A 57,200-nucleotide genomic window follows, 5' to 3' on the forward strand; every position below is an offset into this window, starting at 1 on the left:
TTTAACTATATTGGCTATCGCCTGATGCTCTCCCCCTGGTCGCTGAATCAGGCGGTGGTGGGCCTGCTCTCAGTCGCCTATCTCACAGGGACATGGAGCTCACCGAAAGCCGGTATGATGACCGCCCGTTACGGTCGTGGCCCGGTGATGATCTTCTTCACCGGCGTGATGCTGCTCGGCCTGCTGCTAACGCTCTTCTCACCGCTGTGGGTTATCTTCCCCGGCATGTTGCTGTTTTCCGCAGGCTTCTTTGCCGCGCACTCCGTCGCCAGCAGTTGGATCGGCCCTCGCGCACGACGCGCCAGAGGTCAGGCCTCATCACTTTATCTTTTCAGTTATTACCTGGGTTCCAGCATCGCCGGAACGCTCGGCGGCGTTTTCTGGCACCGTTACGGCTGGAACGGCGTCGGCGCGTTTATCGCCCTGCTGCTGATCGCCGCGTTGCTGGTCGGAACGTTGCTGCATAAGCGGTTACATTGATGGTTAAATGGCCAGGGATAGGCCATTTAACCCTATTAATAAAAAATAAGTATCCACTATGACGAAAAGCACAATATTTTCATTATTCATCGTCATTTATAACAATTTATCGCATAAGAATTTAACGATATTTATAAGTTACGGTCATCGTTTAATCACACTGCGCCTTCTGCCCACCTTACTCATTGCATAAAAAAAACTCACAGCACATATACCTTAGATTTAGATTAATCAGATACAGAGAATGCAGCCGTTAAAACGGAGTGCATATGAAAAAATATTGTGTTTTACCAGAGTTGTTAATTGCCTTCCTCCTTTCAGGATGTGCGCATACAGTACCAAGTCAATATAATGGTGCCGTAGTTAAGTACACAAAAGAAGGCGCAAGCAAAGCCACTGTTATTGCTGACTGGGGTATACCGGACTCAGCTATTTCCGTCGATAAGGACACAACCGCATATCAGTGGAACTCTGATAACGGCTCAACGTCATCGGGTAATTTCGATACGCATACACTGGCTACCGGCTCTGCCACCTCAGGGACAGATTGTCTCGGATGTGGCGTGCAAACTTTTGGTGTGGGCGCTAGTCATACTGCGGGCGCTACATCTGCAAACATAGAGACTCATGCGTGCGCGCTTACTGTTCTGGTCAATAACAGCGACGACAAAGTCAAGGCCGCTAATCTCGTCGGCACTGTGGATGATAAATGTTATTCGCACTTTGAAAAAGCCCTGACGCTGAATCCCAATGCAGTTGATCTGCATAATCAGGAAATTACACACAATCAGCATGTAGCCACAGGTAAAGCATTAGTTGGTATGCTTACCCTTGTTGGCGCAGGGGCAGCTATTTATCACGCTAATCACTAAAAACGTAAGGTACAATGATGAAACTTTTTATTTCAGGTTTGCTTTTATGTATTACTTTCTCCGTTATGGCCTGCCCTAAGGGGGAACATCCTTATGGCGGGACAGGTTCTCACCATAAAGGAGGCTGGTGTGGTAATTAAAATCTAACCCACATCTTTTTATATTTTATTTGATTCCGAGATTGTCTAAATTTCTTAACCACCATTATTGTTCTTTCTAACATTTAGTTAAAACGAATCCTTATTTTGGCTATTGTGAAATAACCCTGGTGTTAATTACAGCGTCTTCGTATAAGGGGGCTTTGGGAAATCTCTGTACAGTTAGATGAGATTTCCCATAACACGCCATTTTCATCAATACATAACCTTGTGTTTTAATGGTGCGAACCACGGTATGATTTTCTTCCACGAATGTAATCCGTAGAGAATGAAGAATGGAAAACAAAAACTACCAACACCTCACCCGCACCTTCCAGCGTCTCTCCCGTTTTTCACACCTCTCCGCCATCGCTGGCTGGGATATGTTTACCATGATGCCACCGGGCGGCAGCAACGCGCGTAGCGAAGCGCTGGCTGAGCTGGGCGTATTACAGCACCAGATTCTGACCGATAAGCAGGTCGGCGAATGGCTGCGCAACGCGGAACAGGAAGATCTTAACGACCTCGAACAGGCAAACCTGCGCGAAATGGCGCGTCATTATCAGCAGGCCGCCCTGCTGCCGGAGAGCCTGGTCGAGGCCAAGTCGCTGGCGGGTAGCCGCTGTGAACACGCCTGGCGCACGCAGCGCCCGAACAATGACTGGCAGGGCTTCGCTGAGAATTTAAAAGACGTGGTTAAACTCAGCCGGGAAGAAGCGCGTATCCGTGCGCAGGCCAAAGGCTGCTCACCTTATGATGCCCTGCTGGACATTTTTGAGCCTGACATGACCAGCGCTCGCCTGGACGTGCTATTTGGCGATCTCAAATCCTGGCTGCCAGGACTGTTAACCAGTGCGGTAGAAAAACAGGCCAGTAAAACGCTCATCGCCCCTCAAGGCCCGTTCCCGATTGAAAATCAGCGTCAGTTAGGACTGGAAGCGATGAAGCGCCTCGGCTTTGATTTTAACGCCGGTCGTCTGGACGTCAGCGCGCATCCTTTCTGCGGCGGCGTACCGGAAGATGTTCGCATTACCACACGCTATAATGAGCATGACCTGTTAAGCGCCCTGTTCGGCGTGATCCACGAAACCGGGCATGCACGTTATGAGCAAAATCTGCCGCGTAACTGGCTGGGTCAGCCGGTGTCTCATGCGCGTTCCACCGCTATTCACGAGTCGCAAAGTCTCTTTTTTGAGATGCAACTGGCACGTAGCGACGCCTTCCTTCAGCATCTGCTTCCGGCGGTGGTTGAACAGTTTGGTACGCAGCCTGCTTTTGAGGCTTCAAACTTTGTTGCCTGGAACCAGCGCGTGAAACCGGGCTTTATCCGTATTGATGCCGACGAAGTGAGTTACCCGGCGCATGTGATCCTGCGTTATGAAATTGAACGCGCGTTGATTGATGGCGAGATTGAAGTGGACGACATTCCCGCCCTGTGGGATGAAAAAATGCGTCACTGGCTGGGCCTCTCGACGGAAGGTAACTATCACGATGGCTGTATGCAGGATATTCACTGGACCGACGGCGGCTTTGGTTATTTCCCGTCCTACACGCTGGGCGCGATGTACGCCGCACAGTTAATGCACGCCGCGCGTAATGCAATGCCGGATCTTGAATCACGCATTGCCAGCGGTGATTTCAGCACATTGTTCGAGTGGCTGCGCCAGAATATCTGGCAGCACGGTAGCCGCTTTGCTACCTCGCAGCTTATTCAGCAGGCGACCGGCGAAGACCTGAACAGCCGCTATTTCCGCGAACATTTAACCGCCCGCTATCTGTAATCCTCCTCTCGCCGGAGGGCTCTCCTCCGGCGTTGTACATTCCGTTACACGCCGATACCAATCACTCACGGAAAGCCTGATAACTCAGGGATATAGTTCTTTCAACGGCCCCGCAGTGGGGTTGAATGAAAAAACCAATTCGAGGGTATGAGAATGAAAAAAGTATTAGCTCTGGTTGTTGCCGCTGCTATGGGTCTGTCATCTGCTGCATTCGCCGCTGAAACTACCGCGGCTCCCGCACCGGCTGCCAGCGCAACCGCTAAAGCGGCACCGGCCAAAACTATGCATCACAAAAAACATCAGAAAGCCGCTGCTGAACAAAAAGCGCAGGCTGCGAAAAAACACCACAAAAAAGCCGCTAAAACCGAAGCGACCAAACCGGTAGAACAGAAAGCCCAGGCCGCCAAAAAACACAAAAAACATGAGGCCGCAAAACCGGCTGCTGCTGAGCAGAAAGCACAGGCAGCAAAAAAACATCATAAAAAAGCCGTAAAACACGAAGCCGCTAAACCAGCCGCTCAGCCTGCTGCATAATCGTCACCGTTCGTATCGTTCCGATGACAAATCGGCGCTGTTTCAGCGCCGATTTTTTCCTGGAGAGCAATGATGTTGCGGCGCTATCGTTTCGAGCTCATCCTGGCTTTACTCATCGTCTGCGCACTGATCGCAACGCGGTTTTTCCTTTACTGAGCGTAGTTCGCTGATTTTACTCCCCCTTTTCATTTGTCCCGTCTATAGTATTCACATTGGGTTTAACTTTTTATAATCATAATTACCCCACCAGAGAGTGATATGCGTAGAGCTGTTTTCGTTTTACTGGGATCGTTGAGCGCGCTGTCGATGGCTGTACATGCGGATGACGGCGATAGCGGCATGAGCGCGAAAGATGTCAAAACGCTGTTTTTCGGTCAGGACGATCGCACCCTTGTGACCGATGCAACAGATTCCCCCTGGGACGCTATCGGTCAACTGGAAACCGTTAGTGGTAACCTGTGCACCGCTACCCTCATTTCCCCCCATCTGGCGTTAACCGCCGGACATTGTTTGCTGACGCCACCGAACGGTAAGCCGGATAAAGCGGTCGCGCTCCGTTTTGTGTCGCAGAAAGGCGTCTGGCGCTATGAAATTCACGGTATTGAAGGTCGTGTCGATCCCTCCCTTGGCAAGCGTCTGAAGCCCGATGGCGATGGCTGGATTGTTCCGTCTGCCGCCGCGCCGTGGGATTTTGGCTTGATTATTTTACGTTATCCGCCGGGGGGAATTACGCCGTTGCCGCTGTTTGAGGGGGACAAAGCCGCCCTCACCGCCGCATTAAAGGCAGCGGATCGTAAAGTGACACAATCGGGTTATCCGGAAGATCATCTTGATTCGCTTTACAGCCATCAGGACTGCGTGGTCACCGGTTGGGCGCAAACGTCGGTGCTGTCGCACCAGTGCGATACGCTACCGGGCGATAGCGGTTCGCCATTAATGTTAAAGACCGAGAATGGCTGGCAATTGATTGCGGTACAGAGTTCCGCTCCGGGGCCGAAAGACCGCTGGCGCGCGGATAACCGGGCCATTTCGGTGACCGGTTTTCGCGATAAGCTGGAAGCGTTGGCGAAGGATTAAATGACGCTGCCCGCAAATGCGGGCAGCGTGGTGTATCAGGCCATTTTAATCAGCACCATGCCGACTATCAGCAGGCCGAGTCCCATCCAGCCTTTGTTATTCAGGCGTTGACCAAACAGGATCCAGCCCGCCGCCAGCGTAGCCATAATCCCGAAGGCGCCCCATAACGCATAGGCCACGGAGAGATCGATACCTTTTACCGCCTGCGACAAGGCGCTAAACGCGGCCAGCACTGCCGAGATAGACAGCACGCCATAGAATTTGCGGCGAAAACCATCCGAGAACTTCAAAAAGATATTAGCGATAATTTCCAGCACGATTGCCAGCCCCAGCCAGGCGGCGTGAACCCACTCAAACTGTTGCATGGTGAGCCTCCACCGGCTGAGATTTCACTTTGCGAGTACCGGATTTAATCAACACAATCCCCGCGACCAGCGTCGCCAGACCGGCGATCTTCATCGCCGACAGCGCTTCATCAAACAACATGACGCTGAACAGTGTGATAAGCAAAATACCGATACCTTCCCACAAGGCATAGGCGACACCCAGCGCGATTTTTTTAACCGCGAAGGCAAGGAAAATATAAGAGATGGCAATCATTACCAGCATCAAAATAAAGCCAGCAGAACCGTGACCGACAGCAGCCCATTTCATAGACAGCGTGCCGATAATTTCAGCGACGATCGCAAGGGATAAAAGAATCCAGTAAAACATGTTATTTCTCCTGCTTGAGAATATATTCCGTTGCGGCTCACAGCGAGGTGCAAACCGTAAAATCCAGGTTGTAATGAGTCCTGACGGCGGGCGTCAGTTCAGGCAGAAGACGTAGACTAAAGCGCGTTGCGCCAGTGTTGCTCAGCGGAGAGCAAGGAAGAGGTAGGTAAAACTGTGGTGTGAGTAGAAATGAAAGTTTTGAACTGATTGTCCATAAAAATACAATTATCCGCGGTATTGCTTCTCTTCGTTGCGGAAAAAAATTGTCCTCGGTAGTTAAACACAGCTAATTTTTAGCACAACCTTCTGATTAACTCAAAATATTTTCAGATCTTTACCATAAATATTAGATCTAAGTGAGTTCCTTCTCAGACCGTTCGCAATTATGATATTCAGGCTTGTTGTACACTTTTTTCAGGAACCCTTATGGCCAAGCCCATCATTACGCTTAATGGATTAAAAATTGTCATCATGCTGGGCATGCTGGTCATCATTTTGACGGGTATTCGTTTTGCGGCGGATATCATCGTTCCCTTCGTGCTGGCGCTGTTTATTGCCGTGGTGCTTAACCCGGTCGTACAGCTGATGACCCGCTGGCGCATTCCCCGCGTACTGGCTATCTCTTTACTGATCTGCCTGATTATTATGGTTGCCGTCCTGCTGCTGGCGTCACTCGGCACCTCGCTTAACGAGCTGGCGCGCACGTTGCCGCAGTACCGCTCCTCTTTACAGGTGCCGCTGCAGAATATCCAGCCCTGGCTGGAGCGCTTCGGCGTGACGGTCTCAGCAGATGAGTTGATTAAATATATCGATCCCAACGCTGCCATGACCTTTGTCACCAGCCTGTTGACACAGCTCTCTAATGCGATGTCATCGATTTTTCTTCTGCTGTTAACCGTGGTGTTTATGCTGCTGGAAGTGCCGCAGCTTCCTGCCAAACTCCAGCAACTGATGGTTAAACCGACAGAAGGAATGGCGGCGATTCAGCGGGCTATCGACAGCGTGTCGCATTATCTGGTGCTGAAAACGGCAATAAGCCTGGTAACCGGCCTGGTCGCATGGGGCATGCTGGAAGCGCTGGGCGTACGTTTCGCGTTTGTCTGGGGGCTGCTCGCCTTCGCACTGAACTACATTCCTAATATCGGTTCCGTGCTTGCGGCAATCCCGCCGATTTTACAGGTGCTGGTTTTTGGCGGATTTTATCAGGCGCTGATTGTGCTGGCAGGATACCTGCTGATTAATCTGCTGTTCGGTAACATTCTCGAACCGCGCATCATGGGACGCGGGCTGGGGCTGTCAACGCTGGTGGTCTTTTTGTCGTTGATCTTCTGGGGATGGTTGCTTGGCCCGGTGGGAATGCTGCTTTCGGTACCCCTCACCATTGTGGTCAAGATTGCCCTTGAGCAAACCATCGGCGGCAGGAGTATTGCCGTGCTGTTGAGCGATCTCAGCGATAAGTGACAGCGTCACGCAAAGCTGCCGACATCTCGTCGGCAGCCTCTTCTCTTACGATTTACCTGCTTTTGCCAGACTAAACCACATCCCAACCGCCAGAAGTAACAGCATCATCCCGGCACTGCTTAACGCCACGCTGTGCGAGAAGGTAAACGCGGTACGTGCGGCATTAATCGTGGCCTCGGCAAGCGATGGCGTCAGGGTTTGCGCCGCTTTAACAGCTTCGCCAATCGACGACGAGGCGCGCGCCGCGATATCGCCCGTCAGCCCTTCCGGCAGAACAATGGACGCGGAAAAACTGCGGCTCAGCAGTAAGCCAAAGACGGCAATGCCTAACCCCGCGCCCAGCTCATACGCCATGGTTTCAATCGCCCCGGCAGCCGCGGCTTTTTCCTTCGGCGCTGCGGCCATAATCGCCGCCGTTGACGCCAGCAAGGCGCTGGCGGCGCTAAAGCCAAGCAAGACCATCAGTCCCCACGCCTGCCACTGCTGGGTGCTGAAATCCAGCATCGACAGTCCAAGGAAGCTCAGTGCACTCAGCGCCATGCCGCTTGTTGCCACAGTGCGCAGGCCCAGACGCGCGACCAGCACACCGGCAATCGGGCCGCTGAAACCACTGGCCACCATTAGCGGCAGCATAAATTTCCCGGCCTCGAACGGCGTGAAACCATGTACAAACTGCAGTTCCTGCGCCATCAACAGCTCAAAACCGACCAGCGCAATCATTGCCGTCATCGCCATCACCACGCCGCTGAGAATAATGCGGTGGCTGAACAGACGCATATCGATCATCGGTTTAGCGGCGCGAAGCTGGATACGAACAAACATCGTTAATAACAGCGCACCGGTCGCGAACGCCCCGCCGATAACCCACGGTGCAACCAGCCCTTTCATCGCGGTTTTTGCGCTATACACCAACAGCAGAATCGCCACAATCAACATGATGGCATGACTCAGGTTCAACGGCTGATCGCGTCGGCCTGGCTGCTGCGGCACGAAGCGCGCGGAAAGCGCCATTACCAGCAACACGATAGGAACGTTAATCAGGAACACCGAGCCCCAGTAGAAATGCTCCAGCAACATGCCGCCAATCAATGGGCCAAAGGCTGCCCCGCCTGAACCGACCGCGGCCCAGACGCCAAGCGCAATGTTACGATGGCGCGCATCAATAAACAGTGTGCGGATCCCGGCAAGCGTCGCCGGAACAATCATTGCCGCGCCAATCGCCAGCACAGCGCGCGCCGCAATCAGCCAACCGGCGTCTGGCGCAATCGCGGCTGCCAGCGACGCCAGGCCAAATAACCCGCTGCCGAGCAACAGCAGGCGTTTAAAACCGATACGGTCGCCCAGCGCTCCCATCGGCAGTACCATTCCTGCCATCACCAGCGAGTAGATATCAATGATCCACAGTAACTCGTTGCCGCTTGCCCCAAGTGTCATACTCAACGTCGGCGCCGCCACATGCAGCACCGTCGCATCGATGGCGACCGGAATATAGACCAGCACGATAATCACTAACGCTAACCACTGACGAAACATAACTCTCCCTCATTTATTAAAGTTGGACATCCGTCCAGAACGCGATCCTACGGAAAGTTGAACGACTGTCCAGCTTTTTGTTACACTCGTTGCGCGGTGATTGAGGATGAAAAATTATGGGTTATTTGAGTAAGGACGAACGACGGGAAGAAATTATGCAGGCGGCGATGCGTGTGGCGCTGGCCGAAGGTTTCCCGGCGATGACCGTCAGGCGGATCGCAACGGAAGCCAACGTCGCTACCGGCCAGGTGCATCACCATTTTGCTTCAGCGGGTGAACTCAAAGCCCAGGCGTTTATTCGCTTAACCCGTGCCCTGCTGGATGCGAATCCGTTGCCGGAAACCGCCACCTGGCGCGAGCGTTTATGTTCGATGCTCGGCAGCGATGACGGCGGCTTTGAGCCCTATATTCGTCTCTGGCGCGAAGCGCAGCTGATTGCTGCGAAAGACCCCGATATCAAGGCCGCCTACATTTTCACCATGCATATCTGGCATGACGCAACCACCGCGATTATCCGTCAGGGTCACGCGGCGCAGGAGTTTACCCTGCACGACAGCCCCGAGCACATCGCCTGGCGATTAATTGCGCTGGTTTGCGGGCTGGACGGCATGTACGCGCTGGGCATGACGGATATCAACGACGACGCCTTTGACCAGCATCTGGAAGCGGCGATCGCGCTGGAGCTGTTTTCACTACCGCGCGCACACGATATCTGACATGCGCGTGGTATAACGCGGCGAGAGCAGTTCCCGTTTCATCTGCCACGGCTGCGCGATGCCCTGCCCGGCAAAATAGAGCGTCCCGCGCCCGCTCTTGTGATTAATGGCATCCAGCACGCTCATTAAGGCTTCGCTGCCCGCGCGCGGTGCGTTGTCATCAAACAGATTCAACTGCGCAACGCCCTGGCTGAAAAAATCCCCCAGCATGACGCCCGCTTTCTGATAGCGTCGCCCTTCTTTCCAGATCACCTCCAGACACCGCGTCGCGGCCTGAATAATATCGCGGCTATCCTGGGTGGGCGTCAGCAGCTTTACCGAAGCGCTGTTGCCGTAGTAAGGCTGCCCGGCGGCAAACGGCGATGTTTTAATAAATGCCGAAATAAACCGGCAGTATTGATGCTCCAGACGCAGTTTCTCTGCCGCCCGGCAGGCGTATTCGCAAATGGCCTGGCGCATGTCTTCGTAATCCGTTACCGGCGCACCAAACGAGCGAGAGCTAATGATGTCCTGCTTCACCGGCACAAACTCTTCCAGCTCCAGACACGGTTCACCGCGCAGTTCGCGCACCGTGCGTTCCAGTACCACGCTAAAATGTTTGCGGATAAAACGGATATCCGTATCCGCGAGATCCAGCACGGTATGGATCCCCATCGCTTCCAGCTTTTTACCGATCCGCCGTCCGATACCCCACACTTCACTCACCGGAAACGCCGCCATCAGTTTACGCTGCCGTTCGAGATTCGAGAGATCGACCACGCCGCCCGTCTGACGCTGCCATTTCTTTGCCGCATGGTTCGCCAGTTTGGCGAGCGTTTTGGTTTGCGCGATCCCCACGCCAACGGTCAAATGCATACCCTTACTGATTGTTTCGCGAATTTCGCGGCCAAAATCGGTTAAATCGCGACAATTCCTGACACCGGTGAGATCGCAAAACGCTTCGTCAATACTGTAGATTTCCACTCTCGGTGCCAGCGCTTCCAGGGTCGTCATCACACGCTCTGACATATCCGCGTAAAGTTCATAATTGCTGCTAAACGCTACCACGCCGTGACGGCGAAACAGCTCCTTCTGTTTAAAATAGGGTTCCCCCATCGCCACCAGTGACTTCGCCTCTGCGCTACGGGCAATAACACAACCATCATTATTGGACAGCACCACTACCGGTTTGCCTCTGAGATCCGGCCTGAATACCGTTTCACAGGAGGCATAAAAACTGTTCACATCCACCAGCGCAAACATGGTCAGCAGGCCGCTTTCACGATAAACGTCACCACACCAAAGATATCCAGCGGAACATCCTCGTTAATACGGATAGGCGAATAGGCCGGGTTACAGGGCACTAACTGGATCACCGGGCGCAGTTGTAACCGCTTGACGGTAAATTCGCCATCGACCGCAGCGATAACGATATCGCCATGTCCGGCGGTTCTGGCACTGTCGACCACCAGTAAATCGCCATTGCCGATCCCCGCTTCCGTCATGGAGTCGCCCGTCGCGCGGACAAAATAGGTCGCACTGGGGTGTGCCACCATAAATTCATTGAGATCGATGCCCCGCTCAACATAGTCGCGTGCCGGGCTGGGAAAGCCGCATGGCACTAAATCACTGAAAAGAGGCGTAATTACGCTCTCGCGTTGCTCTGCAAGTTTGTACATCATGACCGTAAACACTTTATACTGTATTTATATACAGTATTATGGATTTCAGGAAGGGATCAAGCCACTTTTCGCGGAGAAAGAAAAACGCGTTGAAGTGTAGAGGGATTTAATTTGCCTGCGGCAGCTAATCTATTTGCCACCCTCAGGCGGAGCGGCAGGCGGCGTGTACCAGTTCTCTTTGGCAACGATCACCGCGCCTTCAGGCTGCATCACAAAGTTTGGCGACATGATCTGTACGTTGAATTCATTAAAGACATCCTGAATATTGCTATACAGTTCGCTTCGAGCCGCGGCCAGCGACTGATCCGCCAGCAATCGCACCTGAAGTTCATAGGCGATATACCAGTCCATCAGGCTCAACTGGCGCACCCGTGGTGCGATAGTCAGGTCAATCCCTTGTGCCCGTTTTGCCGCCAGTTCCAGCATTGCATGAACCTGACGCCACGGCGTGTCGTAGCCGATCGTCACACTCACCGTTAAGTTGATACCGCTATCCGCGCCCTGCGCGCTGAGGTTCGTAATTTTTCCACTCACCACCACCGCGTTGGGAACGGTGACAACGTAGTTTTCACGGGTGATAATTTTTGTTGCCAGCATACCGATTTCACTGACCAGCCCTTCGTTATCCGCGACCCGAATGACATCGCCTTTGCGTAAAGCGCGTGAATAAATCAGAACCAACCCGCTCATGGCATGGTTCATCACGCCCGCCGATCCCAGCGTGAGCATTAATCCAAAGAAGACGCTAATCCCCTTAAAGGCCAGCGAGTTCGCCCCTGGCAGGAAGGGATATGCCGCCGAAAGCGCAAATAACCACACCACGACCGATATCAGTTTGCGGGTCGCCCCGACGGTTTCGGGATGAATACCCGGGAGCTGTAAACGCCCCGCCTCAACCTGATTAAGCACCATTTTCAGCAGTTTCAGAATAAATGCCGTCATCACAAAAATGATCAGAACAATCAATAGCCCCGGCAAGGCGGAGACGATCGACAAGGCGATCCCTCGCACTACGCGTACGGACCAGTCACCCAGCGATTCCCCCCAGACTCGCGTCCAGGGAAACAGGCTGAAAACCCAGCGCAGCCAGGCGTACAGCGCCACAATCCCTAACATCACCATCAACATGGCATAGAGCCGTGTCTCGATAGCGCCGGTAAAACGGCGCCAGCGCAGGGGCAGCCAGCTTCGGTTCTCAATGATGCGCCGACGATAATAACGCCTGACCAGGCGCCAGGAGCGATAAGCGCCATACCAGAACACCATCAGCCCCAGCAACCCACCCATCGTTTTGACCACCGACAGCGCCAGCCAGCTATTGTCATACTGGTCGCGCAGCGCGGTACGTTGGGCTTCCATGCGCGCCAGCACCCGCTGTGCAGCCTGATCGAGCGTCAGATCGTCACCTTCATCCAGATCGCCTTGCGCCAGAAGCATCACTGGCTTGCCGTTCATCACGATAAGCCTTCCCTGCTGGTTATAACGCACAACAGGGACGATCGTTAACGCCGACTGAACGTCGGCACGGGTAAAATTTCGCAGCGTGTTATGGATGCGCAATACCCGTTCTTCGGGCGTGGTGAGGCCAAATTTTGCCTGCAACATGACGATAGGTTTATGGAAGATATAGACCGTCCGTGCACGTTCCTGCTCCGTCGGTTCCTGACGGGGCTCCGCCGCATGAGAAAAAAGCATCAGAGAGGAGAGAAAACAGAGTAATACCGCGAGCAGTACCCTTTTCATATCTGCCACCGGGACGCGAGGATTATCGTTTTGATTCAAAAAGCCAGCGTACCGGCTATTCGTCTTTTTTCAGCATAGACCAGCCGCCCACCCATGCAATAGCCTCAGGAATAGAACATCTTGCTGAAATCAAAAGCAGATAAAAAACATTTTTAAAAACATATAATTAACAAAAAAACGATCGTTATTTGCCAACCGCCTTGTTATTCCCGCCGTCTTGTCTAATGTAAACAGTGAGTTAAATTTTATTTAAGAATTTTCTAAAGCTAACGTTTCCTGAACGTTCACCGACTACCGTTGAGTCATAAAAGAGTGAGGATCGCAATGAGACTGAAACCGATAGCCAGAGGATTGGCCCTGGCTGGCTTGTTATCCACGTTCATTATTCCGGCCTATGCCGATGTCAGCCAAAAGGACGCGACATCGTCCACGAAAAACGCTAACGACCAGCTCTACAACCAACTGCCCTTCTCCGATAACACCGATTTTACCGACGCCCACAAAGGCTTTATCGCCGCACTGCCGCAAGACGTAATCAAAGGTTAGCAAGGGAACGTTATCTGGAACCCGCAACAATACGCCTTTATCAAAGAAGGTGAAAAGGCTCCAGACACCGTTAACCCGAGCCTGTGGCGTCAGTCCCAGCTCATCAATATCAGCGGCCTGTTTGAAGTCACTGACGGCGTGTACCAAATCCGTAACCTCGACCTTTCTAACATGACTATTATCGAGGGCAAAGAAGGCGTTACCGTCGTCGACCCGCTGGTCTCTGCGGAAACCGCGAAAGTCGGTATGGATCTCTACTTCAAAAACCGCGGGCAAAAACCGGTCGTGGCGGTCATCTATACGCATAGCCACGTGGATCACTATGGCGGCGTGCGCGGCGTGGTTGATGAAGCCGATGTGAAGTCCGGGAAAGTCAAAATTTATGCGCCCGCCGGCTTTATGGAAGCTGCCGTGGCCGAGAATATCATGGCGGGTAACGTCATGAGCCGACGCGCCAGCTACATGTACGGTAACTTGCTGAAACCGGATGCGAAAGGCCAGGTTGGCGCGGGGCTGGGAACCACGACCTCAGCGGGCACCGTCACCCTGATTGCCCCAACCAATATCATTGAAAAAGACGGGCAAAAAGAGGTTATCGACGGATTAACCTACGATTTCATGCTGGCCCCTGGCTCTGAAGCGCCTTCTGAAATGCTGTGGTACATCGAAGAGAAAAAACTCATCGAATCCGCAGAAGATGTGACCCACACACTGCATAACACCTACTCCCTGCGTGGGGCGAAAATTCGTGAGCCGCTGCCGTGGTCAAAATATATCAACGAAGCGATCGTCCGCTGGGGTGATAAAGCGGAAATTCTGATGGCTCAGCATCACTGGCCGACCTGGGGCAATGGGAACGTGGTTAAACTGCTGAAAAGCCAGCGTGATCTGTATCGTTATATCAACGACCAAACCTTACGCATGGCAAACGAAGGCCTGACCCGTGATGAAATCGCCGCCAACTTTAAGCTGCCGGATTCACTGGCCCATACCTGGGCGAACCGCGGTTACTACGGTTCGGTAAGCCATGACGTTAAAGCCACTTATGTGCTCTATCTCGGCTGGTTTGATGGCAACCCGGCTACGCTTGACGAACTGCCGCCAGAAGAAGCCGCGAAGAAATTCGTGGAATATATGGGTGGCGCAGAGGCCATTCTGCAAAAAGCGAAAACCGACTTTGACCAGGGGAATTACCGCTGGGTGGCACAGGTAGTCAGTAAAGTGGTCTTTGCCGATCCGAATAATCAGGACGCTAAAAACCTCGAAGCGGATGCGCTGGAGCAACTGGGGTATCAGGCTGAATCCGGCCCGTGGCGTAACTTCTATCTGACCGGCGCACAGGAACTGCGTAACGGCGTGGTGAAGGGCCCGACGCCGAACACCGCCAGCCCGGATACTGTTCGCGCCATGACGCCGGAAATGTTCTTTGATTATCTGGCGGTACACATTAACGGAGAGAAAGCCGGTAACGCGAAATCGGTATTTAATATCGACCTCGGCAATGACGGCGGTAAGTACAAGCTGGAGCTTGAAAACGGTGTGCTAAACCACACTGCTAATGCCGAAGCGAAAGATGCCGATGCCACCCTGACCCTCGATCGCGCAACCCTGAATAAGATCATCCTGAAAGAGGAAACCCTCAAACAGGCTGAAGATAAAGGAGAGGTAAAAATCTCAGGCAACGGTGCCAAACTGGATGAAATGCTGGGCTATATGGATAAATTCGAGTTCTGGTTCAATATTGTGACGCCATAACCGACAACGCCCCGGAGACACGATCGCCGGGGCGTTTTGTCATTTCAGACAGGAATTAACGGTGGCGATGACTATTTTTCGGCAATATTAATGACCACCCGGCGATCCGCAGACAAACATGTCACCAGTTGATTACCCGACTGCCCGTCGCAGCTATTGCCGGTGACCGGTTCACTTTCGCCTCGCCCTTCAGCAGAGATATTTTGTGCCGGGAATCCCTGGGCGACCAATTCATCGGCAACGGCCTGGGCACGACGTGCTGATAGTTGCTGGTTGTAATCAGCACTGCCAATACGATCGCTATAACCAATTACTACCGTTGTTTTATTGTTGGTTGGCTGCAAGCCTGGAGCATGAGAAAGCTGGTTGATTGCGGCTTTCCCTTGCGCCGAAAGCTGGGCTGAGTTGTAGCCAAACAGCACATCAGATTTGAGATTAAACTGCTGCGGTTCAGGCGCAGGCAACGGTGCGGCCACCGACGTATTAACAACAGGCTCATCATCATGCTGACCAAAACGATAAGAAATACCCGCCGTCACCGAGCTGACATCGCTGCTCACGCCAATCTGATTAGCATTCCCGACATTGCTGACCCATTGATACTCTAAGCGCCCTGCCCAGTTTTTATTAAACGCATATTCCGTACCGACAGCCGCAAGAGGACGAATCCCCGTCTCAAAACGATTGTGTCCACCAATATCGGACTCTGCACGATACCCCATCGCCCCGGCGCGGCCATAAATATCCCATTTATTGGTTAACCCGTAACTGGCTTTAAGCGACAGCTGTAAACCCTGGCTTTTCATTTTCGCCCCGGATGCACCATGATTCCCCTTAATTTGCATATTCCCCAGGTAATCATATCCACCTTCGACCGCTAACCACGGTGTAATCTGATATCCGGTGAAGACACCACCGCCCACGTTATCGCGGTCAAAATCAAATTGGTCGCTATTGTGCGCATTATCGATACTTTCCTGATTGGTATGAGCATCAAAATAGTGTGACCAACCAAATTTCGTGCCACCGTACCAGGTGCCCGCGTCCGCCGCGGCAAAAGCCGTTGTGGCCGTAAACGCATTGGCAATAATCAGAGTAAGGAGAGTCTTTTTCATATATATCCCGTTATGAGCTTGCTGAATTTAACGCTGTTTCTGTTTAAGTGCGCTCACAATAAATCCAAACCCTCACTCTGATAATCTATTTGTTATTTATTTTTGGACAATACATCGGTAAACCCACATATTTACAGGTGCAGCCACTCAGAATTTTTCCGGGAGATGGTTAATCGCTGTCAGGTAACCCCCTCTTTTAAATGAGATATATTCACCTTTACTCAATGCAGAAATGACGTTCAAAATGCTACTGCGCGATAAGAGCGTTCGATCCTGAATATACTCAAGGATAGAAGTGCGCATCCGTGTAGCATCGGGTAACAAAATCATCTCCAGTAAATGACTTCGAATGACAGAATATGTTCGCTGCTGCACGACCAGCGCATCCCGATAAAACAGATATGCCGTATGGTAGGAAAGCAACGCGGCGACGTCTTCCCATAGCCCCTCTTGAGTAAAAATTTCGGTAGCCCTTTGCGCATCGACGCGCAGCATTGTCGATTCTGTTTCAACCCGAAATATATGCCCACGAACCGGCTGAATCATTTCCGCGATCCCAAACAGATGCGGTTCGTAGACGGTAACGATAAGCAAACCATCTGACGCACGTAATATAGAGAGCTCTCCCTCCATAAAAATATAGAGCTGTTGCTTGCCTTTATGTGTCCATGTCATCCGTTTGCGTGGCGGAATTCTTACGCTTTCAGCGACGAGGGCCAGCGCAGCCGTTAAACGTTGTATGCTGGCTTCTGGTCGAACGGGAGGTAATATATTCATTGCGGTTCCTGATAATAATAATGACTGGAGTATAGCTTACCGCGACCTACGTGCAATGAACTAAAAATGGCATTATCACTTACATCGCTGAGGGTGGGATGAATATTTATTTTTAAACAACCCTGCATTATAGCTCGCCCGGTAACAATGATATCATCATGGATATTGAATCTCGTGTTACATGCATTAAATATTTCGCTGAGGATATATGAAACCTAATAAAATAACAGGTTATATCGTTTTAACCAGCCTGCTATCAACATCACTATTTTCCTTTCCCGCTCATGCACAGGAAAATATGCAAGCTGCGACTGAACACACAAAAAGGGTAAATGAAGCGCTTTATCATCAATTGCCCTTCTCAGACACCACGGATTTTACCAACGCACATAAAGGCTTTATTGCTGCATTACCGTCTAATGTCATAACCGGTGCCAAAGGAAACATTGTGTGGGATCCACAGCAATATAATTTTATCAAAGAGGGAACAAAAGCGCCTGACACGGTCAACCCCAGCCTCTGGCGCCAGGCGCAGTTAATTAATATCGGCGGATTATTTAACGTTACTGATGGTGTATATCAGATTCGTAACCTTGATCTCTCGAATATGACTATTATTGAGGGTAAAACCGGAATTACTGTCATCGATCCTCTCGTTTCGGCAGAAACTGCAAAGGTGGGTCTCGATCTCTACTATAAAGAACGGGGTAAAAAGCCCGTGGTTGCGGTGATATTTACTCACAGCCACGTTGACCATTATGGTGGTGTAAGAGGCGTCGTCGATGAGGCCGATGTCGCCAGCGGGAAAGTCAAAATTTATGCGCCCGCCGGTTTTATGAAAGAAGCCGTATCGGAAAATATTATGGCCGGGAATGCCATGAGCCGCAGAGCCAGCTATATGTATGGGAATCTTCTGAAGCCAGATATTAAAGGTCAGGTCGGTGCCGGCTTAGGCACCACAACGTCAGCCGGCACGGTTACGCTGATTGAGCCGACAAATTATATTACCGAAACCGGGCAACAGGAGAATATTGACGGCCTGACCTATGACTTTATGATGGCCCCCGGTTCCGAAGCACCCTCTGAAATGCTGTGGTATGTAAAAGAGAAAAAGATGATTGAAGCCGCGGAGGATGTTACCCATACCCTGCATAATACCTACTCTTTACGCGGTGCCAAAATTCGCGATCCTCTGGCATGGTCAAAATATATTAATGATGTTATCAATCGCTGGGGCGGTGACGCTGAAATTATCATCGCACAGCATCACTGGCCGACATGGGGTAATAATAACGTCGTTAATCTGATGAAAAGTCAGCGTGATATGTACCGTTATATCAACGACCAGACTTTACGCCTGGCAAATAAAGGGCTCACACGCGATGAAATTGCCGATAACTTTAAGCTCCCTTCCGGGCTAGCCAATGCCTGGGCAAGCCGTGGTTATTACGGTTCCGTTAGCCATGATGTGAAAGCCACCTACGTATTTTATCTTGGTTGGTTTGATGGTAACCCGGCAACTCTCGACGAATTACCGCCCGAAGCTTCGGCAAAAAAATTCGTCGAGTACATGGGCGGCGTCGATGCGGTTATGCAGAAAGCGAAAGCCGATTATGCGCAGGGGCATTATCGCTGGGTAGCACAGGTCACCAGCAAAATTGTCTTTGCTAATCCAGATAATCAGGCGGCCCGTCATCTGGAAGCCGATGCGCTGGAGCAACTGGGCTATCAGGCCGAATCCGGCCCATGGCGTAACTTCTACCTCACCGGCGCGCAGGAGTTGCGTAACGGCGTGGTGAAAGGCCCAACGCCCAATACCGCCAGCCCGGATACGGTTCGGGCAATGTCGCCGGAGATGTTCTTTGATTATCTCGCGGTACATATTAACGGTGAAAAAGCCGCCAATGCGAAAGCCATTTTCAATGTCGATTTAGGAAACGATGGCGGTAAATATAAGCTGGAGCTGGAAAACGGGGTGCTGAATCATACAGCAAACGTGCAGGCAGATAATGCTGATGCGACGATGACACTTACTCGCACCACGCTGAATAAAATTATTCTGCAAGAAGAAACGCTGAAACAAGCCCAGACAAAGGGTGAAGTGAATATTACGGGAGACAGTGCAAAACTCGATCAGATGCTAAGTTATATGGATAAATTTGAGTTCTGGTTCAATATTGTAACGCCATAAAATATAACGCCTTCTGTCGTACCCCGGCAGAAGGCGTTTGTCTGTACTATTTACTGTTTCGGCGCGAGAGATAATCCCGTTGCGTTTCGCCGATATAAATCTGACGCGGACGATAAATCGTTAACGGTGACTGATGCATTTCGTTCCAGTGCGCCACCCAACCCAGCGTACGGCCAACGGCGGCCACCACCACAAACATGGAAGATGGCAGCCCCATCGCTTTAAGGATCACTGCAGTATAGAAATCCACACTCGGCGACAGCCCATTTTCCACAAACCAGGGATCGGTCAATGCCCTCTCTTCGAGCGCCATTGCCACTTGCAGCAGACTGTCGGACATCCCCTGCTCTTTCAGCACACGGTGGCAGGTATCGCGTAGAATAGCCGCGCGAGGATCCAGATTGCGGTAGCGGGAGTTACCGAAGCCTAAACGGCGGAACGCCTGCGGATCCCGTTTGGCCTGACTAAGAAACGCCGGTACCTGTTCCACCGTTTCAATCTCTTCCAGCATGCGCATGCTGGCTTCATTCGCACCGCCGTGCATTGGCCCCCACAAGGATGCCAGCCCAGCCGCAATACAGGCGAACAGATTCGCGCCAGATGATCCCGCCGCGCGAACCGTCGTGGTTGATGCGCACTGACCGTGATCGGCATGCAGCACCAGAATCTGGTTCATCGCCTGCTCAATCACCGGATTAAGCTCATATTTTTCCGCCGGAATCGCAAACAGCATATGCAGGAAATTGCCCGCATACGAGAGATCGTTACGCGGATACTGCGCCGGCTGTTCGATGGTAAATTTATAGCTCATTGCCGCCAGCGTCGGCATTTTCGACAACAACCGCGTAGCCGCCAGCGCCCGATGTTCGGGATTTTCCACATCCAGCACATCATGGTAGAACGCCGCCAGCGCCCCCACCATCGCACACATTAGTGCCATTGGATGCGAATCACGACGAAAACCGCTACACATCTTAGACATTTGTTCATGCACGAGAGTGTGGCGCGTAATGTTCTGCCGAAATGCCTGATAACTGGATTCATCCGGCGCCTGACCTTCCAGTAAAATGTAAGCCACTTCCAGAAAATCGCACTGTCTGGCCAGTTGCTCTACCGGGTAACCCCGATGAAGCAGAATACTGTTTTCTGTATCAATGTAGGAGATCGCTGACTGGCAGCCTGCGGTGTTAGAAAACCCAGGATCAAAACCGTATAACCCGGATTTATTGAGCGCACGAATATCCATACCATCGTGCCCAAGCGTTGCTGACACCCGATCCAGCATTACAGGCTCCTGCCCGTCCAAAGAAAGCGTTAGTGGTTTAGCACCCATCGGTAAGTTTCCCCTGTGCAATACGCAAGCCATAACCTGAGGTAATATTTCAGGCAGAAAAACCAACATAACCAGAGCGATGGGACGGTTCTTTGATGTAGACGGCTAAAACGACGATAAAACGTGCGATGGATAATAAACGCAGGTTGTTTATGGCTGCGCATTCAAAAAACTCAAAGAAAAGGGGTGCATTGAAGATACCCAGATCCTTTGCCGTTCGGATCTATAGACCTGTGCTATACATGGCCGGGTTTAATTGGAAAAAGTATCCGGAAACGTTATGAAAAAGAGACATGATGACCCTAACCGTACACCATAAACCGCCCGAAGGCGGTTTATGGTGGCGACATTCAGTGATGGACGAGATCGCCGGCGCTGTGTTTTGGCCCAAGCCGCCCCGCCTCTTTTAAAATTTCCTCAATGAGTTCTTCAAGACATTCTTTGCCATGATGGTCGCATACCAGATGCACCTGCCGCGATATCTCTTCCGTCTGCATACCATCACACAAGGCTGATTTGAGCATCACCGCAGCCCAGCGTTTCGCTTCAGAGTGAGTTAACATAACCCCTCCCGATTCAGGATATCTTTCTAAACGTAGTCTCCCCAGAGAAAATATCCAGCATTTGAATAATCACCTTGTGAAACAAAATATGTCATCTTTCTAAAAAGTCACAATGCGAGATAACATTATCATGTCTGCCGTTAGTGAAGCCGCGCCGAAAACTCCGGAAAAACCACCTCAGATTTATCTAATCTCAGATTGATATAATCGAACCGGGCAAAACCGATACAGGGAGGAACTATTTTTCGTAATGCCCTTGACTGGACTAAGGTCACCAGCACCAGTCTGTAATGCCTGTCAATGAATGAGAGTAATTCAAAATCATTTAAACCACTGTCTACTTTGTCTATAAACCATAGCGCCCACTCGCGATGTGTGTAGATATGCTCAACACGGATCGCATGGCCATGCTGAAGAGATAACGTCACACCGATAGTACGTTCCGCGGTAGCCGATTTTTTTAAATCAGTGACTTTCGTCAGGCCATACTTCCGCCTGCAACTGAGAAAATCAAGAAGACAGGAAACAGAACTTAACGCGCCATGTTCATCACTAAGTCCATGAGCATTCATGCTTTTTCTGAGATGAATGCAGTCCCGGAGGGCTGCCAAAAGTACATAATCACAGGGATGGTCGTTCATGCTGCCCTCTAAAGTCGATGGAAGCAGGACGTGTTGTTAAAACTATGCTCTGTTAACTAACTGCTTCGTTAACTAACTATAGTTTACATTGAAAAATCCGAAAAGAATTAACTATAGATTTACAAAAAATAAACATAAATCGCTGGAAAAATCGTCACCTGAAATGTTCAAATAATAACCTTTATGAGCCATCTAAGGCTCTCCGGCTATTTAGCAGGAGCATCTAATATTAATTACTAACATTGATTATCACTACAAACTGGATTAGCCTATGCCAGAAAAATCGTAACTGGATAGTCAAAATGAAAAAAACCATGATAGCCCTTTTTGTATTCGGTCTGGTTGGCTGTAGTGCAAATAGCGTCCAAAGTAATGCCACGCATGTAAGAGTCACCAATAACGAGCCGGGCCGTGAATGTAAATTCCTTGGCGATATCACCGGAAGCCAGGGCAATTTCTTTACCGGCGGTTGGACGTCAAACAGCAATCTTGAAACAGGCGCGCGCAACGATCTGAAAAATAAAGCGGCAGATATGGGTGGTAATGTGGTCGCGCTCATTACACAAAGAGCGGGCCAAACGGGCGGTGCCTATGGCGGCACGGGTTCATCTGAACAAACCAACGTGACTTTATCTGGCAATGTTTATCGCTGCCCGGAATAAAAATTAGGCCCAGCAACGGGCCTTTAATTTAAGTGACAAATAAAATAATCTGCTTATCCCCGCCCCTTGCAAATCTGCCGCAAAGAATATTCTCATAATAATTCACCTACAAATAATTAATCTATAATTAATTCTGAGGTTTTCATCAACGTGAAATGGAGGATTAATTATTGTCTATTCAACACGACGAAAAAGGCCAGGTTGTTATTGGAGAGGCAGCCCTCGCGCTTGCGCTTAGCGAGAAAGAAATCAGTCTGAATACCCTCATTATGCAGTTATCCCGGATGGAAGCTGGCTGCGTAACTGATGAGCGAATACAGTCAATTGTCAAAGCCAGAAACTGGCTAATGAGCTTTGAGCATCCACAGGAAGCCGCGGCCTGCCTGCCCTATCTTAACAGTTAGGATTAACCGCCTTTATACTGAGTAGTAAGGTATTCATGGACATCGTCCGGTATTCACCGGAAAATGGCGGACAGCCTCAACGGTTGCGTGCAAGCGTTTTCCGGCTGGAATATCTGTCAGGGATGACACGTTAATAAATTTAAATAATTAATAATGTAATTAAGCCACTCATTAACCTGCCCCGCAAACTAATCAGATTTTTCCGGCGCACGCGCGCCGCTAACATGCTCATATTATTCTACACTGAATATTTAGAGTTAAGCCCTTCCTGATGACCAGGAGATAAAATGACTGAATTAAATGAACGCGTTGAAACCATTGAGAAAACGATTGCTGATCTAAGCCTTGATCTTCAGGCCTCCAGAATTGCTATCACCGTCTTAACGAGTGTCATTAATAAGATGAACGGCGATCCAGGCTACGTGACAACGCTGTATGAGGAAGAGAAAAGTTCGGCACCTTTGGTTAAGTTTAACCACCCTGAGCAGGATGGTTATGAGGAAAAACTCACGCAAAAAGTGTTGGCTCTGATTGGTAAAACACAATGATTCAAATGGTGATAAAGCAAGTGGCTGAGTAAAATCAGCCACTTCCCTTCCCTCAATGCTTCACCATTACATGCCGCACGACCGTATAATCTTCCAGCCCGTACAGCGACATATCTTTACCGTATCCCGACAGTTTCTGTCCACCGTGCGGCATTTCACTGACCAGCATAAAGTGGGTATTGACCCATGTGCAGCCATATTGCAACCGCGCGCTGACGCGATGCGCGCGACCGACATCACGGGTCCACACGGAAGAGGCCAGCCCGTACTGTGAGTCGTTTGCCCACGCCAGCACCTGCGCTTCATCATCGAATTCGGTCACGCTCACCACCGGGCCAAATACTTCGCGCTGGACGATGTCGTCCTGCTGCCGCGCGCCTGCCAGCAGGGTTGGCAGGTAGTAATATCCTTTACTTTCGGCCTTTTGACCGCCGGTGATCACCTTAACATGCGGCAGCGCTTTCGCTTTCTCTACCGCCGCGCTAACACGCTCAAGATGGGCAAGCGAACTCAGCGGCCCCAGTTCAGTCCCCTCATCATTCGGATCGCCAATTTTCAGGCTAGCCACCGCCGAACCGAGTTTTTCGACCAACCGCTCATACACCCCTTTCTGCGCATAAATGCGACAGGCGGCGGTACAATCCTGCCCGGCATTGTAAAAACCAAAAGTGCGCACGCCTTCAACAACGGCATCAATATCCGCATCATCAAAAACAATCACCGGCGCTTTCCCGCCCAGCTCCATATGTGTCCGTTTTATCGAGGATGCGGTATGCGCGATGATGTGCTCCCCGGTGGCTATCGAACCGGTTAGCGACACCATGCGAACTTTATTATGTCCGGTGAGCGGGTCGCCGACGGTTTTGCCTCGCCCAAACAGCACGTTCAATACGCCAGCAGGAAAGATATCCTTCGCCAGTTCGGCTAACGCCAGCGCGGTCAGCGGTGTGATTTCAGACGGTTTTATCACCACGCAGTTGCCCGCCGCCAGCGCCGGAGCCAGTTTCCAGGCCGCCATCATCAGCGGATAGTTCCACGGGGCGATAGAGGCGACCACGCCAACCGGATCGCGACGGATCATCGATGTATGCCCTTCCAGATATTCACCCGCCGCAAGGCCGTTGAGACAACGTGCCGCGCCGGCAAAGAAGCGAAAGACATCAACAATGGCCGGGATCTCATCATTAAGCACGCAATGTAACGGTTTACCGCAGTTTAACGACTCCAGTTTAGCAAGCGTTAGAGCATGTGACTCGATGGTGTCCGCCAGCGTTAACAGGCATTCTGCACGGTGCTTAGGCGTGGTCTGCCCCCACTCAACAAAGGCGCGGTCAGCCGCCTCCACGGCCGCGTTTACCTGCTGAGGAGACGCTTCGGCTATCTCCAGCAATACCGCGCCCGTTGCCGGGTTGTACACGGGCTGCATCTCACCTTCACCCGCGACCAGCTCACCATTAATCAATAAGTTATGTTGCATCGCTATATCCTGTCTGATTGAGTTATTTACCACCGCTGGCCTGCCGTGAAGGTCTTGATAATGAAATAGAGCAGCAGCTGTACCGTAAAAATATCTCCTTCACTAAAAGTAGATGGCGTAACTCAAGGGCTCGCGGGCGCACGAAGAAATTTGTGCAGGTTGTGACAAAGTACGCATTCCGCGTATACGAAAGGATGACCTGCTCAGAATATGGATTATAGACAAGGAGTTAGGGCGTAGTGCGGCTATGCGAATTTCCTATGACCGCGGCGAAAGAAAATAACCCACGGTCATTGTCCGATCATAGCGAAAGTTAATTCAGAAGCTGGCGAATGAGTTTACCGAGTATTTCCACTGCGCGGTCTTCCCGCTCCCCCCAGCCCCACGCGGTATTGAAACGGAAAAAGGAAGCCCAGTTATCAGTCGTGGAAAACATTTTGCCCGGTGCAATGCTGATATGATGTTCAAGCGCCATCGCGCTGAGCACGCCCGCATCAATCCCGGCGGGCAATTCCAGCCATAAGAAATAACCGCTGTCGTTATGGTGAATTTTGACTTCCGGCGGCAGATGGCGCAGCAACGCCTGCCATGCCATTTGCTTACGTTCAGCCAGTTGGCGACGCAGACGCCGCAGGTGGGCGTCGTAACGTTTGGTGGCAAGATAATCCACCAACGCCATTTGCATCGGCGAACTGGTTGAGAGCGTGCTCATTAACTGTAAATGCTGAATGCGCCGGGCATGCTTGCCAGCCGCCACCCAGCCAATACGAAACCCCGGCACCAGGCACTTGGAAAAAGAGCTACAGTGCAGCGTCATATCATGGCGGTCCCATGCTTTCGCCGGAAGAGGTTTATCGCGGCCAAAGTAAAGCTCGCTATACACGTCATCTTCTATCAGCGTCACATTATGCGCCGTCAGCAACGCCACCAGCCGCGCTTTCTTTTCCGGCGAGAGCGTGAAGCCCAGGGGATTCTGACTATTGGTCATCAACCAGCAGGCTTTCACCGGATAATTCTGGAGCGCCTGTGCCAGCGCATCGAGATCGATACCCTCTTTGACATCCGTCGCCACCGACAACGCTTTCAGTTTCAACCGTTCCAGCGCCTGCAACGCGCCGTAAAAACAGGGGTTCTCAACAATCACCCAATCTCCCGGCTCGGTTACTGCCTGCAAACTCAGATTCAGCGCTTCGAGGGCGCCTGCGGTGATCACTATCTCATCGGGGGAAATCGTCATCCCCTGCAAGGCGTAGCGTCGGGCAATCGCGTGGCGCAGATCATCATTACCCGGCGGCAGGTTTTCAATCACGCTCATCGCCGTCGCGGTTTTACTCACCTGTGCCAACGAACGGTTCAGTTGCGGCAGGGGAAACAGACGCGGGTCAGGAAACGCCGAGGCAAACGGCAGCACAGAGGCATCGCGGCTGGCCTGCAACACCTCAAAGATATAGGTGTTGATATCAACGGCTTCATCACGCATAACCTGCACTGGCGCGCGGCTGGGGCGCAGTACCACTGCACGTGGCGCAACATAATAGCCAGACTGCGGGCGGGCGATGATTCGCCCCTGGCTTTCCAGCAACTGATAAGCATGGCTCACGGTCATAAAACTCATGCCGCTGTTCACCACCTGCTCGCGCAGCGACGGCAGTTTGTCGCCGGGTTGCCAGACGCCGTTTTCAATCTGATCCGTCATCTGTTGCGCAAGTTGCTGGTACTTTTTCATCGTTTTGTCCGATTTACGATTGAGTAACCTGCATCTTATAACAGTTTTACAAAAACTTCATTTTCACGTAACTGTTATGAATAGTCCGAAAGTGCGTTTTTTCTGAAGCGTGTATTAGACATAAACACATCAAACAATAATTATGAAGGTATTCGGCTGCTCGCTGGCAAGGGAAATGGCTAATTACCCCAGTAACAATCACAGTGTGGTAAAGCGTACGAATTTGTAAAAAGGATTAAGAATCAGCAAAGAATGAAATCCCGGCTGGAAAAGATCTGCTGATGCGTTATGAATTATAGAGGACGGAAATATGGCGTTAAGGAGCGTTATGCAGGATCACATCTATTTATGCCCGGAGTGCGAAGAACCTATATTTAAACCGGGCACCGTCATTTACTCGCCAGAAGAGATAAACGACTGTAGTTGCCAACATTGTGGCCGCGCGTACACACCGGAAGATGTCATCAACCAGGCGCGCAAAGCCGCCGCAGACCTGCTGCGTGATGCCCTGCACTGCCACGAATGAAGTACTTAGCGCCAGTAGGTATGTCTTTTCTTTATTGGCCCACGGAATAAAGAGGGGGCGGATTTCTTACTGCGGCTCAATAACATAAGCAGTACGCACATGAAGCTAATAAAACCTAAAAAAACGCCCTGACCTGCGGCGATCATTAGGTGCATTAAAGATGTATATTCAACGATCATATCAGCCAGACTTCTTTCTACTCTTACTGCCCACGACACGCGGTTGAAAAAACAGCAAAAGAACATGTGTAATCATCAAAAAGGGTTTTATTAGCCGACGAAGAAAATGAGGCGTCGGTTAACCGGCGCAAATTATATGACAGGATTCAGTAAAAACAAAACTGCTAATTCTGGTATTCGCGCGACGCGTCACAGGAAAAAGATTGCAAAATGTTAAGTAAATCCGCATCCGCTCATTCCCTGTGACGTCGCAATGCTGCAATGATGTTAATTCATCACGCCAAGATAGCCGTGGATCGCCATATAGACGCCAACCGCACCAATCAATGCGCTGGAGAAATAAGGCGCACGGCGGGCCAGGATATCAAACCCTTGCCAGCGTTTGGCAACCTGCCGAACGCTTACCGCCGCCCCTACGCCCACGGTGACCAGCGTCAACGCCAGCCCGATACTAAAGCAGAGCACCAGAGTTGCCCCAAGCGTTACCGCTTTAAGCTGAATGCAAATAAGCAGCACGGTGATGGCGGCAGGGCACGGAATCAGCCCGCCCGTCAGGCCGAACAGCAGAATTTGCCAGTTTGTGACCGCTTTACCGCTGAAGCGACGCTTAATATCCGAGGCATGCGCCAGAGCATGAGCATCCTGATACTCCCGGGAGTTCACATCCAGCCCGGTAAACTCAGTATGCGCGTGGTGGTCGTGGTCGTGGTCGTGGTCGTGGTCGTGGTCGTGGTCGTGGGGATGGTGCCCCTCTTCCTGCATTTGCGCAAACCAGTTTTTCTCACCGCGCCAGGTTCGCCAGAACATCCAGCATGCCGTCGACAGAATAATGAGGGCCGACACCAGTTGCAGCCAGGGTTCCGCCGACTCGGCAGTGAATTTATTGCTGATATACATTCCGCCGAAAGTAATCAACCAGACCACCAGGGTATGAGATAACGTCGCCGCCAGCCCCAACATGGCGGCCTGCCTTACGGTGCCTTTAATGGCGATAATAAAAGCCGCCATCATTGTTTTCGAGTGTCCCGGTTCCAGCCCATGGAGGGCACCGAGCAAAATGGCACTCGGAATGAAAAACCAGGCATTTCCTTGCTGAAGAAGTGTTGTGAATTCGTTCATAAGCGTAATTATTGGTTAGAGAGAGGCATCGAATTCTACTCCCCCCCAGTACAGAATACTACCCCCCAGTAGAATGCTAATGCTATAATCAGCATCGATTTTAGGTAAGAGAGATATCAGCATGTCGCATACTATTCGAGATAAACAGAAGCTGAAAGCCCGTGCCAGCAAGATTCAGGGCCAGGTCGTGGCGCTCAAAAAAATGCTCGACGAGCCTCATGAATGCGCCGCCGTGCTACAACAAATCGCAGCGATACGTGGTGCGGTGAACGGATTAATGCGCGAAGTGATTAAAGGCCATCTGACGGAACATATCGTTCATCAGGGTGAAGAATTGAAGCGTGAAGAAGATCTTGACGTTGTATTGAAGGTGCTGGATTCCTATATCAAGTAACCCAGAAAGTGGACCGCCATCGAGGCCTCGAACCCCGTCCCTTCCAATCGAAAATCGTCTGCTCTTCCCGTTGAGCTAATGGCGGTTTGTAGCGTCATGCTGAACAACGAGCGGCAGAGTAATCCCCTCTACCTCAATGAAAGTTAAACAAAAATTCAGAAGCGAAAAAGCTTAACTTTCCTGACATTTCGCTCACTCATTCGCACGAGCATCCTCCTGCGAATGTATAACAGTTAACACAACTGTTATCTAAAAACATCGCTTTGCTGTACATGTCACCAGATTGTTACGCACCTTACAATTTGACTGAACAAAAATTGATGCGGAGTTTTGCATGTTTGGTCTTGATGCGTTTCACCTGGCGCGAATACAGTTCGCCTTCACCGTCTCCTTTCACATTATCTTTCCCGCCATCACCATCGGGCTTGCCAGCTATCTGGCGGTACTCGAAGGATTGTGGCTCAAAACGCGCCAGCCGGTCTGGCGCTCGCTCTACCATTTCTGGTCGAAGATTTTTGCCGTTAACTTTGGGATGGGCGTCGTTTCCGGGCTGGTAATGGCCTATCAGTTTGGCACCAACTGGAGCGGGTTTTCGCAATTTGCTGGCAGTATTACTGGCCCGCTGCTTACCTATGAGGTGTTGACCGCCTTTTTCCTCGAAGCAGGCTTCCTCGGCGTGATGCTCTTTGGCTGGAACAAAGTCGGGCCAGGATTGCACTTCTTCGCGACCTGCATGGTGGCGCTGGGAACGCTCATCTCGACATTCTGGATCCTTGCGTCAAACAGTTGGATGCAAACACCTCAGGGCTTTGAGATCGTTAACGGTCAGGTCGTACCGGTCGACTGGTTTGCGGTGGTCTTCAACCCTTCATTCCCGTATCGCCTGTTACATATGACGGTGGCGGCTTTCCTGAGCAGCGCCCTGTTTGTCGGCGCATCTGCGGCCTGGCATCTGCTGCGCGGTAATAACACACCCGCTATCCGCACCATGTTTTCGATGGCCCTGTGGATGACGCTTATCGTCGCGCCCATTCAGGCCATGATTGGGGATATGCACGGTCTGAATACGCTAAAACACCAGCCGGCAAAAATTGCCGCCATTGAAGGTCACTGGGAAAATCCGCCGGGCGAGCCTACGCCGCTGCTGCTGTTTGGCTGGCCCGATATGGAGCAGGAGCGCACCCGCTACGGCCTCGAGATCCCAGCGCTGGGAAGCCTGATCCTCACCCATAGCCTCGACAAACAGGTCCCGGCGCTCAAGGAGTTTGCCAAAGAGGATCGCCCGAATGCCACCCTCGTCTTCTGGTCATTTCGCATTATGGCCGGTCTTGGCATGCTGATGCTGCTGTTGGGCGTGGCCGCGTTGTGGCTGCGCAAAAAACAGCGTCTCTATGCTTCGCGCCCCTTCTTATGGTTTGCATTGCTGATGGGGCCATCTGGCCTGATCGCCATTCTTGCCGGATGGATCACCACTGAAATGGGACGCCAGCCATGGGTTGTGTATGGCTTACAACGCACAGCAGATGCGGTTTCCGCACACGGTGATTTACATATGAGCATCAGTCTGCTGGCCTTTTTTGTGGTGTACAGCTCGGTCTTCGGTGTCGGATACAGCTACATGGTGCGTCTGATCCGCAAAGGGCCGCAGGATTTCACCCCACCCGCTGACGGTACGCCCGCGCGTCCGCTTTCCGCCGCTATCATCCCCTCGCATTCACAGGAGCAACACTGATGGGCGTCGACCTCTCTATCATCTGGTTTGTTATTATCGTTTTCGCCACCCTGATGTATATCGTGATGGACGGCTTTGATTTGGGGATCGGCATCCTGTTTCCCTTCACCCGCAACGCCGCCGACCGTGACGTAATGGTAAACAGCGTCGCCCCGGTGTGGGACGGCAACGAAACCTGGCTGGTACTGGGCGGCGCGGCACTGTTTGGCGCGTTTCCGCTGGCCTATGCGGTAATCATCGATGCGCTGACAATCCCATTATCATTAATGCTGATCGGCCTGATTTTCCGCGGCGTGGCGTTTGAATTTCGCTTTAACGCAACGCCATCGCATCGCCCTTTCTGGGATAAAGCCTTTCTCGGCGGCTCAATTCTGGCGACATTCAGCCAGGGCGTGGTTGTCGGCGCGGTATTGAACGGTTTCCCGGTGGTCGAACGCACTTTTGCCGGTGGCCCGTTCGACTGGCTGACGCCGTTCACACTGTTCTGCGGATTGGGCCTGGTCATCGCCTACGCCCTGCTGGGCGCGACATGGCTGGTGATGAAAAGTGAAGATCCCTTGCAGCGAATCATGCGCCGCCACGCTCGTGGATTATTACTGGCGCTGTTGGCGGTGATTGCTGTGATTAGTGCGTGGACGCCGCTGGCGCATCCGGCCATTGCGCAACGCTGGTTTACGCTACCTAATCTGTGGTTCCTGTTACCGGTTCCCGTGCTGGTGATGGCCGTAAGCCTGGTAATCTGGCGCACGCTTACCCGCCCGCAATGCCATGCTCAGCCATTTGTGTTGACGTTGATACTGATTTTCCTCGGTTTTAGTGGACTGGGGATCAGCATCTGGCCACATATTATCCCGCCTGATATCACCCTGTGGCAGGCGGCAGCACCAACACAAAGCCAGGGCTTTATGCTGATTGGCGCCCTGCTGATTATTCCCATTATTCTGGTTTACACCTTCTGGAGCTACTACGTCTTCCGCGGAAAAGTCCAACATGGCGAGGGGTATCACTGATGCAAAAATCATGGTTTCAGCGGCTGTTCTGGCTGGTTGCACTATGGGGCGGCAGCGTATTAACGCTGGCCGTAGTGGGATATTTATTTCGGTTAATGATGACCGCCGCCGGATTTAAATCCTGACGATAGGCATTATCTACCCCCTCTCCCGAAGGGAGAGGGGGTAGATTTTACTTGCGCTTCGGCAGCGTCTTCAGCAGTTCATCCGGGCTAACCGACCCGACCACGCTTCCCGGCAGCGGCATCTTCAGGATGTGATTCTTGATTTTGCCAACTACATGCATCTCGCACGGGCGACAATCAAACTTCAGCGTCAGTACCTCATCACCATGAACGAGCTGCATCGGTGTGGCACGCCAGCTCTTAATCGATCCTTTCGCCTGTTTCGGGCACAGATTAAAGGCAAAGCGCAGACAGTGTTTGGTGATCATCACCGGCACATCGCCCTTCTCTTCATGCGCTTCAAACGCCGCATCAATAAGCTTCACGCCAAAGGTCTGATAGAACTCGCGCGCTTTATGGTTGTAGACGTTTGCCAGGAAGCTAAGATGCGTTTCCGGATACACCGGCGCAGGTGTACTAACCGGTTTACGGCTGCCACGTTGATACGCCGCCAGGCGCGCCGTTTCCAGCATATCTACGGTTTCACGACGCAGTTGGTTCAGCATGCTGTTCGGCACAAACAACGCTTCCGCTAACAGTACGTCGGCACGGCGCGGGTAATAACAGGTCTGGCCCAGCTTTGCGATGCCATCCTGCAACTGGCTCAGGGCTTTTTCCGCATTGTTGGCCGGGGCGAATTCGCCATCCAGCGTATGGGTCACGGTGACGCCATCTTCGCTGGTCATGGTTAACACTAATTGTTCCTGCCAACCCGACAGTTCAACATCCACACCGATGCGTCGTTCGCTGGAAGTTTTAAGCAACGCCTGCTGCCAGTTATGGTCAAGGTTACGGTTAAGGACGTGATTCGGACGCACCTTATGCAGATCGGCAGGCATTTCGTTTGGCCAAACGCGATAGCGGTTTTCACCGGTTTTCTCGACCGTATTCGCACGGAAGCCCACCACTTCGCGTTTAATCAGCACGTTCAGGCCATCGCCATTGGCTAACGGTTCGGTCACTTCCACATCCAGGTGATCTTTGCTGACTTTCAGCACTTCACCGACCGGTAAACCAACAAACTTCGGCGAGTCAAAGGCACCGATATCACCTTTACGCGCGTTAACAAAATAGTCTGTGCTGCCGCGATGGAACGTTTTGTCGGTAGAGGGAATAAAGAAATGCTCCGTACGCCCCGCCGAAGCACGCGCCAGGTCGCCACGCTCTTCAATAATCGCGTCAAGCATCTGGCGATAATGGGCGGTGATATTTTTCACGTAGCTCATGTCTTTGTAACGCCCTTCAATTTTGAAGGAGCGCACGCCCGCATCGATCAATGCGCCGAGGTTGGCGGTTTGATCGTTATCTTTCATCGACAGCAAATGTTTTTCGAACGCCACCACGCGCCCCTGGTCGTCCTTCAGGGTATACGGCAGACGGCAGGCCTGCGAGCAATCGCCACGGTTAGCGCTACGCCCGGTCTGGGCATGGGAAATATTGCACTGGCCGGAATAGGCCACACACAACGCGCCATGAATAAAGAATTCGATGGTCGCATCGGTGTTTTCATGGATTGCCTGAATCTGTTGCAGATTCAGCTCACGCGCCAGCACGATCTGACTGAAGCCCACATCAGAAAGGAATTTTGCTTTCTCAACGCTGCGGATATCGCACTGCGTACTGGCGTGCAGCTCAATGGGCGGGATATCCAGTTGCAGTATGCCCATATCCTGCACAATCAACGCATCCACGCCGGTCTCGTAGAGATCGGTAATCAGCTTCTGCGCCGGTTCCAGCTCATCATCATGAAGAATGGTATTAAGGGTGATAAAAATCTTCGCGCCGTAGCGATGGGCGAAAGGCACCAGTTCGGCAATATCACTCAGACTGTTGCTGGCATTATGGCGAGCACCAAAGCCTGGGCCACCGATATAAACCGCGTCCGCACCGTGAAGAATGGCTTCGCGGGCAATCGCTGTATCTCGGGCCGGGCTGAGTAATTCAAGATGATGGTTTTGCAGGCGCATACTGTCGTTGTTATCCGTTGGGGTCAAAATGGCGGCTATTGTAGTCAGATCCTGGCGCAGACCAAACACTTTTCCACCACGTCTGCGCGGTCAATTTCTCTTTTCCGGCAAAGTATCGAAGAATTAACTATTTCCGCGCGCACGCCGGGGCGATTACAGTGAGTGCGTATTCCGGATTTCCTCGTCACGTTATTGATGATTACTGTCTCTATGACGCACCGCAAGCTCGCTTGCGGTTTTTTCTTTTGGGTAGTGAATCAACGAATGAAAATGCACCGGCTGGTCGCTACTGTTGCGATAAGCATGGGCTTCGTCACCCGCAAAGCGTAACCCTTCTCCCGGTGACAGGCTGCACCACTCGCCCGACACATACATATCCAGCGTACCGCTGATGGCAACGACGTGCTCAATGACGCCCTTTTCATGCGGCGTCGATTCGCTTAACGCACCAGGCGACAGCACAATGGAAAAGTGATCGAAGCACAATTCCGGATCCCACGGAAAAATCGGTGTGACAATCATGGCCTGCTGTTGTGGATCAAATGCCCCGGGTGCATCAGCCTGCGGCGGCGTGATAAAAACCGAAAACGGCACATTCAACCCGGTAGCGATTTTCCACAACGTCGCCACCGTCGGGCTGGATTCATTACGTTCGATTTGCCCCAGCATCGCTTTAGACACGCCCGTCTCTTCCGCCAGCCGCGACAGACTCCATTCACGCTGCTGGCGCAGCGATCTCAGCGTGGCTGAAAGATGTTGTGCAATATTCATATCTCTTCTCCCGTGCGGAAACGGCTTCATTATATCAAAGGTTTACTGCCCAGCCTGTGTTAAACATCACTACTTGTGCGCTATAACGCTCAATGCTACAGTTTCAATGGACGTTATAACGCACAAGAGGTCAGTATGTTCACTCGTTTTTGCCCCGTCCCGACGCTGCTGGCGGGGTTTGTCGCTGTGTTGGTCGGTTACGCCAGCTCAGCCGCCATCATCTGGCAAGCCGCTGCCGCTGCGGGGGCAAACGCCACGCAAATTGCCGGATGGATGACCGCTCTGGGTCTCATGATGGGGATCAGCACGCTGGCGTTGACGCTGTGGAAAAAAGCGCCCATTTTAACGGCCTGGTCGACGCCAGGCGCAGCGCTGCTGGTGGGCGGTTTACAGGGTGCAACGCTTAACGAGGCCGTGGGAATTTTTATCTTCGCTAACGCACTGATTGTCTTATGCGGCATAACCGGGTTATTTGCCCGGTTAATGAAATGGGTTCCCCATTCGCTGGCGGCGGCGATGCTGGCGGGGATCTTACTGCGCTTCGGGTTACAGGCGTTTTCCAGCCTGCAAAATCACCTTCTCCTCTGCGGCAGCATGCTGCTCGCCTGGCTTCTCTGTAAAGTCTTCGCGCCACGTTACGCAGTAGTAGCAGCGCTGATAGCAGGAAGTCTGGCGGCCTGGCTGGGCGGCGAGGTACAGAGCAATACGCTCTCTTTCACTCTTGTCGCCCCGGAATTCATCCCGCCACATTTTACTCCCGCGCTGCTGTTAAGCGTCGGTATCCCTTTTTTCCTGGTCACCATGGCCTCGCAAAATGCGCCGGGATTTGCCACATTACAGGCATCGGGCTACCGCATTCCCGCATCTCCGCTGATTATTTTTACCGGCGCGCTCGCATTACTGTTCGCGCCGTTTGGCGTATATTCCATCTGCATCGCCGCCATTACGGCCGCTATTTGCCAAAGCCCTGATGCCCATCCGCAAGCGACACAACGCTGGCGCGCCGCTGCGGCGGCTGGCGTGTTTTACCTGTTGGCCGGGGTGTTTGGCGGGTCGATAACAGCGTTGATGGCATCGCTTCCCACCGCCTGGATTGAGATGCTGGCGGGGTTGGCGCTATTGGGAACGCTAAGCGGTAGCCTGTATCAGGCGCTGCAGCAGGACAATGAGCGTGACGCCGCAATGGTCACGTTTCTGGTGACCGCCAGCGGCCTGACACTCGCGGGTGTCGGATCGGCTTTCTGGGGTTTGATTCTCGGTGGCGCGAGTTACGCATTGTTATCAAAGGTGCGCCGCGCGTAGTTGCGATGGCGTAATCCCATGCACGCGTTTGAAGCGATTGCTGAAATGACTGGCCGAGCTAAATCCGCAGGCCAGCGCGATGTCGGTAAGCGGTAATGCGGTGTGACGCACCAGTTGTTGAGCGTGATCCATCCGCCGTTGCATCACATACTGGTGCGGTGCAAGGCCGGTTGACTGACGAAACATACGCGCAAAATGGTATTCGCTGAGCGCGGCCTGGGCGGCCAGTTCTGCAAGCGTCAACGGTTGTGACAGATTCGCGTCAATCCACGCCAGCACATTGCGCAGCACCGACGGCGCAAGGCCGCCCGTCACCGCTGGCAACCGCCACTTAACGGAGGCGTAATTCTGGATAAGATGCGTCAACAGCAGTGTGCTGGCGCTGCTTAGCGTCAGTTGGTTTGCAGGTTGCTGCCAGTCGCAGCTTAACAGGAACTGACGATAGAGCGCGGTAATTTTGGCATCATCCGCAAAGGATTTCTCTTCAAGCTGAATGGATGCAGGGCTGCGATCCCAGATCTGCTCACCTATACGTTTAAGATGTTGGTCGGTGCAATAGAGATGAACAAAAGAGAGATCGCCGCGAATATCCCACGTGGATTCACACGCCTGCGGCATCAGGCAGAAGCGGTCCGGCCCCCCGCCATTTTTCCAGCCATGCGGCGTTTTCTGATAACTTTCATAGCCATCCGCCACGTAAAGACTAAGCGTGTGGTGATCGCTCTCAACGGTGACAGTGTCACAATTATTGTACCAGGCCGCAAGCTGAATACCTGAATTAAGCACAACCGTATCACGCAGTACGGCGTTCTGACTTTGCAGGCGTTCCAGAGTCGCGTAGGAATGTGTCATGAGCGGTCAGTGTCACAATGATTCATAGACCTAGTCTATGTAGCGAGGCCGATGATTGCCAGAGTTGTTCGACTCTCCTCACAAAAAATCCGCAAGAATTTGCAAGTCAGTGGCAAGGCGCTGCAAGCGCCCTCCACCGCGCCGCGTCAAACTGTCATTTTCAGGGTCATCAAGGAACGCACATGAACGCACTGCTCTACATACTGGTTGTGGCCATCTGGGGCACAACGTGGATCGCCATCTTTTTACAACAAGGCCCGGTGCCTGCTACCGTGTCTATCTTCTGGCGCTTTGCGATAGCCAGCGTCACCATGTTGATCATCCTGCTGTTGACACACCGTTTGCGTCGCCTTGCCTTACGCGACCACCTGTTTTGCGTCTTGCAGGGATGCTGCGTGTTTGGCTTTAACTTCTGGTGTTTTTATACCGCCGCAAGCTGGATTAACACCGGGCTGGAATCGGTGATTTTTTCGATGGCGGTGTTATTTAACGCCATCAATAGCTTTCTCTTTTTTCGCCAGACGCCACCGGGACGCTTTTACCTCGCCGCACTGCTGGGGCTGGTTGGGATTATCACCTTGTTCTGGGACGATCTTCAGGTATCAGGGCTGAGCAGCACGATGTTGCCGGGAATTCTGCTCAGCGCGCTTGGCACATACGGCTTCTCGCTGGGAAATATGCTCAGCATCCGCCACCAGCGACGCGGGCTGGAAACGCTAACCACCAATAGCTGGGCGATGCTCTACGGTACGCTAATTATCGGCGCACTCGCCCTGCTGCGCGGCGATAACTTTACGCCACAGTGGACTATCAGCTACCTCGGTGCGCTGTTCTACCTCGCCATTTTTGGTTCGGTGATTGCCTTTGGCGCTTACTTCACGTTGGTAGGGAGAATTGGGGCCAGCAACGCGGCGTACAGCACGTTACTCTTTCCGCTGGTTGCGCTGACGCTCTCAACAATTTACGAAGGTTATCAGTGGCATGCCAACGCCATTATCGGACTGGTGCTGATATTAGTCGGGAATCTGGTGATGTTTGCACGGGTACCTGCCGGGTTTATCAAGCCGCGCCTGAAAATGAAACGAGCGTAAAAAATCGGGTGGCTTACGCCACCCAATTTGTCTTTATTTCATTGCCGGGTCGAATTTAACGGCATCCACCGCCATATCGTCGATGGTCTGTTTCAGGGTTTGCAGCGTCATCGGGGTATCCTCATTATTGAGATCTTTCCCTTCGCCTTTACGCACCACTTTCACCACCGGTTTATGGGTTGCCGCGTCGATTAACTCCCCTTCGAAGAAGAGATGGGTGTCCATGGTACGGTGCCCGGTCGCCATTTGGGTACCAGCAACCACCAGCGCCACAGGCACCACTTCATAGAACTGAAGCCCTTCGTTAGTTGAGTCTACCGCTGTGATCGCACCACGGAAAATCAGGCTATGTGGGCCTGGCGTCGCGACAATTTTTTTATGCTGTGAGACAGCCTGTTTAATCTGCTGATCGGTGTATTGACGAATATCATCCAGCGCTTTTTGACCAATCTGGGTGCTGGGTTTAGGCGTCGGATAATAGGTCACCGGGTTATAGACAATACTGTCATAGTTTTTCGGATTGTAATTAGGATCCACCCAACGCAGGGTCGGTTTACCCGTTGCGGAGGTGGTTTCCTGTAGATTCGAATAATCTTTTAAAAAGCCAGAATACTGCGTAGGTTCCGCGACTTTCGACGCGCAACCAGACAAAGCAATAACGCCGGCAAGAGCCGCAACTTTAAAGAACGTATGAGCACGCATAGGTTTGATCCTGGTGGAGGTACGATTTCAAAAGAGTTATAGCAAAGGAATGCCTGAGGTGTTGTTGCAAAAATGGTTGTCGCTCGCAATTTATAGAAAAAAAATAATTAGTTAGCAGGCAAACAAAAAAATTACCGGCGAAATTTTTAGCCGGTAATTTAAAATATAAATAATAGAAGAGTGCGATTTTTAGCGCTTACACCGTTTTTTGCGCCAGCATCGTGGCAAAACGCAGCTTAATGCGATTACCATTGGCATCAGTTCGGTGCAGTTCACCTGGATTCTCGTTGTATTTAAGTAAGTTCCAGCCTGCATAGTAATGGCGCAGCTCATCAGGTTTAAAGGCAAAAGGGAACCCCACGGTACAAGGATAATCATCCGTATCCATCGCCGCGACAATCAAGTTAAATCCCCCAGGCTTAGTACAACGTTGCATATTCGCAATTAAGCCAGGAATCGTTTCTGGTTGCAGGAACATCATCACAACGGTAGAGAGAATAAAATCGTACTCCCCTTCAAAGCGCAGTGCGTTGAGATCTTTAATCGCCGATTGCACATTCTCCAGCCCCTCTTCACGGCGGATGGATTCCAGGTTAGTGATGCTTGCCGGATTCTTATCCCATGCGGTCACGTCAAAACCGTTTGCCGCAAGGTAGAGCGCGTTACGCCCGTTACCGCAGCCAAGATCCAACGTTTTGCCAGGCTTAATCACTTTCGCCGCCTCCAGCACCTCGGAATGCGTGCGGGTCAGGCCATATTTTTCGCTAAAGTAGTATTCATCACGAATCGTCATTATCAATCCTTACTTTTTTCTAAAACAGAACGCTCCACACGAACCAGCAGTTTCCCCTGAAGCAGTAACACCAGCGTGCGTATCAATAACAGGCCAATAATAAAATTGGTAAAGATAAACATCGGCAATGCCAGGTGATGGTAGAAACCAACGCCACTGGCATGACCCAGATGCAGCGCCGTTGTGGCAAGCGCGGAGATACCAAACGAGAAGCTCCAGAACGACGCATTAAAGGCCTGACGCAGATACCAGGGCGTCAGGCGCAGCATAAACAGCAGTTGCAGCAGGCCATAACCAAACAGCATTTTGGCGAAGACATCAGCCTGCCCGCCGTTGACGCTCAGCCATGCGCTACAGGCCACCAGCGCCGGAGCAAGTTGAATCCCTAACGAGGTACGTAGCGGCACCGGCAATTCGCCACCGCTACGCAAGCGCTGAACAATCGCAGGTTCAAGCGTGATCCAGGAAATAACGCCCGCCCCCAGAAACGCCAGCCCGGCATCGTTAAAACCGAGCGCGCCGCAGGCCATGGTGCTTATAAAATTATTCGCCACCGTCGGTAAATAGAGCCCCGGCGTGGTGGCGCCTTCGGGATGTTCTCCGCGCCACAGCCCCGCCGTTTGCCAGGCGGCATAAGCCAGTTGCAGCGTCACTCCCACGGAAAACAGCACCAGCGCGAGCGTCCTGTTCCACGGCGCAACGCCAATTGACACCAGCATTGTCGTCGCCGGAAACAGGCTGACAAAGCTGCTGGCAATCGGATGACGCATTTCATCGATCACGCTATGCGGAAAGCGTATCGCGCGGCTGACAAACGCCAGCGCCAGCAGGCTCCACATCACGATGGCCAGAATAACCAGACCATCGCCAATCGCCCGGCTTACCGGCAAAATCGTACTGGCGTAACGCCAGGCAAACCCCATCCCGATAGTCCCCAACACCATGCCAAAATAGCCAGCGGGTAAGTTCAACACTTTGCTCTCACACTTCGATTTCTTCATTTTGTTTATATTATCAACTAATTTTGAAGATGCATTTTAAAGTAATCTTTAAACGCCCGCTACCTGCAATATTTGCTACGTTTATCTTAGTGCGAAGCGATGAGAATAACCGATGAAAAAATACCGTCTTAGCGAGCAGACCCGAACGCACCTGTTTACAGAAGATGGCGAGAAGCGCAGCGTGACTGTGCGGCAGATTATCGCCCTGCGTGACTTTGCCGATGTTGTCGCAGGCAGCGCGGGCGGTTGGGTAGACGACGAAAATGCGCTGAGTCAACAAGGTGATTGCTGGATCTACGATGAAAATAGCGTGGTATTTGCAGGCGCCTGGATCGAGGGAAACGCCCGTTTGACGCAAGCGTGCGAAGTCAGCCATCGCGCACATATCCGCGGTGAGGCCTGGATAGATGGCAGTAAAGTCAGTCATCACGCACAAATAAGTGACAACGTCACCATTCAGGCATCCACCGTGCGCGGATTGTGCCATCTTTTTGGCAACGCGCGTATTTTGCACCATAGCCAGGTGATTGCCGCGCAGGGGCTAACGCCTGATAACGACCAGGTGCTTCAGATTTACGACCACGCGACGGTGAGCCGCTCACGCGTTGTTCACCAGGCTCAAATTTACGGTGAAGCGATCGTCAATTATGCGTTTGTTGAACACCGGGCGGAGATTTTCGAACGCGCCCTGCTGGAAGGCAACGCAGAAAATGACGTCTGGGTCTGCGACTGCGCGAAAGTGTATGGCAATGCACGGGTGGTTGCCGGCGCCGGAGAAGATGCCATCCCCACCCTGCGTTACAGCTCGCAGGTGGCTGAAAATGCGGTCGTTGAAGGGAATTGTCTGTTGAAGCATCACGTGCGCGTCGGCGGTCACGCCTGGCTTCAGGGCGGCCCGATCCTGCTTGACGATAACGTGTTAATTTACGGGCATGCCCGCATTCGCGGCGATGTGGTGATCGAGCATCATGTTGAGATTGAAGGTGATGCCGTCGTCGAAGCCTTTGGCGATGACGTTATTCATGTGCGCGGGCGCGCTGTGATTCGCGGCGAGCAGCGTATTACGCGCACGCCGCTGTTGGGCTCACTTTGACGCGTTGTCAATAATCCGCGCGTAGATATTCTGATCGTAATAAATGCCGTTGAGAAATTCAGCCTGCCTCAGACAGCCTTCCAGACTAAACCCGTTACGTAAGGCTACCTGATTGCTGCGCGCGTTATCCACGCGGCATTTAATGACGAAGCGCCGTACCTCGCCGCGTTGCGCGAAGTCATCCATAAAGGCCTGCAACGCGGCGGAAAGAATACCTTTACCTTGCTCAGACTCATCGAGCCAGTAACCGATATAACCGGTCTTATTGGTCGGTTCAATCTGATTAAACGACAGCACGCCTACCAACACATCATGATGGAAAATCATGAACATTTTCACAACGCCGCGCTGATGCAGCATCATATTGCCCTGCACATTCTGGCGTGTATCCTGCTCGCTGTTGACGAATAATGGCCAGTTCATTGACTGAGAAAGCCAGTCTCGGTTTTTAATAACTAACTGATGCAGCGCCGGTACGTGGCTTTCATCGACGGCGTGGAGGCTCAACGTGGAGCTAACCGGGATAATCTCCTGCGAAGACATGGTTTTTCCTCAATAAAAAAGCCGGATGGCGTGTCGCTTATCCGGCCTACAGGGGCGTTATTTCATCACGCGGTCATCAACGTACTGACGTTTATCCGGCGCGGGCGGGAAGTACTGATACAGCCAGGTTTCACTGATGGCATCCCCCTGACAGCGCAGGAACATGCGCATCTCAACCGGATCGGTTGAGTCGGAAGTTGGATACCAGTCAAAGAGAATGCGGTAACCGTCGAACGGTTCCACATAGAGGATCTCAATCTGTTTGGCTTCCCCGCTGGAGAGCGTAATGACCGGCTCAATACCTTTCGGCGCGGCTGCTTTCAGATCGCCGCCAACGAAATCGATAGCAAAACGACGTGACCATTTTTCCGGGTAATGCTCGCCCGGCGCCCAGCCTTCCGGGAAGCTGCCCATTCCTGTGCGAGTGGCCATCACGCGCGCTAACGGTGAGCGCACCGGCGGCATCGCGCTCCAGTAGAGGCGGTAGCTAAAGTTCAGGGTATCGCCGGCTTTCACCGGTTTTTCTGGCTGCCAGAAGCAAACGATGTTATCCAGCGTTTCACCGGTGGTCGGGATTTCCATCAAACTGACGGCACCTTTCCCCCACTGATTTCGCGGCTCAACCCACAGGCTCGGGCGCTTGTTGTACCAGCCCATCACGTCCTGATAGTGCGAGAAGTCACGATCAAGTTGCAACAAACCGAAGCCTTTCGGGTTTTTGTCCTGATACGCGTTGAACTGCAGTTTCTGGGGGTTGTTCAGCGGGCGGCAAATCCACTCGCCGTTACCCAGCCACATCGCCAGACGATCGGAATCATGAATTTGCGGATGGATAGTATCGCAAACGCGGCGTTCGTTATTGCCGCAACTGAACATACTGGTCATCGGCGCGATACCCAGCTGTTTGATGTCCTTACGTGCGTAGATATGATTCTCGACGTCCATAATCACCTGGCTTTCCGCACAGTTGATGATGAACTTATACGCGCCGGTCACGCTTGGGCTGTCGAGCAGCGCGTAAACCGTAAAGACGGTTGCCCCCGGTTTAACCGTTTCAAACCAGAACGAGGTGAAATCCGGGAACTCTTCCAGGCTGTCGGTGTAGGTATCCACCGCCAGCCCTCGGGCGGACAAGCCGTACTGATAGGTGCTGTCGACTGCGCGGAAGTAGCTCGCGCCAAGGAACGAAACGATATCACGACGCGCCAGTTCCGGTGCTTTAAACGCGCGGAACCCGGCGAAGCCGAGATCGGTCTGCCCTTCGAGCTGTTTGGTATCGACGCCCGTGTCAGTGTATTTAAACAGCTCCGGACGGAAATGCACTTCGCGCGCCTGCTGCGTCGCGGCGTCTACGGAGAACATCCGCACGCGACGACGGAACCCCATCCCCACATGGAAGAACTGGATGTCTAACTGGCGATCGTCAACGTTGTTCCACAGCGAGTGCGCGGCATCATATTGAATGCTGTTGTAGGCCTGCGGCGTCATGTTCGCCAGCGTTTCCGGCAGCGGACGCGGTGCGCCGCCCCAGGGCTGACGGGAGAGATCGTGCGCCATTGACTGCAGCACGGAAAAGTCGAAACGACGGGTTTGACCGTCCGCAATGTCCGACTCCTGCGCTAACGCAGCCTGAGAAAAAAGGGAAGCCACACCGGATGTCCCGCACACGGCGGCAACAGCCATTGATGATTTAAGAAAGTGTCTGCGGTTCATGCCTGAGAAAGCGTCCTTTTTTTGAGAAGAATGCGGTAAACAATTAGGTCGTTGGAACCGACCACTCTAGACAAAATCGATTAATAATCCAATTGTTGGCGCGATAAATTGTTCTGACTGGCGCAAAAAGATTCTGTCGAGGGGAAGAGACTGAATAAGGTGTAAATTTGTGTATAAAAAACGTTATGCCAGCGTCATTACGCGTGTCGAGTTGCTGTTCAACGGATAAGGACATGCCCGACGCCTGCAACGTTGCGAGAAGCGGCTATTACTGTGGTTGGCGAGCGATAACAACCGATGCGCAGTAAAACCACCGCTAAAATTCGGAATTCATCAATCCAGTATACGGGGTGTACAAGCGTAGAATAGACGTGGGTGCTTGAGGCTATCTGTCTCAGGCATTTGCAGGACGGCAGATAGAGAAAAGCCCCGAGTGATTTTTCAATCAACCCGAGGCCCCCTATATGCTCGACACATGTAGAGTGCCTCTTACAGACCATAAGGTCAAGGAAAAGAGAGCCATGAAACAGCATAAAGCGATACTTATCGCCCTCGTCATCATCTGTATAACCGCCCTTCTGGCGGCGTTGGTCATGAGGAAAGATCTCTGTGAAGTCCACATCCGAACGGGCGAAACAGAGGTTGCTGTTTTCACGGCTTGCGAGTCCGCGTAAGAGCACCGGCGGGGAGCGATCCCCGCCACTCTTTATGTGTACGGCTTATCCTTAGCGCACCCAATTTTTCTACCTGGCCCGCTTCGTGCGGGCCTTTTGCTGTTGTCGCTCAATCCAGCGTCACATGATGCTTCATCACTCGCTTAAACAACGCCAGCCGCGCGCGCATAAAACGGTTTTCAACTTTAAAACCGGCGTGCTTATTCAGGCCAATTCGCAGTAACCGGTCACGGCCCTGTAGCGATGCAGGCCAGCGCGTGGGGCCATTGAGCACAGTACAGGTTGCACTGGCATGATGCGCAAAATTCACCCAATAATCGGCTACCTGTGCCGCAAAGGCTCTGTCTCGTTCATTGACGTAGAATCGGGCGGGTTCGGCCAGTGTCAGAGTATCAAAAACGTAAGGCACTTCGTTGCCATGCCACGTGCCATTGGCGTAAGTCGCGTGTTCCGCTTCGGCTACATAATCAAACCAGTAACGCCAGCAGGGTTGATTCACCCGCTGCTGAGCCTGCATGACCACATAACCCAGTGTGGTAAAGGCCATGTCCCGGCAGACCTGACGTCCGAGTTCCTCATCACCTTTCACGCCCGGATAGAGCAGTTTAATGAGCCCCAAGCCCAGACGCCGGGTTCGCCTGAGTTTTTCTATCTCGCCGGCAAGATCAACACCAAACACCGCCATCACGCTGGCTTCGTCGCTGTTCGAACCAATCAACACCGGCATGGCATGTTGCTTCCCGGCAAAAAAGACGTCCAGCATGGGCTGTGGCAGCACCGCATCTCCGGCAATGGGCGTTGGGCCAATATTCAGCGGTGCCTCCAGTGGCCACAATTTTTCCGCTGGGATCGCGCGCAGTTGCTCCGCGCTGGCATTTTCCAGACCAAAGTGTGCGGCAAGCTGCACGCCCTTCTCCAGCGCCTTTTCGCGTGGAGTATCGGGAAGCGTATAGCCACTTTGGATCACTGCTTTGTGAAACAGCCCTGCCGCTTTCGGCGATGTCATGAGTGACAGCACGCTGCGCGCGCCCGCCGACTCGCCAAATAACGTGACATTATTGCTGTCACCGCCAAAGGCCGCGATGTTCTCCTGGACCCAGCGTAGCGCGGCAATTTGATCCATCAGCGCAAAATTATTCAGCGGCTCGTCGTCTTCTCCTTCAAGGGCCGGATGCGCAAAAAAGCCCAGATGCCCGAGCCGATAGTTAACCGTCACCACCACCACATCTCGCTGAGCCAGCGCTTTACCGTCGTACGGCGGTAGACCACCCGCGCCAATGGTGTATCCCCCGCCGTGTAGCCACACCATCACCGGCAAACGAGCAGATCGCACGGCCGGAGACCAAACATTCAGGTAGAGACAATCTTCCGAGAAGCGCCCCGGGTCGCCGCCGCCCAGTTCGCGACAGTAGTCGATATTCTGCCAGCAGGAAGCAGAGAATGTATCGGCCTGACGCACGCCTGACCACGGTTGGACGGGCCTCGGCGCGCGCCAGCGCAACGAACCAACGGGCGGTTGCGCAAAGGGAATGCCTCGCCAGAGGTGAATATTCTCATCAACGAGGCCAAGAAGTGTGCCCTGGCGGGTTTCCGCCAGCGGCGTTGAGGGGTTGTGCATCGATTCCGTCCTTTATCAATCTCCCTCAAGATTACCTGTTTCAGAGCAGACCGCAACGCCGTTTGCTACGCATTTCGGCCTGCTCGTAAAGGGCAAATTCATCCAGTACCGGGCAACCCAGCGCCTGCTCAAAGGCATCCCGGCTGGCATTACCGTGCTGACGCGACGAATTGCCGTTTCCCAGATTAGATTGAAAAATCCCCGCCGCGCTGACCGGCAGAAAATCTTCATAAATAATCGGCTGCGCAATAAGCCAACCGCGCTCAATTAACGGCTGTGGATCGTCGCCGGGATGAAATGCCTGACGATGCGCTTCGCCGGCGGGCGTCAGGCGATAACGAAACCAGGCGAGCCCCTGCTGACGGAGCAAAAATTCACTATCCGGGAACGCCTTGAACACATCCTGCAAATGCAGTTGATGAGTCAGATTATCGCTACCGACGCCCGCCTCATTGAGCAGCTTGTCATACAACGCCCGTCCTTTTGGCGTTAACGCGATGCCTCGCTGTTCAATCTCACCAAATCGCGCGGTGTGTGTGCCTTGTCCGTCACCAGCAAATTTCACCGGTTCCTCCAGCGCTTTAAAACTGGTCTGACGCAGTAACAACGGAACGTCACGGCGCGGCGGGCCTTCAATCACCGCTTTCGGCTCAATGCCGTATTCCGCCATCAGCGCCTGGACACGGTCGATATCCAGCGTTCGTGGCGTGAGATGATTGATGTGACAGCCGGGGAAACAGACCACATCGGCAATTAAGCGATGCTGCTGATGCAGCGCCTGGTAGGTCTCGCGATCGACTGTCGCCGACTGATGCCAGCGAAAGGTTTCCAGTGCTTGCTGAACAAACTCCTGCGCCTGAGAGGCTGTGAATTCCCCCTGCTCTTCATGTAGCGCAATCAGTTCGCGGCAACGAGGGGTAAAAATATCACGCTGCTGTAAAATCTCAGCGGCGCGCTGCCTGAGCGCGGGATCGTCAATCAATTCAAGGCGCAAAAGCGAGGTAAATACGCGGAAAGGATTGCGCGAAAGCGCCGCATCCTCCACCGGGCGAAATGCCGTAGAGTGCACCGGCACGCCCGCCTGAGAGAGATCATAATAGCTAACCGGATACATCCCCATAATGGCGAACATGCGCCGCAGCATCGATAATTCTTCTGCGGTGCCCACGCGAATCGCGCCATGGCGTTCAACATTAAGCCGCGCCAGTTCATCGGCATTCACCATCTGTTCATGCAAGCGCGTGTTATTTTCCAGTACAGCCAGATTCACATCGGCGACCAGTTCCAGCAATGTGCCGTACTGCGGCACTTCCTGCTGATACATTGCCGACATCGCCTGCGAAAAATCTTCCCGAATCTCATCTGCCGTGATGCTTTGCGCCATGATGTCATGTCTCCAGTGAATATATTCTGCAGTGTAGAAAAGCTCGTGGGGCTTCGTGGCAAGAATTTGGAAAGTGTGATCGGCATGACGCTGGGAAGGGATGATAAGCATAACCAACGGTTATTAAATAATCACCTTAAATTCACTTTATATTAACATGAAATTTACACACACTCTCTGTGGCGACAAAAATATACCCTACACGGAGCCACCCTATGAACACGAAATGGTCACCGCAAGAAGTTATCCATCGCGACTACAACAGTCACCCGCCCGCGTTCGCACCGGGCTACAAAACCAGTGTGTTGCGCTCGCCGCGTAATGCACTTATTTCCCTGCAAAACTCGCTATCCGAAATCACCGGGCCGGTGTTTTCGAGTGACGATCTCGGCCCTCAGGATAACGATTTAATCCTGAACTACGCCAAAGACGGTTTACCGATTGGCGAACGGATCATCGTTCACGGTTATGTGCGTGACGGGTTTGGTCGCCCGATGAAAAACACGCTCGTTGAAGTGTGGCAGGCGAACGCCGGTGGCCGCTATCGCCATAAGAAAGATCAATATCTGGCGCCCATCGACCCCAATTTTGGCGGCTGCGGCCGCGTGCTGACGGACGAAAACGGCTACTACTTTTTCCGAACCATCAAACCGGGCCCCTATCCGTGGCGTAATCAGGCGAGCGACTGGCGTCCTTCGCATATTCACTTTTCATTGTCAGGCGATGCCTTTGCGCAACGTCTGGTGACCCAGATGTATTTTGAAGGCGACCCGCTGATCAAGCAGTGCCCTATCGTCAAAACCATCAATAACGATGATGCCATTCGTACGCTCATTGCCGAACTGGACACGCATGCTGCCATTCCGCTGGATTGTCTGGCGTATCGTTTTGATCTGGTGTTGCGCGGCCAACGTGCCACGCTGTTTGAAAACCGCACTCAGGGGGCTGCGCGATGAAAGAGTATTTACAGGAAACGGCCTCGCAAACCGCGGGCCCATACGTCCATATCGGCCTTGCGCCTGACGCTGCCGGCTTTCATATTTTCGAGAAAAATTTCGGCCCGGTACTGGTCAATAGCCATACTCAGGGCGAGCGCATCACCATTGAAGGGCGTGTACTGGATGGTTCAGGCACGCCGGTACGCGATGTCCTGCTGGAGATCTGGCAGGCGAACGCCAACGGGCGCTATAACCACCCGGCTGACAGACAGGAAGGAAAAGCGCTGGATGCCGATTTCCGTGGTTGGGGCCGCGCTTGTTCAGACTTTGATAGCGGCATCTGGCGCTTCGAAACCATTAAGCCCGGCCCGGTCGTGGGTCGCGATGGTCGCATGATGGCACCGCACGTCAATCTGTGGATTGCCGCCCGCGGCATCAATATTGGCCTGAATACGCGGATGTACTTTGCCGACGAACAGGCCGCGAATCAGACCGACCCGGTGCTGAACCTGATTGAGTGGGAAGTTCGCCGTCAGACGTTAATCGCTCAGAAAGAAACGCGCGGTAACGAGACCGTGTACCGTTTTGATATCTATCTGCAGGGTGATAAGGAAACCGTCTTTTTCGATCTTTAACGCCCTCCTGCCCGGTAGCGCTCCGTTTACCGGGCTTTCCTGCTTACTGACGTTCTTCTCAACGCCAGAAATTTCTTGTAACTCAATTAGATCAAATGTTAATAATAATTTGCTATCAAGTTATCAAATTTAAACAGTATTACTTGTCACCCTTATCGATCTGTTCTTAACATCGCGTATGGAAAAAAATGCTCTCTTTAGTCAGCGCATTCGACTGCGCCACCTGCACACTTTCGTTGCCGTCGCTCAACAAGGCACTCTGGGGCGCGCGGCTGAAACCCTTAATCTCAGCCAGCCAGCGTTATCCAAAACGCTCAATGAACTGGAGCAACTGACCGGCACCCGCTTATTCGAACGTGGGCGTCTTGGCGCACAGCTGACGCTTGTTGGCGAGCAGTTTCTTACGCACGCGGTAAAAGTTCTGGATGCGCTAAATACCGCAGGCCAGGCGTTAACCCGCAAAGAGGGTAGCCATCAGGATGTTGTGCGCATCGGCGCGCTGCCCACTGCTGCGCTTGGGATCTTACCGATGGTGCTGGGGCAATTTCACCAGCAACAGCATGATGTCACGCTTCAGGTCGCGACCATGAATAACACCATGCTGCTGGCGGCGTTGAAATCCGGGGATATTGATTTTGGTATTGGCCGGATGTCTGACCCGGAACTGATGACTGGCTTAACCTACGAGCTGCTGTTTCTCGAGTCGCTCAAACTGGTTGTGCGCCCTGATCATCCTCTGCTGCATGAAAATATCACCTTAAGCCGCGTGATGGAGTGGCCTGTTGTTGTCTCGCCGAAAGGGACCGTTCCCCGACAAAATGCGGAAACGCTGTTGCAGAGTCAGGGCTGTAAAATGCCGGCGGGCTGTATTGAAACGCTGTCGGCCTCGCTGTCTCGTCAGTTAACCGTCGATTATAACTACGTCTGGTTTGTGCCCTCCGGTGCGGTCAGAGACGACCTGCGACGCGGTGCGTTAACCTCTCTTCCCATCGCAACGCAAGGCCAGGGCGAACCCATTGGCGTGCTGACGCGTGTGGATAGCCCACTTTCCAGCGGAGCGCAGACGCTGCTGGCAGCCATTCGTAAATCTATGCCAGGCTAACGTTGCGTATGCCTACCCTCTCCGTCATGGAGAGGGCGACCCGCGTTTCATCCCCTTACTCGTCACCTTAGATCAATTAATGCGAAATTATTTATTAACAATTGCGCAATGCGATTTAACAGATCTATTATAGCCGCACCTTAACCAAATGGTTCATTCGCAATTCGTGTATGTAACGAATGAATACGAATAACAGGCTTTACCCTTTCATTTAAAACAAACCCCCCTTTATGTGTGATTCATTTGGTTCGCACGCTTGGGTTTGGCTGTCATCAGGAGAAGAGTATGGCAACGGGCATTTCACTTAAAGGACTCCCCCGGATCCTTAAATGGCTTCTGGCCGGGCTGATGTTTATCATCGGTCTGGCCGTGGGAGCGCTGGGCATTAAACTCGCCACCGTGGGGGGAACGTGGTTCTTCGCACTGATGGGACTGGTGATGATTGTCGCTGCGGCGCTGATTGCACGTCATCGCCGCAGCGGGATAGCGCTGTATGCGCTGGCGTTTATCATCGCGTTGATTTGGTCTGTCAGCGACGCAGGCTGGGATTTCTGGCCACTCTTTTCACGCCTGTTCACCTTTGGTGTGCTGGCTCTCCTTTGCGCCATTGTCTGGCCGTTCCTGTCCGTAACACCACCGGTGAAAAAAGGCCCGGCATTTGGCGTCGCAGCTATCATTGCCGTGGTATTGCTGGCAAGTGTGGGGGGAATGTTCAAAACCCATACCCTGGTAAGCGCAAAGGAAGACGTGCCTGTGAAACCGGTGAGCGCAGGCGAGCAGCAGAAAAACTGGCTGCACTGGGGGAACACCACGCACGGCGATCGCTTTGCCGCGCTGGATCAAATCAACAAGCAGAACGTCGATAAGCTGCAGGTTGCGTGGGTAGCGCACACCGGGGATGTTCCGGTCAGTAATGGTTCCGGTGCGGAAGATCAAAATACTCCACTCCAGGTAGGCGACACGCTGTTCGTCTGTACACCGTACAGTAAAGTGCTGGCGCTGGATGTCGACAGCGGTAAAGAGAAGTGGCGTTATGATTCGAAAGCCACCGCGCCAAACTGGCAGCGTTGTCGTGGGTTAGGCTATTACGAAGAGGCACAGAGCGTCGCCGCCCCGGAAAATAACAGTGCACCCGCCGCCTGTCCGCGTCGTTTGTTCCTGCCGACCACCGACGCGCGCCTTATTGCGATCAACGCCGATACCGGTAAACCGTGCGCCGATTTTGGTGATAACGGTGTGGTCGATCTGAGCGTCGGGATGGGCGAAATCAAACCCGGTTACTATCAGCAAACCTCAACCCCCTTAGTCGCCGGGAACGTGGTGGTGCTGGGTGGCCGCGTGGCCGATAACTTCTCCACCGATGAACCGCCGGGCGTGGTACGTGCTTATGACGTCCATAGAGGTAAACTGGCGTGGGCGTGGGATCCGGGTAACCCAAATATCACCGGGCTGCCGCCGGAAGGCCAGACTTACACGCGCGGCACGCCAAACGTGTGGTCCGCAATGTCGTATGACGCCAAACTCAATCTCATCTATTTACCGACCGGTAATGCGACGCCAGATTTCTGGGCGGGCGAACGTACGGCGCTGGATGATAAATACAGCTCATCGATTGTTGCCGTTGATGCCACCACCGGGAAAGTGCGCTGGCATTATCAAACCACACACCACGATCTGTGGGATTTCGATCTGCCTTCTCAGCCGTTGCTGACCGATTTGCCTGACGGCAAAGGCGGCACCACGCCGGTGCTGGTGCAAACCAGCAAGCAGGGGATGATCTTCATGCTTAACCGCGAAACCGGCGAACCGGTGGCGAAAGTTGAAGAGCGCCCGGTTCCGGCAGGCAATGTGAAAGGTGAACGTTATTCTCCTACCCAGCCGTACTCTGTCGGTATGCCAATGATTGGCAACGAAACGCTGAAAGAATCGGATATGTGGGGTGCTACGCCAATCGACCTGCTGCTGTGCCGTATTCAGTTTAAAGAGATGCGTCATCAGGGCATCTTTACCCCTCCGGGCGAAGATCGGTCACTGCAATATCCCGGTTCACTGGGCGGGATGAACTGGGGCAGCGTGTCCGTTGATCCTAACAATCACCTGATGTTCGTTAACGATATGCGTCTGGGCCTGGCGAACTACATGGTGCCTCGCGAGAAAGTGGCGAAAAATGCCAGCGGTATTGAGATGGGCATTGTGCCAATGGAAGGTACGCCTTATGGTGCCATGCGCGAGCGTTTCCTGTCACCGCTGGGTATTCCGTGCCAGAAACCACCATTTGGTACGATGTCGGCGGTCGATCTGACATCAGGCAAAATCGTCTGGCAGGTGCCGGTCGGTACGGTGGAAGACACCGGCCCGCTGGGTATCCGCATGCATATGCCGATCCCTATCGGAATGCCAACGCTGGGCGCGTCGATGACCACGCAATCCGGTCTGCTGTTCTTCGCCGGTACGCAGGATTTCTATCTGCGCGCCTTTGATACGGCAACCGGGAAAGAGGTCTGGAAAGACCGACTGCCGGTAGGTAGCCAGTCTGGCCCGATGACGTACGTGTCGCCGAAAACCGGTAAACAGTACATCATCATCAACGCAGGCGGTGCACGTCAGTCACCGGATCGTGGTGATTACATCATTGCGTACGCCCTACCGGACACCCAACAGTAACCCTCATTGTCGGGTGATATCTCACCCGACCTTGCTATCTAAAACGCTTCCCAGCTATCGCCGCCTGCCACGGCTAAAGTCGGTTCGGTAGCCGGGACGTTTTCTTTCTTCACATCGCTGCGTGAATCAATACGAAACGTGCCTACCGCTTCAGTTAATCGTGCCGCCTGCGCCTCCAGCGAGGCCGCCGCTGCCGATGCTTCCTCCACCAGCGAGGCATTCTGCTGCGTCACGTTATCCATTTCGGTGATCGCCTGGCTGACCTGCAAAATCCCGCGACTCTGTTCATCTGACGCCGCCGCAATTTCCAGCATGATGTCCGTCACACGTTTAACCGCATCCACAATCTCCGTCATGGTGGCCCCGGCGTTAACCACTTCATCCGAACCACGTTCAATCAGCGTGACAGATTCAGAAATCAGCCCTTCAATCTCTTTCGCCGCCTGCGCGCTGCGGCTGGCGAGCGTACGCACTTCACTGGCGACCACCGCGAATCCACGCCCCTGTTCACCCGCTCGCGCCGCTTCCACCGCTGCGTTCAGGGCGAGGATGTTGGTCTGGAAGGCAATGCTATTAATCACCGCGGTAATTTCGGAGATCTTTTTTGAACTGCTGGAAATATTACCCATGGTTGTGACCACGCCCGTAACCAGTTGCCCGCCACGCGTCGCTTTCCCGGAGGCATCTTCCGCCAGTTTGCTGGCGTGATGGGCGTTATCAGCATTTTGTTTTACTGTTGCGGTAAGTTCTTCCATGCTGGCTGCGGTCTGTTCAATGGCCGCCGCCTGTTGCTCAGTCCGCGCAGAAAGATCCGTATTCCCCACCGAGATTTCGCTGGTTCCGCGATAAATTTCCTCAGCTCCCTGTCGTACCGTACCCACTGTCTTCACAAGCGCCTGCTGCATCTGTTGCAGATGATGGCTAAGTTGACCGATTTCACTGCTGCCAGTAGGTTCATCCGGTAGTGTGAGATCGCCGCTGGCGATTTGTGCTATCCGCTGACCGGCATGTTGTAAGGGCTTAATAATAATGCGGCGCAATACCACGAAGGTGATAAGGGTGATCACCAGCGCCAGCACAAAGGCTGCCGCCATAAACATTAACCCCAGGCGGGTACGCTCAAGCGAAAGCGCAGTAAGGTGGTTTGCGCGATCGGTGCGAATCTGAATCACCTTCAACAGCACCGCGTTATAACCGTCATCCAGCGGCTTCGCCTGCTCATTTTCATGATTGATTATCGCTTCAAACATGCCGTTTTTCGCGTATTTCAGCATCGGCTTCAGGCCATCAATATAAGCGCTATAGCGGGCGGTAAGTTCTTCATCCAATGCGCTATCTGCCGCCGTTTTTACCCGACGTTCACGATATTGGGTAAACGCTGCCTGTGATTGCTGCATGCGCGATTCCGCCGACGCAATATTGCGTTTCATCTCTTCCATCTCGGCAATCCGACTTGCTGCACCGGCGTGGATAAGCTCAATACGCGTGGTACGCAGATGGTTAGAACTGTTTGATAAGCCCATCCGTACCTGCAGTTCTTCGGTAACATCCTTTTGATCTTGTTCCGCCTGCAACAGGAAATAGCCCGCCAGCCCGGAGCTTAAGGCAAAGAGCAGTATGATGCCGCCGAGAATAGCGGAGAAAAGCGGAACTAAACGGATATGGTGCAGGAAACTGAGCTTTTGGGGCGGGTGTTGTGTTTTTGTCTTGTCCATGCCAATCGACTCTCTTCAGGTAAGCGGCGTAAAAACACGCCCGTAAGATTGTCATCGGCAAGTCAGAGGATTTGATGATGGCTAAAAGCGCCAGGTGGGTCACAATTTGGGATAAAAAACGTCCTCCCCCGATGGGAGAGGACGCCAGAGATTATTCGTCGCCGAAATGAATAACGGTACGAATAGATTTACCTTCGTGCATCAGGTCAAATGCATCGTTAATCTGCTCCAGCGGCAGACGGTGCGTAATGAACGGATCGAGCTGAATTTTTCCCGCCATGGCGTCTTCCACCATTCCCGGCAACTGGGTACGGCCTTTTACGCCGCCAAAGGCAGACCCGCGCCATACGCGCCCGGTAACCAGCTGGAAAGGACGGGTTTTAATCTCCTGGCCCGCCCCCGCCACGCCGATGATCACGCTTTCGCCCCAGCCTTTATGGCAACATTCCAGCGCCGCTCGCATGACGTCGACATTACCGATACATTCGAAGGTAAAATCAACGCCACCGTCGGTCATTTCAACAATGACGTCCTGAATCGGTTTATCGTGGTCTTTAGGGTTAATGAAATCGGTCGCGCCCATTTCCTTTGCCAGCCTGAATTTATCCGGGTTGGTATCGATGGCCAGAATACGCCCGGCTTTCGCCTGTACCGCGCCCTGAATTGCCGCAAGGCCAATGCCGCCCAGGCCGAAGATCGCAACCGTATCGCCCTCTTTTACTTTCGCCGTATTATGCACCGCGCCGATACCGGTCGTGACGCCGCAGCCCAGCAGGCAAACTTTGTCCAGCGGCGCCTGGGGGTTCACTTTCGCCAGTGATATCTCGGCGCACACGGTGTATTCGCTAAACGTACTGGTACCCATATAGTGATAAATCGGTTCCCCGTTGTAGGAGAAACGGGTGGTGCCATCCGGCATCAGGCCTTTGCCCTGGGTCGCACGAACGGCCTGGCAGAGGTTAGTTTTGCCAGACTTACAGAACTTACACTCGCCACATTCGGCGGTATAAAGCGGAATAACATGGTCGCCCGGTTTCAGGCTGGTCACGCCTTCACCCACTTCAACAACGATGCCGCCGCCTTCATGACCCAGCACTGCCGGGAACACGCCTTCCGGATCATCACCGGATAAGGTAAAAGCATCGGTATGGCAAACCCCGGTATGGGTAATTTTTACCAGCACTTCGCCTTTTTTCGGCGGCGCGACATCGATCTCAACAATTTTTAACGGTTGACCCGGGCCAAACGCGACAGCTGCACGTGATTTCATAGCGGTCTCTTCCTTTGTGATGTTTTATTTTAAATAAGATCGTAGCAGATGACCGACTTCAGCCATGCGCACGGCGCGCTGGTCGGGCGTCGTTTCGCCACTGACCAGTTCGTCTTTAAGATGCATTTCGACCAGTTCGCCCATCAGGCCATTGGCGGCCCCGCGAATAGAAGCGATCTGTTGCAGAATAGTCAGGCACGGTTCACCGGATTCCAGCGCGCGTTCAAGAGCATCAACCTGCCCTTTAATGCGGCGTACCCGGGTCAACGCCCGTTTTTTATCATCAGGGGAATGCGGCATACGCCCTCCGTTAGTATAGGGGGGTATACTATCATCGATATAACATGGATGTAAAACAATCACCATGTGAATGCATTGAAAGGGTGCATTGAGGACGCCAGACAACGACTGAGATTGGCGGGGATTGCTCCCCGCCTTGTCTCTTACTGTTTAGGTTCGCACGCTGTAGAAACAGTAACCTCCGTCTGGTTTGTCCGGAAATGAACCTCGCAGAGATCCCGCCGCATCGCTAACACCGCGAAAATCACGGTGATACAGATGATAACCAGGGCAATTAAGCCTGAACGTTGCCATTTCATAGCCTGCTTCTCCTTGACCCGTGGGTCTGTAAGAGGCTAATCTAATGCTGTTGGGCATAGATGTGGCCTCGGTAAGTGTTAAGCGTCCTGCAAGACGCTCAATGTTTCCGGGGCTTTTCTCTATCTGCCTTTTGGTCTTTGCCTGAGACAGATAGCCTCAAGCACCCACCGCGATTTTACACCTCTGCAGTAAAACTCACCTGTCTGAAAACGTACTCGTAAGAAGAGGATGATTGCCTCATAAAGGCGTTCAGATTGGCTGTGATTAGCTAAATGGTTTGGACTGAGTGAAGTATAAAAAGGGTGCTCAAAGGATACTCGCAACATCAGAAACGGCGGGGATCGCTCCCCGCCTTGTCTCTTACTGTTTAGAGTCGCACGCTGTAGAAACAGTAACCTCCGTCTGGTTTGTCCGGAAATGAACCTCGCAGAGATCCCGCCGCATCGCTAACACCGCGAAAATCACGGTGATACAGATGATAACCAGGGCAATTAAGCCTGAGCGTTGTTGTTTCATAGCCTGCTTCTCCTTGACCCGAAGGTCTGTAAGAGGCTAATCTAATGCTGTGTGGCATAGATTTGGGCCTCGGTAAGTGTTAAGCGTCCTGCAAGACGCTCAATGTTTCCGGGGCTTTTCTCTATCTGCCTTTTGGTCTATGCCTGAGACAGATAGCCTCAAGCACCCGCCGCGATTTTACACCTTCACCGTAAAACCCAGCTGTCTGGAAATGGACTTGTAAGAGGGAATGATTGCCTGGGGCAGGAGCCGGATACGGGCGTATCCGGCCTAAAGAAACTCAGGACTGCAGCGTCGCCAGTCGCGCCGCGAAACCCACAAACACCAGGCCAATCAGGCTATTGCCAATTTTCGCCAGCTTCTTACGGGTTTTCACATACCGCGTTACCAGCGAACCTGACACAATCAGGAAACTCAGGTAGGTAAAGCTCACCAGTTCAAGGGTCAGCGCCAGAATAAAGAATGCCATCCCCGGCGTAGCCGATTTCACATCAATAAACTGCACGAAGAAAGAGACATAAAACAGAATCGCTTTAGGATTGGTTAAGCTTAACGTCAGCGCGCGTTTGAAAATAGCATGACCCGGCTCGGCGTGCGTTTCAGCTTCCCCTGCTTTACGCTTCAGCGTGCTGTAGAGCATTTTCCCGCCCAGATAAAGTAGATAAATCGCCCCGAGATAGCGGAC

General features: G+C 52.7%; 54 protein-coding genes, 1 tRNA gene and 1 pseudogene (2 of these 56 only partly in view). 25 read left to right on the top strand and 31 right to left on the bottom strand.

Features of this window, described 5'->3' with window-relative positions; all coding sequences use genetic code 11:
- From DBY68_RS03545 to DBY68_RS03565, 5 genes are all read left to right on the top strand, one after another.
- Positions 1-480, top strand: partial view of an MFS transporter gene (locus tag DBY68_RS03545; RefSeq protein WP_108474207.1) — the 3' end only. 771 nt of this gene lie to the left of the window's left edge; only the last 480 of its 1,251 coding nucleotides appear in the window; its start codon lies beyond the left edge, outside the window; it ends in the stop codon at positions 478-480.
- Positions 481-749: 269 nt separating this feature from the next.
- Complete coding sequence (locus DBY68_RS03550; protein ID WP_108474206.1) at positions 750-1,352, top strand: hypothetical protein; 603 nt, start codon at positions 750-752, stop codon at positions 1,350-1,352.
- A gap of 433 nt (positions 1,353-1,785) precedes the next feature.
- Positions 1,786-3,270, top strand: a complete 1,485-nt coding sequence (locus tag DBY68_RS03555) for a carboxypeptidase M32 (RefSeq protein ID WP_108474205.1) — start codon at positions 1,786-1,788, stop codon at positions 3,268-3,270.
- A gap of 153 nt (positions 3,271-3,423) precedes the next feature.
- A complete protein-coding gene (gene asr, locus DBY68_RS03560) occupies positions 3,424-3,804 on the top strand; it encodes an acid resistance repetitive basic protein Asr (RefSeq protein WP_108474204.1) in 381 nt (126 codons plus the stop codon).
- Between the two features lie 258 nt (positions 3,805-4,062).
- Positions 4,063-4,881 (top strand): serine protease, encoded by an 819-nt coding sequence (locus DBY68_RS03565; RefSeq protein WP_108474203.1) that lies wholly within the window; start codon positions 4,063-4,065, stop codon positions 4,879-4,881.
- A 35-nt stretch (positions 4,882-4,916) separates the two neighbouring features.
- On the opposite strand, the gene mdtI is transcribed toward DBY68_RS03565, so the two are convergent.
- Positions 4,917-5,246 carry a multidrug/spermidine efflux SMR transporter subunit MdtI gene (mdtI, locus tag DBY68_RS03570; protein ID WP_108474202.1) on the bottom strand — a complete coding sequence of 110 codons (330 nt, stop codon included), beginning with the start codon at positions 5,244-5,246 and terminating at the stop codon, positions 4,917-4,919.
- Positions 5,233-5,595: a multidrug/spermidine efflux SMR transporter subunit MdtJ gene (gene mdtJ / locus DBY68_RS03575; RefSeq protein ID WP_108474201.1), complete on the bottom strand. Its 363-nt coding sequence runs from the start codon at positions 5,593-5,595 to the stop codon at positions 5,233-5,235. The genes mdtI and mdtJ overlap by 14 nt, the downstream gene beginning before the upstream one ends.
- Positions 5,596-6,021: 426 nt before the next feature.
- Here mdtJ and DBY68_RS03580 point away from each other — a divergent pair, with 426 nt between their 5' ends.
- Positions 6,022-7,056 carry an AI-2E family transporter gene (locus tag DBY68_RS03580; protein ID WP_108474200.1) on the top strand — a complete coding sequence of 345 codons (1,035 nt, stop codon included), beginning with the start codon at positions 6,022-6,024 and terminating at the stop codon, positions 7,054-7,056.
- Between the two features lie 45 nt (positions 7,057-7,101).
- Here DBY68_RS03580 and DBY68_RS03585 read toward each other — a convergent pair whose 3' ends face one another.
- A complete protein-coding gene (locus DBY68_RS03585; RefSeq protein WP_108474199.1) occupies positions 7,102-8,589 on the bottom strand; it encodes an MFS transporter in 1,488 nt (495 codons plus the stop codon).
- Positions 8,590-8,705: 116 nt separating this feature from the next.
- Between DBY68_RS03585 and DBY68_RS03590 the strand changes: the two genes are divergently transcribed.
- A complete protein-coding gene (locus DBY68_RS03590) occupies positions 8,706-9,305 on the top strand; it encodes a TetR family transcriptional regulator (RefSeq protein WP_108474198.1) in 600 nt (199 codons plus the stop codon).
- Here DBY68_RS03590 and DBY68_RS03595 read toward each other — a convergent pair.
- From DBY68_RS03595 to DBY68_RS03605, 3 genes are all read right to left on the bottom strand, one after another.
- Positions 9,282-10,547 carry a Y-family DNA polymerase gene (locus DBY68_RS03595; protein ID WP_108474197.1) on the bottom strand — a complete coding sequence of 422 codons (1,266 nt, stop codon included), beginning with the start codon at positions 10,545-10,547 and terminating at the stop codon, positions 9,282-9,284. The two genes, DBY68_RS03590 and DBY68_RS03595, sit on opposite strands and share 24 nt — an antisense overlap.
- Positions 10,548-10,549: 2 nt before the next feature.
- Positions 10,550-10,966 carry a translesion error-prone DNA polymerase V autoproteolytic subunit gene (umuD, locus tag DBY68_RS03600; protein ID WP_108474402.1) on the bottom strand — a complete coding sequence of 139 codons (417 nt, stop codon included), beginning with the start codon at positions 10,964-10,966 and terminating at the stop codon, positions 10,550-10,552.
- 129 nt (positions 10,967-11,095) lie between these two features.
- Complete coding sequence (locus tag DBY68_RS03605) at positions 11,096-12,709, bottom strand: mechanosensitive ion channel domain-containing protein (RefSeq protein WP_108474196.1); 1,614 nt, start codon at positions 12,707-12,709, stop codon at positions 11,096-11,098.
- A gap of 324 nt (positions 12,710-13,033) precedes the next feature.
- Here DBY68_RS03605 and DBY68_RS03610 point away from each other — a divergent pair.
- A pseudogene (locus tag DBY68_RS03610) lies at positions 13,034-15,010 on the top strand (alkyl sulfatase dimerization domain-containing protein).
- 71 nt (positions 15,011-15,081) lie between these two features.
- Here DBY68_RS03610 and ompA read toward each other — a convergent pair.
- Together ompA and DBY68_RS03620 are read right to left on the bottom strand one after the other, a co-directional pair.
- Entirely contained in the window at positions 15,082-16,125 is a 1,044-nt protein-coding gene (gene ompA / locus DBY68_RS03615) for a porin OmpA (protein WP_108474195.1), read from the bottom strand.
- Between the two features lie 147 nt (positions 16,126-16,272).
- Entirely contained in the window at positions 16,273-16,902 is a 630-nt protein-coding gene (locus tag DBY68_RS03620; RefSeq protein WP_108474194.1) for a helix-turn-helix domain-containing protein, read from the bottom strand.
- A 208-nt stretch (positions 16,903-17,110) separates the two neighbouring features.
- Between DBY68_RS03620 and DBY68_RS03625 the strand changes: the two genes are divergently transcribed.
- Positions 17,111-19,093, top strand: a complete 1,983-nt coding sequence (locus tag DBY68_RS03625) for an alkyl sulfatase dimerization domain-containing protein (protein WP_108474193.1) — start codon at positions 17,111-17,113, stop codon at positions 19,091-19,093.
- 46 nt (positions 19,094-19,139) lie between these two features.
- On the opposite strand, the gene DBY68_RS03630 is transcribed toward DBY68_RS03625, so the two are convergent.
- From DBY68_RS03630 to DBY68_RS22720, 3 genes are all read right to left on the bottom strand, one after another.
- Entirely contained in the window at positions 19,140-20,426 is a 1,287-nt protein-coding gene (locus tag DBY68_RS03630; protein WP_108474192.1) for a citrate synthase, read from the bottom strand.
- Positions 20,427-20,776: 350 nt separating this feature from the next.
- Positions 20,777-20,989 (bottom strand): hypothetical protein, encoded by a 213-nt coding sequence (locus DBY68_RS03635; protein WP_108474191.1) that lies wholly within the window; start codon positions 20,987-20,989, stop codon positions 20,777-20,779.
- Positions 20,990-21,129: 140 nt separating this feature from the next.
- Positions 21,130-21,630 (bottom strand): hypothetical protein, encoded by a 501-nt coding sequence (locus tag DBY68_RS22720; protein ID WP_146745431.1) that lies wholly within the window; start codon positions 21,628-21,630, stop codon positions 21,130-21,132.
- 302 nt (positions 21,631-21,932) lie between these two features.
- On the opposite strand from DBY68_RS22720, the gene DBY68_RS03640 reads away from it, so the two are divergent.
- The 3 genes from DBY68_RS03640 to DBY68_RS03650 all read left to right on the top strand — a co-directional run bounded on the left by DBY68_RS03640 (position 21,933) and on the right by DBY68_RS03650 (position 23,244).
- A complete protein-coding gene (locus DBY68_RS03640) occupies positions 21,933-22,292 on the top strand; it encodes a DUF4156 domain-containing protein (protein WP_108474190.1) in 360 nt (119 codons plus the stop codon).
- 170 nt (positions 22,293-22,462) lie between these two features.
- The gene (locus DBY68_RS03645) at positions 22,463-22,696 is read left to right on the top strand and encodes a hypothetical protein (RefSeq protein ID WP_108474189.1); all 234 of its coding nucleotides are present in this window, start codon (positions 22,463-22,465) and stop codon (positions 22,694-22,696) included.
- Positions 22,697-22,983: 287 nt separating this feature from the next.
- On the top strand, positions 22,984-23,244 hold the full coding sequence (locus tag DBY68_RS03650; protein ID WP_108474188.1) for a hypothetical protein: 261 nt from the start codon (positions 22,984-22,986) through the stop codon (positions 23,242-23,244).
- Positions 23,245-23,296: 52 nt separating this feature from the next.
- On the opposite strand, the gene patD is transcribed toward DBY68_RS03650, so the two are convergent.
- Together patD and DBY68_RS03660 are read right to left on the bottom strand one after the other, a co-directional pair.
- Positions 23,297-24,721 (bottom strand): aminobutyraldehyde dehydrogenase, encoded by a 1,425-nt coding sequence (patD, locus tag DBY68_RS03655; RefSeq protein WP_108474187.1) that lies wholly within the window; start codon positions 24,719-24,721, stop codon positions 23,297-23,299.
- Positions 24,722-25,034: 313 nt separating this feature from the next.
- Positions 25,035-26,447, bottom strand: a complete 1,413-nt coding sequence (locus DBY68_RS03660) for a PLP-dependent aminotransferase family protein (RefSeq protein WP_108474186.1) — start codon at positions 26,445-26,447, stop codon at positions 25,035-25,037.
- 328 nt (positions 26,448-26,775) lie between these two features.
- Here DBY68_RS03660 and DBY68_RS03665 point away from each other — a divergent pair, with 328 nt between their 5' ends.
- Positions 26,776-26,973 carry a hypothetical protein gene (locus DBY68_RS03665; RefSeq protein ID WP_108474185.1) on the top strand — a complete coding sequence of 66 codons (198 nt, stop codon included), beginning with the start codon at positions 26,776-26,778 and terminating at the stop codon, positions 26,971-26,973.
- A 446-nt stretch (positions 26,974-27,419) separates the two neighbouring features.
- Here the strand turns inward: DBY68_RS03665 and DBY68_RS03670 are convergent, their stop codons facing one another.
- On the bottom strand, positions 27,420-28,271 hold the full coding sequence (locus tag DBY68_RS03670; RefSeq protein ID WP_112296175.1) for a nickel/cobalt efflux protein RcnA: 852 nt from the start codon (positions 28,269-28,271) through the stop codon (positions 27,420-27,422).
- Positions 28,272-28,392: 121 nt separating this feature from the next.
- Between DBY68_RS03670 and rcnR the strand changes: the two genes are divergently transcribed.
- A complete protein-coding gene (gene rcnR, locus DBY68_RS03675; protein WP_108474183.1) occupies positions 28,393-28,665 on the top strand; it encodes a Ni(II)/Co(II)-binding transcriptional repressor RcnR in 273 nt (90 codons plus the stop codon).
- Positions 28,666-28,674: 9 nt separating this feature from the next.
- Here the strand turns inward: rcnR and DBY68_RS03680 are convergent.
- A tRNA-Glu gene (locus DBY68_RS03680) sits at positions 28,675-28,750 on the bottom strand.
- A 249-nt stretch (positions 28,751-28,999) separates the two neighbouring features.
- On the opposite strand from DBY68_RS03680, the gene DBY68_RS03685 reads away from it, so the two are divergent.
- Genes DBY68_RS03685 through DBY68_RS03695 form a run of 3 tightly spaced genes read left to right on the top strand, consistent with a single transcriptional unit; the run spans position 29,000 to position 31,532 of the window.
- On the top strand, positions 29,000-30,397 hold the full coding sequence (locus DBY68_RS03685; RefSeq protein WP_108474182.1) for a cytochrome ubiquinol oxidase subunit I: 1,398 nt from the start codon (positions 29,000-29,002) through the stop codon (positions 30,395-30,397).
- Positions 30,397-31,407, top strand: coding sequence for a cytochrome d ubiquinol oxidase subunit II (gene cydB / locus DBY68_RS03690; RefSeq protein ID WP_108474181.1), 1,011 nt, complete (start codon positions 30,397-30,399; stop codon positions 31,405-31,407). Before DBY68_RS03685 ends, cydB begins: the two co-directional genes overlap by 1 nt.
- Positions 31,407-31,532 (top strand): DUF2474 domain-containing protein, encoded by a 126-nt coding sequence (locus tag DBY68_RS03695; protein WP_108474180.1) that lies wholly within the window; start codon positions 31,407-31,409, stop codon positions 31,530-31,532. The genes cydB and DBY68_RS03695 overlap by 1 nt, the downstream gene beginning before the upstream one ends.
- 47 nt (positions 31,533-31,579) lie before the next feature.
- Here the strand turns inward: DBY68_RS03695 and DBY68_RS03700 are convergent, their stop codons facing one another.
- Together DBY68_RS03700 and DBY68_RS03705 are read right to left on the bottom strand one after the other, a co-directional pair.
- Positions 31,580-33,538: a U32 family peptidase gene (locus DBY68_RS03700; RefSeq protein ID WP_108474401.1), complete on the bottom strand. Its 1,959-nt coding sequence runs from the start codon at positions 33,536-33,538 to the stop codon at positions 31,580-31,582.
- Between the two features lie 189 nt (positions 33,539-33,727).
- A complete protein-coding gene (locus tag DBY68_RS03705; RefSeq protein ID WP_108474179.1) occupies positions 33,728-34,309 on the bottom strand; it encodes an XRE family transcriptional regulator in 582 nt (193 codons plus the stop codon).
- A gap of 135 nt (positions 34,310-34,444) precedes the next feature.
- On the opposite strand from DBY68_RS03705, the gene DBY68_RS03710 reads away from it, so the two are divergent.
- Entirely contained in the window at positions 34,445-35,611 is a 1,167-nt protein-coding gene (locus DBY68_RS03710) for a benzoate/H(+) symporter BenE family transporter (protein WP_108474178.1), read from the top strand.
- Here the strand turns inward: DBY68_RS03710 and DBY68_RS03715 are convergent.
- Entirely contained in the window at positions 35,591-36,463 is an 873-nt protein-coding gene (locus DBY68_RS03715; protein ID WP_108474177.1) for an AraC family transcriptional regulator, read from the bottom strand. The genes DBY68_RS03710 and DBY68_RS03715 overlap by 21 nt on opposite strands.
- A 182-nt stretch (positions 36,464-36,645) precedes the next feature.
- Here DBY68_RS03715 and DBY68_RS03720 point away from each other — a divergent pair, with 182 nt between their 5' ends.
- Complete coding sequence (locus DBY68_RS03720; RefSeq protein ID WP_108474176.1) at positions 36,646-37,554, top strand: DMT family transporter; 909 nt, start codon at positions 36,646-36,648, stop codon at positions 37,552-37,554.
- A gap of 33 nt (positions 37,555-37,587) precedes the next feature.
- Here the strand turns inward: DBY68_RS03720 and DBY68_RS03725 are convergent, their stop codons facing one another.
- The 3 genes from DBY68_RS03725 to tehA form a co-directional block, all read right to left on the bottom strand.
- Complete coding sequence (locus DBY68_RS03725) at positions 37,588-38,256, bottom strand: DUF3313 domain-containing protein (protein ID WP_108474175.1); 669 nt, start codon at positions 38,254-38,256, stop codon at positions 37,588-37,590.
- Between the two features lie 196 nt (positions 38,257-38,452).
- On the bottom strand, positions 38,453-39,049 hold the full coding sequence (tehB, locus tag DBY68_RS03730; protein WP_108474174.1) for a tellurite resistance methyltransferase TehB: 597 nt from the start codon (positions 39,047-39,049) through the stop codon (positions 38,453-38,455).
- Between the two features lie 2 nt (positions 39,050-39,051).
- Entirely contained in the window at positions 39,052-40,050 is a 999-nt protein-coding gene (tehA, locus tag DBY68_RS03735) for a dicarboxylate transporter/tellurite-resistance protein TehA (protein ID WP_108474173.1), read from the bottom strand.
- Positions 40,051-40,162: 112 nt separating this feature from the next.
- Here tehA and ydcK point away from each other — a divergent pair, with 112 nt between their 5' ends.
- Positions 40,163-41,143, top strand: coding sequence for a YdcK family protein (ydcK, locus tag DBY68_RS03740; protein ID WP_108474172.1), 981 nt, complete (start codon positions 40,163-40,165; stop codon positions 41,141-41,143).
- Here ydcK and rimL read toward each other — a convergent pair.
- On the bottom strand, positions 41,135-41,686 hold the full coding sequence (gene rimL, locus DBY68_RS03745; RefSeq protein WP_108474171.1) for a 50S ribosomal protein L7/L12-serine acetyltransferase: 552 nt from the start codon (positions 41,684-41,686) through the stop codon (positions 41,135-41,137). The two genes, ydcK and rimL, sit on opposite strands and share 9 nt — an antisense overlap.
- A 57-nt stretch (positions 41,687-41,743) precedes the next feature.
- The gene (locus tag DBY68_RS03750) at positions 41,744-43,399 is read right to left on the bottom strand and encodes a glucan biosynthesis protein (RefSeq protein WP_108474170.1); all 1,656 of its coding nucleotides are present in this window, start codon (positions 43,397-43,399) and stop codon (positions 41,744-41,746) included.
- Between the two features lie 521 nt (positions 43,400-43,920).
- On the opposite strand from DBY68_RS03750, the gene DBY68_RS03755 reads away from it, so the two are divergent.
- On the top strand, positions 43,921-44,073 hold the full coding sequence (locus DBY68_RS03755; protein WP_199538647.1) for a Hok/Gef family protein: 153 nt from the start codon (positions 43,921-43,923) through the stop codon (positions 44,071-44,073).
- A gap of 109 nt (positions 44,074-44,182) precedes the next feature.
- On the opposite strand, the gene DBY68_RS03760 is transcribed toward DBY68_RS03755, so the two are convergent.
- Both DBY68_RS03760 and DBY68_RS03765 read right to left on the bottom strand, forming a co-directional pair.
- On the bottom strand, positions 44,183-45,691 hold the full coding sequence (locus DBY68_RS03760; RefSeq protein WP_108474168.1) for a carboxylesterase/lipase family protein: 1,509 nt from the start codon (positions 45,689-45,691) through the stop codon (positions 44,183-44,185).
- A gap of 40 nt (positions 45,692-45,731) precedes the next feature.
- The gene (locus DBY68_RS03765; protein WP_108474167.1) at positions 45,732-47,075 is read right to left on the bottom strand and encodes a VOC family protein; all 1,344 of its coding nucleotides are present in this window, start codon (positions 47,073-47,075) and stop codon (positions 45,732-45,734) included.
- A 215-nt stretch (positions 47,076-47,290) separates the two neighbouring features.
- Between DBY68_RS03765 and pcaH the strand changes: the two genes are divergently transcribed.
- The 4 genes from pcaH to DBY68_RS03785 all read left to right on the top strand — a co-directional run bounded on the left by pcaH (position 47,291) and on the right by DBY68_RS03785 (position 52,414).
- Entirely contained in the window at positions 47,291-48,031 is a 741-nt protein-coding gene (pcaH, locus tag DBY68_RS03770) for a protocatechuate 3,4-dioxygenase subunit beta (protein ID WP_108474166.1), read from the top strand.
- Positions 48,028-48,648: a protocatechuate 3,4-dioxygenase subunit alpha gene (gene pcaG, locus DBY68_RS03775; protein WP_015964529.1), complete on the top strand. Its 621-nt coding sequence runs from the start codon at positions 48,028-48,030 to the stop codon at positions 48,646-48,648. Before pcaH ends, pcaG begins: the two co-directional genes overlap by 4 nt.
- Before the next feature lie 178 nt (positions 48,649-48,826).
- A complete protein-coding gene (locus DBY68_RS03780) occupies positions 48,827-49,750 on the top strand; it encodes a LysR substrate-binding domain-containing protein (RefSeq protein WP_108474165.1) in 924 nt (307 codons plus the stop codon).
- A gap of 285 nt (positions 49,751-50,035) precedes the next feature.
- Positions 50,036-52,414: a glucose/quinate/shikimate family membrane-bound PQQ-dependent dehydrogenase gene (locus DBY68_RS03785; protein ID WP_108474164.1), complete on the top strand. Its 2,379-nt coding sequence runs from the start codon at positions 50,036-50,038 to the stop codon at positions 52,412-52,414.
- A gap of 38 nt (positions 52,415-52,452) precedes the next feature.
- On the opposite strand, the gene DBY68_RS03790 is transcribed toward DBY68_RS03785, so the two are convergent.
- The 6 genes from DBY68_RS03790 to leuE all read right to left on the bottom strand — a co-directional run.
- Positions 52,453-54,129: a methyl-accepting chemotaxis protein gene (locus DBY68_RS03790; RefSeq protein WP_108474163.1), complete on the bottom strand. Its 1,677-nt coding sequence runs from the start codon at positions 54,127-54,129 to the stop codon at positions 52,453-52,455.
- Between the two features lie 151 nt (positions 54,130-54,280).
- Complete coding sequence (locus DBY68_RS03795) at positions 54,281-55,399, bottom strand: S-(hydroxymethyl)glutathione dehydrogenase/class III alcohol dehydrogenase (RefSeq protein WP_108474162.1); 1,119 nt, start codon at positions 55,397-55,399, stop codon at positions 54,281-54,283.
- A gap of 24 nt (positions 55,400-55,423) precedes the next feature.
- The gene (locus DBY68_RS03800; protein ID WP_015964534.1) at positions 55,424-55,699 is read right to left on the bottom strand and encodes a metal/formaldehyde-sensitive transcriptional repressor; all 276 of its coding nucleotides are present in this window, start codon (positions 55,697-55,699) and stop codon (positions 55,424-55,426) included.
- Positions 55,700-55,842: 143 nt separating this feature from the next.
- Positions 55,843-55,998 carry a Hok/Gef family protein gene (locus tag DBY68_RS03805; RefSeq protein WP_108474161.1) on the bottom strand — a complete coding sequence of 52 codons (156 nt, stop codon included), beginning with the start codon at positions 55,996-55,998 and terminating at the stop codon, positions 55,843-55,845.
- Positions 55,999-56,359: 361 nt separating this feature from the next.
- A complete protein-coding gene (locus tag DBY68_RS03810; RefSeq protein WP_108474160.1) occupies positions 56,360-56,515 on the bottom strand; it encodes a Hok/Gef family protein in 156 nt (51 codons plus the stop codon).
- Between the two features lie 280 nt (positions 56,516-56,795).
- On the bottom strand, positions 56,796-57,200 hold the 3' portion of the coding sequence (gene leuE / locus DBY68_RS03815) for a leucine efflux protein LeuE (RefSeq protein WP_108474159.1). The gene runs 234 nt beyond the window's last position; only the last 405 of its 639 coding nucleotides appear in the window; its start codon lies beyond the right edge, outside the window; the stop codon is at positions 56,796-56,798.

It is taken from the genome of Pseudocitrobacter sp. RIT415 (genome assembly GCF_003057695.2).
GTDB lineage: Bacteria > Pseudomonadota > Gammaproteobacteria > Enterobacterales > Enterobacteriaceae > Pseudocitrobacter > Pseudocitrobacter faecalis.

Excerpts from the sequence above, each read along its gene's own strand:
- mdtI (WP_108474202.1), bottom strand. The coding sequence starts at position 5,246 with ATGCAACAGTTTGAGTGGGTTCACGCCGCCTGGCTGGGGCTGGCAATC.
- DBY68_RS03720 (WP_108474176.1), top strand. The coding sequence starts at position 36,646 with ATGAACGCACTGCTCTACATACTGGTTGTGGCCATCTGGGGCACAACG.
- mdtJ (WP_108474201.1), bottom strand. The coding sequence starts at position 5,595 with ATGTTTTACTGGATTCTTTTATCCCTTGCGATCGTCGCTGAAATTATC.
- ompA (WP_108474195.1), bottom strand. The coding sequence starts at position 16,125 with ATGAAAAAGACTCTCCTTACTCTGATTATTGCCAATGCGTTTACGGCC.
- DBY68_RS03780 (WP_108474165.1), top strand. The coding sequence starts at position 48,827 with ATGGAAAAAAATGCTCTCTTTAGTCAGCGCATTCGACTGCGCCACCTG.
- DBY68_RS03695 (WP_108474180.1), top strand. The coding sequence starts at position 31,407 with ATGCAAAAATCATGGTTTCAGCGGCTGTTCTGGCTGGTTGCACTATGG.
- DBY68_RS03605 (WP_108474196.1), bottom strand. The coding sequence starts at position 12,709 with ATGAAAAGGGTACTGCTCGCGGTATTACTCTGTTTTCTCTCCTCTCTG.
- rimL (WP_108474171.1), bottom strand. The coding sequence starts at position 41,686 with ATGTCTTCGCAGGAGATTATCCCGGTTAGCTCCACGTTGAGCCTCCAC.
- DBY68_RS03790 (WP_108474163.1), bottom strand. The coding sequence starts at position 54,129 with ATGGACAAGACAAAAACACAACACCCGCCCCAAAAGCTCAGTTTCCTG.
- DBY68_RS03795 (WP_108474162.1), bottom strand. The coding sequence starts at position 55,399 with ATGAAATCACGTGCAGCTGTCGCGTTTGGCCCGGGTCAACCGTTAAAA.
- DBY68_RS03715 (WP_108474177.1), bottom strand. The coding sequence starts at position 36,463 with ATGACACATTCCTACGCGACTCTGGAACGCCTGCAAAGTCAGAACGCC.
- asr (WP_108474204.1), top strand. The coding sequence starts at position 3,424 with ATGAAAAAAGTATTAGCTCTGGTTGTTGCCGCTGCTATGGGTCTGTCA.
- pcaG (WP_015964529.1), top strand. The coding sequence starts at position 48,028 with ATGAAAGAGTATTTACAGGAAACGGCCTCGCAAACCGCGGGCCCATAC.
- DBY68_RS03565 (WP_108474203.1), top strand. The coding sequence starts at position 4,063 with ATGCGTAGAGCTGTTTTCGTTTTACTGGGATCGTTGAGCGCGCTGTCG.
- DBY68_RS03765 (WP_108474167.1), bottom strand. The coding sequence starts at position 47,075 with ATGGCGCAAAGCATCACGGCAGATGAGATTCGGGAAGATTTTTCGCAG.
- umuD (WP_108474402.1), bottom strand. The coding sequence starts at position 10,966 with ATGATGTACAAACTTGCAGAGCAACGCGAGAGCGTAATTACGCCTCTT.
- DBY68_RS03620 (WP_108474194.1), bottom strand. The coding sequence starts at position 16,902 with ATGAATATATTACCTCCCGTTCGACCAGAAGCCAGCATACAACGTTTA.
- DBY68_RS03630 (WP_108474192.1), bottom strand. The coding sequence starts at position 20,426 with ATGGGTGCTAAACCACTAACGCTTTCTTTGGACGGGCAGGAGCCTGTA.
- DBY68_RS03595 (WP_108474197.1), bottom strand. The coding sequence starts at position 10,547 with ATGTTTGCGCTGGTGGATGTGAACAGTTTTTATGCCTCCTGTGAAACG.
- DBY68_RS22720 (WP_146745431.1), bottom strand. The coding sequence starts at position 21,630 with ATGAACGACCATCCCTGTGATTATGTACTTTTGGCAGCCCTCCGGGAC.
- DBY68_RS03785 (WP_108474164.1), top strand. The coding sequence starts at position 50,036 with ATGGCAACGGGCATTTCACTTAAAGGACTCCCCCGGATCCTTAAATGG.
- patD (WP_108474187.1), bottom strand. The coding sequence starts at position 24,721 with ATGCAACATAACTTATTGATTAATGGTGAGCTGGTCGCGGGTGAAGGT.
- DBY68_RS03750 (WP_108474170.1), bottom strand. The coding sequence starts at position 43,399 with ATGAACCGCAGACACTTTCTTAAATCATCAATGGCTGTTGCCGCCGTG.
- DBY68_RS03625 (WP_108474193.1), top strand. The coding sequence starts at position 17,111 with ATGAAACCTAATAAAATAACAGGTTATATCGTTTTAACCAGCCTGCTA.
- DBY68_RS03635 (WP_108474191.1), bottom strand. The coding sequence starts at position 20,989 with ATGTTAACTCACTCTGAAGCGAAACGCTGGGCTGCGGTGATGCTCAAA.
- tehB (WP_108474174.1), bottom strand. The coding sequence starts at position 39,049 with ATGACGATTCGTGATGAATACTACTTTAGCGAAAAATATGGCCTGACC.
- DBY68_RS03710 (WP_108474178.1), top strand. The coding sequence starts at position 34,445 with ATGTTCACTCGTTTTTGCCCCGTCCCGACGCTGCTGGCGGGGTTTGTC.
- tehA (WP_108474173.1), bottom strand. The coding sequence starts at position 40,050 with ATGAAGAAATCGAAGTGTGAGAGCAAAGTGTTGAACTTACCCGCTGGC.
- DBY68_RS03810 (WP_108474160.1), bottom strand. The coding sequence starts at position 56,515 with ATGAAACAACAACGCTCAGGCTTAATTGCCCTGGTTATCATCTGTATC.
- DBY68_RS03650 (WP_108474188.1), top strand. The coding sequence starts at position 22,984 with ATGACTGAATTAAATGAACGCGTTGAAACCATTGAGAAAACGATTGCT.
- DBY68_RS03550 (WP_108474206.1), top strand. The coding sequence starts at position 750 with ATGAAAAAATATTGTGTTTTACCAGAGTTGTTAATTGCCTTCCTCCTT.
- DBY68_RS03685 (WP_108474182.1), top strand. The coding sequence starts at position 29,000 with ATGTTTGGTCTTGATGCGTTTCACCTGGCGCGAATACAGTTCGCCTTC.
- DBY68_RS03640 (WP_108474190.1), top strand. The coding sequence starts at position 21,933 with ATGAAAAAAACCATGATAGCCCTTTTTGTATTCGGTCTGGTTGGCTGT.
- pcaH (WP_108474166.1), top strand. The coding sequence starts at position 47,291 with ATGAACACGAAATGGTCACCGCAAGAAGTTATCCATCGCGACTACAAC.
- DBY68_RS03670 (WP_112296175.1), bottom strand. The coding sequence starts at position 28,271 with ATGAACGAATTCACAACACTTCTTCAGCAAGGAAATGCCTGGTTTTTC.
- DBY68_RS03800 (WP_015964534.1), bottom strand. The coding sequence starts at position 55,699 with ATGCCGCATTCCCCTGATGATAAAAAACGGGCGTTGACCCGGGTACGC.
- rcnR (WP_108474183.1), top strand. The coding sequence starts at position 28,393 with ATGTCGCATACTATTCGAGATAAACAGAAGCTGAAAGCCCGTGCCAGC.
- DBY68_RS03665 (WP_108474185.1), top strand. The coding sequence starts at position 26,776 with ATGCAGGATCACATCTATTTATGCCCGGAGTGCGAAGAACCTATATTT.
- DBY68_RS03725 (WP_108474175.1), bottom strand. The coding sequence starts at position 38,256 with ATGCGTGCTCATACGTTCTTTAAAGTTGCGGCTCTTGCCGGCGTTATT.
- DBY68_RS03590 (WP_108474198.1), top strand. The coding sequence starts at position 8,706 with ATGGGTTATTTGAGTAAGGACGAACGACGGGAAGAAATTATGCAGGCG.
- cydB (WP_108474181.1), top strand. The coding sequence starts at position 30,397 with ATGGGCGTCGACCTCTCTATCATCTGGTTTGTTATTATCGTTTTCGCC.
- DBY68_RS03700 (WP_108474401.1), bottom strand. The coding sequence starts at position 33,538 with ATGCGCCTGCAAAACCATCATCTTGAATTACTCAGCCCGGCCCGAGAT.
- DBY68_RS03805 (WP_108474161.1), bottom strand. The coding sequence starts at position 55,998 with ATGAAATGGCAACGTTCAGGCTTAATTGCCCTGGTTATCATCTGTATC.
- DBY68_RS03755 (WP_199538647.1), top strand. The coding sequence starts at position 43,921 with ATGAAACAGCATAAAGCGATACTTATCGCCCTCGTCATCATCTGTATA.
- DBY68_RS03660 (WP_108474186.1), bottom strand. The coding sequence starts at position 26,447 with ATGAAAAAGTACCAGCAACTTGCGCAACAGATGACGGATCAGATTGAA.
- DBY68_RS03580 (WP_108474200.1), top strand. The coding sequence starts at position 6,022 with ATGGCCAAGCCCATCATTACGCTTAATGGATTAAAAATTGTCATCATG.
- DBY68_RS03585 (WP_108474199.1), bottom strand. The coding sequence starts at position 8,589 with ATGTTTCGTCAGTGGTTAGCGTTAGTGATTATCGTGCTGGTCTATATT.
- DBY68_RS03760 (WP_108474168.1), bottom strand. The coding sequence starts at position 45,691 with ATGCACAACCCCTCAACGCCGCTGGCGGAAACCCGCCAGGGCACACTT.
- DBY68_RS03555 (WP_108474205.1), top strand. The coding sequence starts at position 1,786 with ATGGAAAACAAAAACTACCAACACCTCACCCGCACCTTCCAGCGTCTC.
- DBY68_RS03705 (WP_108474179.1), bottom strand. The coding sequence starts at position 34,309 with ATGAATATTGCACAACATCTTTCAGCCACGCTGAGATCGCTGCGCCAG.
- ydcK (WP_108474172.1), top strand. The coding sequence starts at position 40,163 with ATGAAAAAATACCGTCTTAGCGAGCAGACCCGAACGCACCTGTTTACA.